The organism is Paenibacillus nuruki, from assembly GCF_963311185.1.
GTDB classification, from domain to species: domain Bacteria; phylum Bacillota; class Bacilli; order Paenibacillales; family Paenibacillaceae; genus Saccharibacillus; species Saccharibacillus nuruki.
The window spans coordinates 4,232,672-4,290,342 of sequence record NZ_OY725677.1 but is presented as its reverse complement, the minus strand read 5'-3'; the positions used below and the strand labels follow the sequence as shown (position 1 = coordinate 4,290,342).

Below are 57,671 nucleotides of genomic sequence, written 5' to 3'. Positions count from 1 at the left end.
AATCCCCTGACAATAGATGTTCATTGGTATATCCCTCTTTTCTTAAAAAAGAATGTTCGATCTTCTACGGATGCAGTCTGCTTTTCTGTATGAAAACAATCGCAATATACTTACTCTACTATACTCTGTATGATCGAATATATACCGAAAAAATGGCATTAAAGCTATAAATAAATGTATATAGCAAAAAGACACTGCGATGTGATGCACCAGTATCTTTTTGCTATATAGAGGCTATGCTATTATCTTATTTATTGCGGCACTAGAGCTTATTCACTCTAATCATATCGCTGTCTGTTAAACTAACTTAATTAATTCTTCTAGCTCATCTGCCAAACGTTTAGCCAGTTCAAAATTCGTATCTTTTAACGCCAATTCTATTTTCATTTCAACAGCTTTTTTATTTTTTTCCGCTTCCAAATAGCCTTTATCAAAATGGCTATCATAAATCATTTGTTTGAATTCTTCCATACTCATTTTTTTAACCGTTTTGTCTTCAATAATCAACACATAATCCATACCATTCACAACCGAATAGAAATCATGCGAAATCATAATAATAGCACCTTTATAATCTGCAATCGCTTTTTCGAGTGCGATCTGTGTATAGGTATCTAAATGGCTTGTTGGTTCATCCAGAAATAAGATGTTAGCATGACTGGCAGAGACTTTAGCCAATTGAAGCAAGTTTTTTTCGCCACCAGATAACGATTCGATCTTCTGATTCAGAATTTCGCCTGCAAAACCGTAGTCTGCAAGATACGCTATAATCTCCTCATACGTTTTAAATCCTGCTTCGATAAATTCATCCAAAATTGTATTGGAATCTTGAAGCATTTCGCCCTGGAATTGAGATAAATATGCCATTTTGGCATCTGTTTTGATATCAATAGACTCTTTGTTATTATGGAAAATGTCCCGCAGCAACGTCGTTTTCCCTGTACCGTTGGGCCCGATTAGAGCGACTTTATCTCTAGGTTTTATTTTGAAGCTTACATTTTCCAACAGCAGTTCGTCAAAAGAAACGCTGTAATCACGGACATTGATCGCAAATCTACTTTCAATCTCATGATCAATATCCAAACGAATATCCGGTTGCTTGATATCCACAAATGGTGCTTTGAGTCGACGTGCTTCCAATCGTTCCGTAAACCTCACTCTAGCTTTGAGCGCTCTACCACGGGATGCTTCTGAATTATACGTCGCAATTTCTCGAAGATTATCGACGATGCTCTCGTTGCGCTCAATCTCTTCTGCTTCAGCAACAGTCAATTCTTGTAACTCGATTTTAGTCTGAAGAAGAGAGAAGTTATAATCAATATAGCGCCCGTCAAACTCTTGCAGTTCTGTATTTTCAAGGTGGATGATTTTGTTAAAACAATGATTCAATAGGTAGCGATTATGCGTAATCACAAGTAGCATACCTTTATGAGAATTGATTAATTTTTTGAGCGAATTCAGGTTTTCAAAGTCTAAAAATACATCTGGTTCATCCATAATCATCAAGTCTGGACGCTGAAGCATTTCCTTCATCACTTGAATCAGTTTGAATTCGCCACCGCTCAAGTCGGATACGTTTAGATCTTTGATCTTCATGAGGTTCGCTAGATTCAACTGCTTATTAATTGTACTTTCAAAGTTGTCCCCATCCATCGCATCGAATGCGTCTGAAGCCAATTGATGCTTTTCCATCAGCGCTTCCATATCGGATGTCGTTGCCATTTCAGCATAAATCGCCGTAATCTCATCTTGTATCTTTATAAATTCTTCTGCGATATATTCAAAAACCGTCACTTCTTTGGTTTTATCGACTTGCGAGAACTGACTGACCAGCCCAATTTTGCAATCCGGATCAATCTCTAACTTGCCTTCAAACAGATACCTTTCCACATCCATTAGGATATCGATCAAGGTACTTTTCCCACTACCACTTGTTCCGATAAAAGCACAATGTTGTCCTTCTTCAAGCGTAAATGAAATATGATTGTAAAGCTCTTTCTGAGGAAACGAGAAGGATAAATCTTCAACTTTTATCATAGTGTTACCTTTCTGTATAGCTAAAATGGTGATGATTGTATAAGAAGTCTTGCCGACCGTAAGTTTGGAGTTTGCCACTCCTCAGAGTAACACGGTTTACGGGTAAGTACAATTGATTTATGATTTTTGAGCGCATTTTACCCATCATTAAAAATTGAATGAAGGAAACACCAAGATATTGAATTATATTTTGCTATTTTAATAGAAAGATAATGTTATCTTTACTTAGAGTACGGTTTACTGCTTTACATCCAAGCCAAAATAACACTCAACTTTAACGTGCATATCCGCATACAAAATAAAAACCACTCCTAAGTATAGAGTGGTTTGTTTGAAAAGCATTTCACTTTTATCGTAAGGTCGTCGTTCTCTTTAAAGCCAATTATCCATTTGTATCTAACATTGCCGGCATGTTGATTTCTTTGACACAAGAAGCTTTGGACAGATTCATCACGCATTTGACTAAAGAAATCAAATCTTGAAGGGGAATCTGGGTTCCACCATATGTAGACAATACTTTTTCAATTCCATCTTCTAAGGGAATTTGGGTTGCAATTTCACCCGGATTTATACAAGTGACACCGATTCCATATTTCTTTACATGCTCTCTGATCGAATTTCCAATACCACGCAAGCCAAATTTGGAAGCTGTAAATGAAACTTGGGTAAAATCATTATGTTCCAGACCTGCTGTAGAACCAATCAAGAAAATCTTGGCGTTATCTGACTTTTTCAGATTCGGTAAAAGCTTCTGTATACAGGTAATCGCAGAAGTAACATTGATATTGATAATGTTCGCAATTTCAGCAGGATCGTCTTTTTCAAAATCATAGTCGTCTCTGAACCCTTTGCTCTCCCATATGCCTACATTGTATATCAATACATCGATAGTCACATCATTCAATGTATTCGCAATCAGATAGCTTGCATCAGGTTTCGCCAAATCCGCTTCAATCCAATATTTCTCAATACCATCTTCAACATCTAAACTGTTAGGGTAAGTTCTAGAAACCACCCACACCCGATCACCTTTTTCGGGTAGTCCTTTAACGAATGCTTCCCCTAATCCTTTACTGGCTCCAAAAACAATAAAATTTTTCATAACGTATCCTTTCGACATCATTTTTCACTACTTATGATTAAACATCATTTTACCCATTTACATATCACGAAGCAACGAAGGATCTAAATACGCTTTTCCCAAATAGCCACTACAGAGCACAGGACGGGCAAGGATTTCATACGTTTTTGGATACTGTGGTGCTTCTTCAGACCAGATTTCAAATGAATCGAATTCTTGCTTTGAAATCTGATGAAACTCTGAGGTGTCAGTTATCCCTGTTAACATCTCAAATACATAAATATCTTCGCCAAATTTCCCTACAGACTGGTATTGACCTGTTTTCATACGTACATAGTCGGTATATCTGATACTCATGTTATCACTCATCCTTTTATTGATTCTCTATAATTTATATCGCATGAAATTATAATGTTCTGTTTAACGATGTCTTTATCCTTGCTTACAGTACAACTCGGTAGGACAGGTCTATCGGCGAATAACTATGGTAAACTATTAAAAAAGCATCTTCCAGCTATTACAAAGAATGTTTTACAACCAAATAGAGATAAGTATACCGCTAAGCCTAGTTAGAAAGGAGCTTCCATGCGTCGTTTCCAGAAAAAACGGATGACATCATTATTCGTACCGATAATTCCAGGTGCAATCATCATTATTGTAATATTTTCTCTTGATTATTTCCAATTTGAACTCGTTGAAAAATTTTTACTGTTTGCCGCTTTTATTATTGTACCTCTAGTTATTTTATTGTTGAAATATGATGAAAAGAGTACCTATCAACAGATCATATTTACTACTGTGAAGCTGTTTCAATTCCCTGCCGCGCTTTTTGTTCTAGCCTCTATGATGAGCAGTAAAGTTTGGGAGTTACAAGGTACATCTATACAGGGTGCACTTTCTCTAGGTTGGCTATTGCTCACAGGGCTGCTTTGTATATACGGGATAATCAATATAGTGATACATAAGGGAAAAATAGCAGAGACGGCGATTGGCGCGGGACTCATTTACTTTTTTATCGGAGGTATTTGGTTCACCCTTTATCAGTATCAATTGAACGTCTTTCAAGCTAATCCTGACACCCATGCATTAAGTTCGGTTCACTTCCATTTTTCGTCTGCTATTGTTCCGATTTTTATTGGTATGCTCGGACGGATCATGACGAAGAAAAGCTGGTATCCATGGGTCGTTGCTATCGATATTATAGGACCCATCTTGATCGCGATCGGTATGATTTTCTCCAAGCCCATCGAGTACATTGGTGTCACTTTGTTTGCTTGCAATATTGTGCTTTACACCACCTATCTCCTTACCTATTTGAAGCGAAAAACATTGTACAAAAAAGCAACCTACTTTTTAGTTCTTTCTTGTCTCGCTTTCTACATCGTTATTATCCTTTCGATGTTCTATCCGTTGCTAAAAAATAGATTTGATTTAACCATACTTGATTTCATTCCCATTTACGGATCACTGTATGCATTTGGATTTGTTTTATTTGGATTAATCGGGTGGATATACATGTTAGACTTTCTCAAGGAAAAAAAGCTTTATAACTATCAGTAGCTTTATAGACAATAGCGAAATTTACATTTTCTCGAAGCTTATAAATAGCAAATATGAATAAATTCCATCCTCATGCTTATTTCACCGTACACAAAATAAAACTGCGCTATGGATGCGCAGTTTTATGGATCATTTTGGTGTGGCAGTTGTAAATCCTTGTTCCCGCCGCAACCTCATTCTGTAAATCACAGCTTCTATGACGAGCAGATTAGGAATCCAACAAAGCCAGGCCACCACCCGAAATGCCGCCTCAAAATCGCCAAGCAGAATAGCTAGTGGCGCTAATAAGATTCGAAGTGTGACAGCCGAAAAAGTGAGTGCATAACTGCGAAGCATCCATGTTTTATGAGCTTGGATATCTTTGGCGATAATTTTTCTCACTGCAATAAGCGTAGTCCCCACCCACAGTACATCGAGCGACATAAACCCAAGCCCGGCAATCCAACCGCCTGTCGCAAAAATGGATAAATACACATTTACGATCCCACTAACTATAATTGAAAAAACATATACGTACCCGAACAGGCGATGCCAACGTTTTCTGGCATTTGTTGGAGTTATAAATAGTTGAAAGGGTCCTATAATCAAAGCAAATATCGCGGTGAAAATATGGATGTATAGCACATATATCCATGGTTCGAGTTCAAAATTCGGTTTTTGCAATTTGAAAGAGACCAGTCCAGCATTACTAGCGTTAAGAAAGCCATACTGAACAATGGCGTATCCGGCAATCGCAAATGCAAGAATGAACACGAGTCCCCTAATCATTTTATTTCCCATATGAATGACCCTCCTCTTTTGTTGTATGCTAATGAAGCCTGTCGCTTGTGTAACCCATACACGCATTTTCAAAAAGCTCTTTCCTATCGGTAGGATGTTTACTCTAAGTATAGGGGATTGAATACTTTGGTATTTGCCTTTTTCGTCGGAGTCTTTGCCTAATTCAACAGATTTCATCGTTTAATAAAAAAAATCCGCTAGGCTCCATGCCTGCGGAAATTGAAAATAAGTTTACATGTGCGTTTCACTTCAACTGTTGTTAGTCCTAATGCCACCTTGTGATATCTCTAGTTGGAGGGACTGTTTGTTGTTAGAATAATAGTTCTAGCCTATTTTGCAGTCGCTATCTTTGTACCAGTTCTTAAAAGTTCGCCCTACTTATGATACGGCTCTCCACGGTTAATCTTCACTGCCCGATACACCTGCTCTACAAGCACCAATCTCATCAACTGATGAGGTAACGTCATGCGTCCAAAACATAACTTCTGCTGCGCTCGCTTCAATACTTCATCCCCAAGCCCGTGACTCCCACCGATCACAAACACCACATGACTGCTACAATCTTGACAATAATAATGTGCAGTATTGACAAATGAATACCTTATTAATATTATTGATATTATTAATATTAAGAAAGGTGGTTTTATCTATGTCGAAGGAAATAGTATCCCACAATAATCCAGAGCAGAATCTAATCCTGTTTGTAGCTGATATTTCTAAGCAGTTAACCGATGTGAAAACTACAGTTGACGAAAAAAAAGGATTAGCAACCGTTACAGGCAAGAAAGATGGTAAAATTTTGTCTATGTCTATTGAACAATCTGAAATCGGTGAGACAAGAACAATGTCTACTTACAGTGACCTAGAAAAAAAGTCTGATTATAAAGATGAAGTAAAGAACCTTAGAAAAAAAGGAATAAAACAAAAAGATATTGCTTTACGTTTAGGCATATCTCAATCCTTAGTATCAAAATTATCAAACGAATAAAATCCTTTTCTTTTGTATCACCTATAATTATAGCCGTACCTCTACAATACAATTATATTGATTACAACCTGCCCTCAGCTAACCTAATAACACTGAGGGCGTTTTTACTTGTATTCAAGTGTTTATGCAACAATTTCGCCCTACTTATGATAAGGCTCCCCACGGTTAATCTTCACTGCCCGATATACCTGCTCCACGAGCACCAGCCTCATCAACTGATGCGGTAACGTCATGCGTCCAAAACATAACTTCTGCTGCGCTCGCTTCAATACTTCATCCCCAAGCCCGTGACTCCCACCGATCACAAACACCACATGACTGCTACCATACGTGCCTAACCGATCCAGTTCACTCGCTAGATCTTCCGAACTCCATAGCTTTCCGTCCAGTGTCAAAGCAATCACATGCGCATCTGGCTTGATCTGGGACAATATCCGTTCGCCTTCTTTGTCCTTCACGATCCGTACTTCGGCATCGCTTAACGTATCCGGTGCTTTCTCATCGCTCACTTCAATCGTCTGGAACTTGATATAAGGCGTGAGACGTTTGCTATATTCTGCGATTCCTTGTACTAAGTATTTTTCTTTTAATTTACCGACCCCAATAATCTGTATATGCATGACGTTCTCCTTTAACTATCCTTTGGCTCATCGTGAACCTGTTTACTTTTAAGTGTACACTATCTGGTCTGGGGCAAGCATCTCTTTTCCTACTTATAGGTATAAGCTCATTATTCTACTCCTATGAATACTCTGATAAATTGAAAACTCCCCGCACGCTAACTGTATCTCAGTCGGCATGCAGGGAGCACTTATGAATCCATCTTTTCTTTTATCGGTAGTTAGTAATAGGTTGTGAATACCTTTTTGAAATAATAATGGATTTATTTCCTTTATATCCCATATTACTATTTTAATGCTTTGACTACCAATGCAGCATAGGCGCGTGCACCCGATGGATTCAGATGGACACCGTCTGGGGCAAAGTACGAATCCTGTCCAGCACTTGCTGAATACCAGTCGATGATCGTAATCCGTGAATCTTCTGCGGCGGCATCGCTAAGTGCTTGATTGACCATACTTTCCCACGGACGAGGAACACGTGTGTTGACTACAATAATCTTCTTCACACTATCGCTTTTCAGATCAGCCAGAAGATCGTCTAATTGTTCTTTGGTAAATGATCCATTGGTTCCGAGTTCCAAGATCACTTTGCGACCTAATTGTCCGTTACGTGAAAGCTGTTGAACAACGCCTGATGCTTCGGTTAATTGTCGTCCAATTTTGCCGTCGATCACAATACCCGGCATCACTTCACTCAGATAAGGAGCTACATCTAACATCACCGAATCACCAATTGCACTAATACCTTTACCGGAAATGGTATCGACTTCTGGCGTTTTGGCAGGCTCTTGATGGGTAGACGTTGATTTTTTCTCTTCGGTACCAGTTTTACTGGTCTCGGTTGTTGGTTGTTTACTTTCTGGTGAATGCTCTGTTGTTGCTTCCGGATCTGCTGTAGGCTGATCGGTTGACGTGCCTGACTTCGATGATTCGGTAGGAGTAGGATCTGTTGTTGCTGAGTGAGACGATACATTTTTAGGTGCAGGTGTAATCACTTGGGCTTGATTGACTGCATTCTGCGCTACGGCTGTCTCTTCTTTATCTGTTGTAATCAGATGACTAATGGCTGTTGAAGCTAAGACGAACACGACGACGATCACAGCGCCATGCAACCATCCTCGAGACGTCATATGCTGTAACCGATATCTTAAGCGAAGACTACGGAATCCCTGATGACGAATCGGTTGTTCTACATATCTCCACGATAACTCTGCCAGTAGCAGACTTACCCCTACCTGTATCATACTTTTGATAATAGAAGGCTCTGTCGTGCTGATCTGTGAAGTCGAGAGTGTAATGACTGGAAAATGCCATAGATACAGTCCATACGATCTTTTACCTAACCAACGTAAAGGCTTGCAACCCAGTACAATCGCAAGGCGACTGGCTGGATGTGCCAGTACAGCGATAAGCAGTGCTGTGATAATTGCGATCAGTACCATTCCACCACGGTAAAGGAACGGCTGATACTCATTCGTATGCCAGATCATCCAGCCGAGTAGGAATAGAGTGCCGACACCGACCACATCTAATACGGTACGTGCTTGATTGGAGACACGTGCTTTGAGCTTGGCACTTGGCCATACAATCGCAAGCGATGCTCCGATTAATAAAGCAAAGATGCGTGTATCTGTTCCATAATAGACACGGCTTGGATCACTACCCGGTTCGTATAATACAGCCATTAACAATGCTGAGATTGCAGCTAGACTCAGAATCCAACCGGCTAGATTGATACGCTTCGGTAGGAATTTCAGCCCTAATGCAAGTAGCAATGGCCAGATCAGATAGAATTGCTCTTCGACAGCTAGCGACCATAGATGACCTAGCGGTGAAGCTGGACCGAAGCTTTCGAAATACGAGACTTTATGGAAAATAAACCACCAGTTGCTCACATACAGTAATGCGGCAGGTACGTCTCCCACTAGAGCAGGCAGACGGGAATGGTCTACAACCAGACACCACAAGACGACTATAATAACCATAGCGAACATCGCAGGCAATAAGCGTCTAGCACGTCTCATCCAGAAGTCGATCAGATCGAATCGTTGATGACGTTCCCACTGGCTTGCAAGAATATCTGTAATAAGATAACCGGATAATACAAAAAATATACCGACACCTAGTAGCCCACCCGGTGCCCAATCTATATTGAGGTGATACAGTACCACTGCCATAACGGCAAAAGCACGTAACCCATCCAGTCCTGACATGTAACGGTGTTCTTGAAGCGCCTTAGACATGACTGAACCGCCCCTTATGTAAAAGTGCCCAGATCCTATTCATTTCTTCTACCCTTTCTGTACATGTTCCTCATTTATTTACCCATTTTCTATTCTTTTATTATATACAAGCCTACTATGCAGAGAATCTCAGCAAAGTTAAAAAATAATGACAGTAACGTCAAAGTATTGATCACTATACCATATCAAAAAGCACATACACTCTGTTCGGGCAAAAGGAAATAAGGAACCGTGCTTACGGTTCCTGCCCCTTTTGATCCGTTCATGATCTGTACGTGCTGGTTAGAATGCCTATTGGTTATAAATTCATGATTACATTCGTTTGATTTCTCTATCTACAACGTCATTTCATGAATGCTTAAGTCACTGTATAGTAGTTGCGATCTTGTTACCTAATCGGTCAGACAACTAAAAATTCAGCATGTTGTTCGCAATAACTACATTTTGCAGGCGGGTCCCAGTCCGAAAATTCGGTCTCTTTTAGATCGACAACATCCGGTGCTTCTTCCAATTCATCTACGAATTCTTCCAATGCTTTTTCAATGTGTTCTTTACATACGACATACATCAATAGGGTCAAGCTCCTTTACTGGTTCAATATCTATATAGGTGAAGTGGTTAATCCGGCTTGGACTGAAGTTGAAGTGTAGCACTCTTCTTCACGTCATCCCGATAATAGGTGATCTCAAGCGAATCACCGACCTTCTTATGATTATACAAATACTTGCGTAAATCAAGTGTTGAAGCCATTTTTTCTTGATCTAATTGTACAATAATATCATCTGCCAGAATACCAGCTTCTTTAGCAGGTCCACTCGCTTCGACCACAATAATACCTTCTGTTACGCCTTTCGGCAACTCCGGCTTTTTATAGTCTTTCTCTTGCTCATCGAATAAACGATAGGCATTTTTATTATCAAAATCTGTTGTGTACACACCCAGATAAGGACGACTGATTTTGCCATTTTTAATCAATAAATCAACATTTTTCATCACTTCATTGATCGGAATCGCAAATCCAAGTCCTTCGACTCCTGTATCCGAGATTTTCATCGTATTAATACCGATCACTTGTCCGTTCAAGTTCACCAATGCTCCACCACTATTGCCTTCATTGATTGCAGCATCAGTCTGGATCACATTTTGTTCCCAATCATATGTACCATCTTGATTCAATGATACTGGAATTAAGCGATTGTTGTAACTGATAATACCTGATGTCATCGTACCATTAAATCCTAGTGGATTGCCAATAGCCATCACCGTCTCACCCAGTTGAAGTTGATCCGAGTTGCCTAATTGAGCGATTTTGTCGATGTTTTTACTGCTAATCGATAACACCGCAATATCGCTGATAAAGTCGGTTCCGACTACAGTGGCAGCTAATGTGGTGCCATCACTAAGAACAGTTTTCACTTGATCGGCATCTTGGATCACATGATTGTTAGTGACGATATAAGCTTTACTACCTTCTTTGCGGAAAATAACGCCCGATCCAAGTGCCGACTCATTCAGTGTAGACGACTCATCCTGATAATTTACAATACTCACCATCGCAGGTCGTACTTCATTGGCGACATGAATTAACTGCTCATAGGGATTACCGTCTGTTGATTGCGCCATGGTCGGTACGATACTACTGGCTACAACAGATGATGAACTATCGCTGCTATACCATCCAAATAGGCTTACAATAATCATTACGGTCACAGCACTGCTGATGGAACTTACTGCTATGACTTTGAAAGTAGATCCTGATCGTGAACGTTGAGTCAATGAACGCTTTCTTCTCGATAAAAAGGGCACAGACATGTTACGTTTGGATCGTCGTGATACTTTGGTATTGTAGAAATCATCATCAAATAAGCTCATCCTGATCGCCCCTTCGCTTGTCTATGCTAATCAGATCAAATATATGATTTCAATTTTACCAAAAATAACCATTTTGTGAACATAAATTTATTTATCGCTTATCGTGTCCCATGGTGTTGGGCGATCATAATACGTTTCACATAGCTTAAATTCATGATCTTTGTAAAAGCACCCTCTACTTTCCATCGCATCACGTACGGTTAACTTTGCCAGTTCCATCATATTGTGATCACGACTCAAGTGAGCCAGATACGTCCGCTTGGTTTTGCGTGTTAACAGCTCACTTAATGCTTCGCCTGCTGCATCGTTGGATAGATGACCGATATCGCTAAGAATACGTCGTTTGGTATTCCACGGATATCTGCCCATACGCAACATTTCAACATCATGATTCGCTTCAAGTACTAACACATCCGAGCCTGATATACTTTGCATCACTTTATCACTAACATATCCCAGATCGGTAGCTAGACTGAGCTTCTCATCTCCATCTGTAAAAAAATAACCGACAGGCTCTGCGGCGTCATGTGAGATACCGAACGATTCAATTCGCATCGAACCAAAAGTAAGATGATCGCCTGTTTGCATAATCTGTTTTTGTTCAGGTGATAATTTGCCGATCGAGCGTTCCATCGCACCCCATGTTTTTTCATTGGCATAGATCGGTAATTCATATTTACGAGCGACAGCGCCTAATCCTTTAATATGATCAGAATGTTCATGTGTAATCAGAATCCCGTGAATCTGTTCACCGGTTAGATCACGCTCTTGTAACAATTCACCGATTCGGCGTGCACTTAATCCAGCATCGATTAATATCGTTGCATCTTTATTTTGAACAATGGTCGCATTGCCTGTTGATCCGCTTGATAAGACTGTAAACTGTATTCCCATGTGTCTACTCTACTCCTTATTTTCTGCCGCTGGAGGAACAATCACTTCTCCATTTACTGCTTGTACATAATAAAAGGCTCCACTATCCAGAGCAACACGCCATACCGGTACAGCGAGCTGATGAGTCGTATCCAGTGTCTGCCCGTAAAAGCCGAGCGCTATATCTTTCACTACCGAACTTTCAGGTAATTCTTTTTCGATTAAAGTACCCAGTGCATTGGATGCCGATATAATTTCTTGCTTGGGTTGGTCTTGATTGGAACTTACCGTCCATTGAGGCTCAATATAAGAGGTAATCTTCTGATTACTATAATACAACTGTAAATTCATATTAAATAGAGGAAGATCACTATTAATGAGCGGATGCATCATAAAGATACTTTCTTCGCTCACTAATGGATCATACCGATAATTTTCAATATCAGGAATTTCATTGGATAATTGATTGCGCAATTCATCTTCGTTAAAGATCAATTGGCTATCTACAGAACTTTTGAGCTTAATGGGTGTTGGCACAACATCTTGCCCTGTATATTGATAGATCACTTTGGACAAGATCGGTGTATCTCTTGGAATCTGTGCAGTCACCTGAATATGTTTGTCTTCCATCGCTTGCTGCGCATTATCGCTTAATGAGGTAAAGTCCAGATTGGATTGGGCTTGATCACGTACATCCACCCACAACTGATATCCCAATAAAACGTTCAGCAATAAAAAAGCACAGATCAGTACGCTTTTGGCTCTTCCCCAATCCATCGTGGACCTCCCAAATCATGTTCATTTTTTCATACTTATAGACGTATTGCTTGATGTTAGGACGATACTTTGACCATCTTGTAGCTTCACCATCCAGACTGGATTGAGTACGACTACTCCATTACCAAGTGTTGGACGATAAGCTGGATAGATATCACGAATCGTCTGATCCGCTGGAATCTGGGCTTTGATCATATTTTGCAACACTTTCCCTCCAGGTAACGCAATCACTTTCGCCCGTGAGATATTCGATTCATTGAGGGGCGGATTGTTGATACCTGTATACAACATCGAGCGTTCATAAGAAGATACGGTTCCATGTTCCATCACTAGCTTCATATACCCGAACTTTAATTTCTCAGTATCGACGATTGGATAAGAATGAATATACTGACGGAAAATAAATTCTTTATTGTTGTTCGAGTTATTATCCATCGTTAACATATAAGAGCCTGGCCAACCACCATGTTGATTCACAAAGTCAATCGCAGACAATACATTATCCGATACATTATTGGTACCTGTTGTCGGAGCGGTAGGATCGGTATATGTCATCCATTTCTGCTTGGTATCGACCTGTAGACTTCGCTTACTATCGGTATAGATTTCTGTTCCATTTTCCTCATTAATATTACGTGTAGCTCCTGGATCGAAAAACAGATTGCGTTGCATCTGTTCAGTTGTGTACATTTCAAGCTTCAAAGTTAGCGATTGAATCTCTAGTGCTGTCTGCGGAATATAATAACCATTCGTTTGATACAGATAATTGGTTGCTGTTGTATTCATTAACGTCATCTGCTGAATATCAGCGCTTGTCCAATCCAGATCTGTAGCTTCATAGACCACATCTCCACTCGCACTGAAAAAGAAAGCGCGTGGCTTGGTACTATTGGCTGTATTGTAGATCCAGATTCGATTGACGGTATCCCCTTCAAATAGGGAATCAGGGCTGATATCAAGCGTTCGTTCTAACAGACTTACAGGAATACCACTACTGAATGTCATTTCCAGTCCTGCATCGTTACGAACTTCATTCCAATTCACTGTCTGTACCGATAGACGTCTAAACTGACTAAAATTACTCCCTTTTAGACGACTATAAATGGCATTATAATTCGATGAGGCTGGATAGAACACCGTATGCTTGTTATTTTTGAGATGCAAAATCATCTGATCTGGAAAAATAGTATTCTCTATACTGGTACGTGGACCTATATCTTCGGTCTGTACATAACTGGCTTCCGAATTAGCCACCGAATCAGCTCCAGGCATCCGATAAATCAAATAATAACTTTGCACCAGACTGACTACAATTAAGCCTACAAGTAAGATGGATTTGATATTTTCTCTCAATGTGCTCCATCTCCTTCTTCATGCAAAGGTAGCGTAACTGTCACTTTGGTCCATTGTCCAAACTCGGATTCTAGAGAAATATGTCCTTCATGAGCAAGCACCATTTCCCGGGCAATAGAAAGCCCTAATCCAGTTCCCCCCATATTACGAGAACGTGCTTTGTCTACCCGATAAAAGCGTTCAAATATCCGATTCAAGTCTTGTTTTGGAATACCTATTCCTGTATCAGTTACCGTTATAGCGACCATTCCATCTTCTGTACCGTATGCACCCAGTGTCACTTTACCACCATCCGGTGTGTATTTTAACGAATTAGAGACTAGATTATCGAGCACTTGATCCATATGATCTCGATCAATCCACACACTACCTACATCTGCATCTAGGTCGGTAGCCGATTTAATATCTTTTTGCTGCATCTGAACAGAAAAGCGATCAATCGTATCTTCTAATAACTCTCGCACATCGGTACGTTGTTTGCGTAACATCGCTTCACTTGAATCTAAGCGTGATAAATGAAGCAAATCGGTCACCAGACGAATCATACGTTGGGTTTCATTTTGGATTACACCAATAAATCGCTCTGCAAGTGCTCGTTCTTCTAAAGCACCATCCTCCAGTGCTTCTGTGTAGCTCTTAATCGTTGTCAGTGGTGTACGCAATTCATGCGATACATTAGCGACAAATTCACGCCGTGCTCCTTCAAGCTTTTCTTGCTCCGTGACATCTTGTAAAACGGCAATAATACCCGTAATACTTTCTTTACGGCGATGAATCGGACTGAATGTGACCCGTACAATCGAAGAATTACCTTCATGTTCTTCACCAAGCTTCAATACGGTGCGTCGCAGTGTACCCTGTAAAAGTTTGGTACGTTCATTTTCAGGAAGATATAGAAGGTCTGCTAATTCTTTGCCTACGATCTCTTCTTCACTGACATTCATCATCGTTCCAGCCACACGATTCATCAAAATCACGCGTCCTTGCTCATCTGTAGCGACAACGCCATCGCTCATATTTTTTAGAATAGAAGCCAGTTTATCTTTTTCTTCTTCATTCTGTGCGAGGGCATCACGCAGACGACTGGTCATATAATTAAAAGCTTCACTAAGCTGACCAATCTCATCGTCACTATAGACGGTCATCTGATGATCAAAATTCCCTTCCGCTACTTCTTTGGCTCGGCGGGTCATTTCTTTGATTGGTTGTGTAATCGTATGCGCTAAAATCACGCCTAACACAGCTGTTAAAGCCAGTGCAATCAGAATACCGGAAAGGAAAATACTATTGATCCGCTTCATCGTGCTATATAATTCTTTCATGGAAGCAACAATATAGACAGCACCTACTGTTTTGCCACCACTAATTACGGGCTTGGCAACAACACGTTTGCGCTCTCCTGTCTCATCAATAATATACTCTTCGTTATCACTTATCCCTTGTAGCGCGCGACTCACTACCGTCTGTGTATTACGCCGACCTTCCAAATCGGTACCTGATTCCAGAGAGGAAATCACAACTCGTCCGCTGATATCCAGCACTTGGATTTCTTGAATCTCTGTTCCACTCATATTGTACAAATTATCCACCATCAACTTCAGATCGTTGATCGCATTGGAACCTGCTTCTCCGCTACCTGACCATTTATCTGCAGCCAGCACAGAAAGTAATTCTGCTCGTTCTTGTAGATCCTGCGTAAAATTACTGGTTAATGAATTTTTCATAGCGCTCACAAAATAAACGCCGATTAACTGCATGGCGATCAAAATAAGCAATACATAAATAATGATCAGCCGTGCTTGAATCGTACGGCTGAACCCTGGAAGCAATGGAAATCTGCGCTTCACGTTACAGTCCTCCTGATTTGGGACTACGCATCATATAACCTAGACCACGACGCGTCAAAATATACTCTGGCTTACTAGGATCATCTTCAATCTTTTCACGTAAACGACGAATCGTCACATCGACTGTACGTACATCGCCAAAATATTCAAATCCCCATACCGCTTGCAGTAAATGTTCACGAGTCATCACTCGACCTGCATTTTTCGCCATATAATACACCAATTCGTATTCGCGATGAGTAAGATCAAGTGGCTGATTTTCTTTATACACCATATACATATCGGTATCAATAAATAGCTCGATCAAACGGAGCCCTTTTTTCTCTTCTTCTTTGGCAGCTGGTGCAGTTGGTACAGCTGTTAATTTTTGCTGACGACGAATCTGTGCTTTGACCCGTGCTAACAATTCGCGTGTGCTGAACGGCTTAGTGACATAATCATCTGCACCTAGTTCTAACCCGAGCACTTTATCAATCTCAGCATCTTTAGCAGTTAACATAATAATAGGCATATGCATACGTGTGCGTATTTCCCGACATACATCCATGCCGTCTTTTCCCGGTAACATCAGATCCAATAAGATCAAATCCGGTTCTTCGGCAAATGCTAATTCAACAGCCGTTATTCCATCAAATGCACAGATAACTTCATAACCTTCTTTTTCTAAATTGAATTTTAATATATCTGCGATCGGTTGTTCATCATCGACAACCAAAATTTTTCCCTGCATTTGTATTATTCACCCCATGCCTGCCTGTTATGCTTTCATTTTAACATATCCCTTTACTCCACGACATCATTGGTATCAGGCAATTTCAATCTATAGATATAAAAATACAGCTTCTATACTCAAAGTATATAGAAGCTGTATAGAATCCATTCTATTCGATTTATGGTAAGTATCCTAGTGGATTCTGGATCACCCCACCTGTATGCACTTCAAAGTGTAAATGAGTTCCTGTTGAATGCCCTGTGTTACCCATAACGCCGATATGTTGTCCTTTCTCGACAATCGCTCCAGTGCTTGTATCAATCTGGCTCAAATGACCATATAGCGTCTCATAGCCATTGTTATGATTAATAATAATGACATTTCCATAACCCGTCATCGTTCCTGCATAGCTGACCACGCCATCATCGGCTGCCATTACCGAAGAACTACCTACCAGATCGATCCCTTTATGCGTTTTGCCCCAACGTTGTCCATACGGACTGGTCACGCTCGCACCGGATACAGGCCACATGAAATTACCTGAACCTTCGCCTTGTACCACTTTAGTACCCTTTATAATCACTTTAGGCGATGATTTCTTGGTCACTTCCTGACCTAACCATTCTTCGCGAAGCATTTGACCATTTTGCTTGGTCACACGATAATCGATTCGTTTGAGTCCTTTACTACCTTGAGCGACAACTTTAGACTCCCCTTCACGCATCGTTTCGCTTTTGCGAATCTCTACAGCTGGCTCTGTCACAATTTGCTCCGAATAGTCTTCAAATGTAGTTACAGTAATTGGAGGTTGCGGCACAGTTAACATCAGTTCATCACCGATCTGCATCGCCATTTCGTCGATTTTCGGATTATTCGCAAAAATCTCTTCTTGTGTAATATCATGATCTGCTGCAATAGAACTAATCGTATCACCTTCACGCACCACATAAGTAGTTGGCGATTCTACGCCAGTCATCATCACTTTCGCTAACTGAGTACTGCTTAACAATTTATTTGGATTAGCTTTGATTTCAGTCGTTGATACTTTTTGTTTCAATGTTACTGATTCTAAGCCTGTGACTTGTTTAGGATAAGCTTTCTTTGAGGTTTTGGTAGATGCTTTAGCAGATACTGCTTTTTTCGTATACTTCTTTTTGACCTGTTCTAATGCTGCATCAATCACTTTTTGATCTTTGACAACACCGATCACTTTACCATCTATATTGACATCTACACTTTTAGCATATGCCGTTAGCATACCGTCCAGTGTTTTGAGTGTATTTGCAGAATTAACCTGTGCTTTATATGCACGTTCTTCAGTTGTTGTTATACCATTAGTGTTCAGTACCATTGTCGCTTTTGGATATTTCTTTTGATACGCAGCACGCTTTGTAGTAAAGAGTTGCTGTAATTCTTCTTGATGCAAAATCGTTCCAATCGCTTGTCCTTTAACAGACACCACATAATATGGAATTGTATTCGCAGTCACATACTGTGTACCTGCCCAAATAAGCCCCCCGACAACCACCAGACTTCCAGCAGCGATCATCAGCCGACGACGCATTTTATGTTTTCCCTGACGAATCGAATCTACTGTGATCGTATACCATGGTGAAGATGTTTCTGGCTGATCGGTAGATTGCTGTTCACTCTGCACTTCTAACTGTGGATCACGCGACTGATCTTGCTCGGGCGTGTTCCCCATCCCCAGTTTACTTTTAAACCCTTTCATGACCGTCTCCTTTTATCCTTATCCCTGTTCATGGTTAGATACTTTATTAGTGAAGTTCAGTTAATTATGTGTATGATATATGCTAATTATTAAAATTTGTCATTTAAAAGTGTCAAAAAATTAACCTTTTCTACTCCCCGTTTACTTTACCATAATCTCGACAAAATTTTCAACTTTACTCTTCATTAACATTTCACTTCTAAATGAACTAGATTAAAGAACAGCAAAAAAGACACCCTCACGGATGTCTTCTCTGAATATAGCTATAGTTTATGCTTCATCTATAGGACTTACTAAGATTAAAGCAATATTAGATATAAATCGGTGCTACTTGATTCGTCTGCTCACGGTTACGTCCAACTGAGAAAATAGCAATTGGAATACCTGTAAGTTCAGATACGCGACTTACATAGTTACGTGTAGACTCTGGCAATTCGTCCAATGTCTTCACGCCTGTAATATCTTCGCTCCAACCTGGCATTTCTTCATATACTGCTTCACATTCAGCAAGCATTTTAAGACTTGCAGGATAGTGGGTAATAAACTCACCTTTGTATTTATATCCTGTACAGATTTTAACTGTATCCAGACCTGTTAATACATCCAACGAGTTCAAAGACAATCCTGTGATTCCACTTACACGACGAGCATGACGAACAACCACACTATCGAACCAACCTACACGACGCGGGCGACCCGTTACTGTACCGTATTCATGACCTTTTTCACGGATAGTATCACCTGTTGCATCATTCAATTCTGTAGGGAACGGACCATCACCCACACGAGTCGTGTATGCTTTCGCTACACCGATGACTTGTTGAATTTTGGAAGGACCTACACCGGAACCGATACATACTCCACCAGCAGAAGGATTAGATGAAGTAACAAATGGATATGTACCTTGGTCGATATCCAGCATCACACCTTGTGCACCTTCAAAAAGAACACGTTTGCCAGCATCAATAGCATCATTCAATACGACAGATGTATCTTGTACATACTTACGTAAAAATTCTGCATATTCCAAGTAATCTTTCAAGATTTCTTCGACTTCTACAGGCTCGCCGCCATAGACTTGAGTAATCACTTGATTTTTTTCTTTCACTTGATGACGCAATTTAATTTCAAATTCTTCTGCATCCATCAAATCAGCAATACGGATACCCGAACGAGCGGTTTTATCCATATAACAAGGACCAATCCCTTTACGAGTTGTACCAATTTTGTTAGGACCTTTACGATCTTCTTCCAAAATATCAAGTACCATATGGTAAGGCATAATCACGTGAGCACGATCGCTGATTGTTAAGTTCTTCGTCGTAAACCCATTGTCATGCACATATTTAATTTCTTCGATCAATGCAGATGGATTAATAACCATACCGTTACCGATCACACAAGCTTTATCTTCGTAAAATATTCCAGAAGGAATCATCGTTAATTTGAATTTTTTCTCATTGATTAGGATGGTGTGACCTGCGTTGTTACCACCTTGATAACGTGCAACAAGATCAGCACTCTCTGAAAGATAGTCGGTAATTTTACCTTTGCCTTCGTCTCCCCATTGCGTTCCCACAACGACTACAGTTGACATGAAATCATTCCTCCGTAGGTGTTTTTATACACCGTGAATTTGAGCTGTCCGTTGCAAAAAAACAACTGATCAACAGCGAATATAATGCAAACAGCCAGACAGCATGAAAACTTCCTTGCGAGGAACGGTCAGACGTGCGCCAATGATAATGATCCGTTTCGCAGTGGAAGGGCGTAGCAGTGCTGTAACGCAAAGACTTACTAAAGCAATGTAAGCTTTTCAACACCATTATCAGTGTAACAGGCTGCTTTTTTAAAGTCAAATGAAAAGCGAACAATACATTCAATTAAAAATATTATCGTTCGGAAATACTCACTTAACTTCTCCATACTCCACCTTTACTCAACGTCAAACCGCATTTTTGGTAAAAATAAGCATGTTCTTCTGTAAACGTACACGTTACAATTTCGATTTGATTGTACCGAGCTTGTTGTAATAGTGTACGTACCAAGCTTGTCCCAAGATGCTGATGACGGTAATCCGGATGGATCAGAATATCTTCTAAATAACCGTGTTGCAAGCCCATACCTGAGATATATCCAAACACAATTAGTCGCTGGTGTTCATCTCGCGCGCCTGCATAAAACTGACAACGTTCTAATAAAGCAGGATAATCTTGCTCTCGACGCTCCCACCCCACCGCTTCACGCAGATCTGGTACTTCGTAAGGTTGAATCGGCAAATCAATATGTATATCGTAAGGCATTTGTATACACCTCATTATGAATAGTTTACATAAAAATAAGAACTCCAATCATCATATCAATACCATACGATTGGAGTTCTTATTCCGTCAAAGCTCTATTTCAGATCGCTAACCTGCAAACATATCCGATTGCACACGTTCATAGTTCACGAATTTATTAAAGTTTTTCAAAAATACAAGTTCAACAGTACCTACCGGACCATTACGCTGTTTGGCGATAATAATCTCGATAATATTTTTCTTTTCTGTATCTGCATTATAATAATCATCACGATACAAGAAAGAAACGATATCCGCATCCTGCTCAATCGAACCGGATTCCCGCAAGTCAGACATCATCGGACGTTTATCCTGACGTTGCTCTACACCACGACTTAGCTGAGACAAGGCAATAACCGGTACAGACAATTCACGAGCAATTTGCTTCAGTGTACGCGAGATTTCAGAGACTTCTTGCTGACGGTTTTCGCCCGCTTTACCGCGTCCCGAAATGAGCTGAAGATAATCAATTACGATCATACCCAGACCTTTTTCTTTTTTCAGACGACGACATTTAGCACGAATCTCTGAAACGGTAATTCCGGGTGTATCATCAATATAGATTTCGGCTTCAGACAGAGAAGAAATCCCCATCGTGAGCTTTGCCCAATCTTCATCACCTTTGAATTCACCGGTACGCATTACATTCGCATCCAGATTGGCTTCCGCACAGATCATACGTTGTACCAGCTGTGCAGCCGACATCTCTAGACTGAAAATAGCTACCGTTTCTTTGGCACGTACCGCTACATTTTGCGCAATATTTAGTGCAAATGCCGTTTTACCTACCGAAGGACGAGCAGCCACAATAATCAAATCGCTTCGCTGAAATCCAGCTGTCATTTTATCCAAATCAACGAATCCAGACGGAATACCTGTTGTATTTCCACTGTTCTGATGTAAAATTTCAACCCGTTCAAATACTTCCATCAACACATCACGAATCGCGATAAAGCCACTACCTGTACGACGATTGGAAATTTCCAAAATCCGTCGTTCGGCATCGCCAAGCATACTGCCGACATCTTCGCCGCCACCATATCCTTCGCTTACGATCTGTGTTGCAGTTCGAATCAATCGACGTAACATCGACTTTTCTTCGATAATTTGAGCGTAATAATCAACGTTAGCTGCTGTTGGAACTGCATGAGCAAGCTTCGCCAGATAACTAACGCCGCCAATATCTTCTAACTGTGATCGATCTTGTAATAACGAAGTTAATGTAATCAGATCTATCGGCTGATTTTCTTCACCGAGATTAACCATTGCTTCATAGATCAGTTGGTGTGATTTATCGTAAAAATCCTCGCTGTCTACCCGTTCCATCACTGTAATTAACGCTTCCGACTGAAGCAAGATCGCTCCGAGTGCCGCCTGTTCCGCTTCTACATTCTGTGGCGGAACCCGATCGTAAAACATTTCGCCGCCCATTTTTACTCCTCAGTAACTTGGACTTTGAGCGTTGCTTTAACATCATGATGTAATTTTACAGCAACTTGTGTTACACCCAGTGTACGAATAGGCTCATCCAATTCAATTTTACGTTTGTCGACTTTATGTCCTTGTTTGCTCAAAGCTTCTGCGATTTGTTTGCTGGTAATCGCTCCGAATAAGCGTCCACCTTCACCTGATTTAGCTTTCAAATCAATCGTCAAAGCTTCTAATTGTTTAGCTAGTACTTCTGCTTCTTCTTTTTCTTCTTGCTTTTGGCGTTCTACCGCTGCTGCTTGATTTTCAAGAATTTTAACATTACCACCTGTTGCTGGTTTAGCATGACCGTTTTTGATCAAGAAGTTTTGTGCGTAACCGTCTGCCACCTCTTTTACTTCACCTTTTTTACCGCTACCTTTTACGTCTTTCAGAAAAATAATTTTCATTCAAATAACCCCTCTTCCTTTTCCATTTGATCTAGTACTTCACGAAGTCGTGACTCCGCATATTCAATACTACCTTCAAGCTGAACAGCTGCATTGGTCAAATGACCGCCGCCACCTAATCGTTCCATCACGACCTGTACATTCATTTTACCAAGAGAACGGGCACTAATTCCAATCAAGCCGTCCATTCGCTCGCTAATCACAAATGAAGCATGTACATTATTCATATTTAGCAGCGAATCTGCTACCTGTGCAATCAGCAATTGCGGAACCTGATGACCTGGTTCGGTTACAGCTAATGCCACATGGTTATGAATAATTTTGGCGTGTTTGATAATTTCAGCTTTGGCGATATAATCACCTAAATCTTCTTTAAGCATTCGCTGTACCAATACGGTATCCGCACCATTACGACGTAAAAATCCTGCCGCTTCAAATGTACGTGAACCGGTATGTAGTGCAAAATGCTTCGTATCTACAATAATACCTGCTAGAAGCGAAGTGGCTTCCAGTGTTGTAAATTGTACTTTATCATGAATATATTGCAATAGCTCGGTCACAAGTTCACAGGTAGAAGAAGCATACGGCTCCAGATAGACCAGAACAGCATCATTGATAAATTCTTCTCCGCGACGATGATGATCCACTACGACAACACGCTTCGCCCGATCGACTAACTTCGGCTCAATCGTCATCGAAGATTTATGCGTATCGACTACAACTAATAATGTCTGTTCAGTCATCGCATTGAGTGCTTCATCCGGTGTAATAAAGCGTACCGATAAGCGCTCATCCAGTTCGATCCGTTCCATCATTTTCTCAATTGATGGATTCACTTTATCCAGCACAATATACGCATCTACATCGTACATATCTGCTGCTTTGAGCATTCCGATCGCTGCACCGACAACATCCATATCCGGTATTTTGTGACCCATAATAAGAACTTGATCACTATCTAGCATGAGATCACGTAGCGCATGAGCAATAACACGTGCACGTACTCTGGTACGCTTCTCTACTGCATTAGACTTCCCACCATAAAAGGATAGACGTTGATCTGCTTTGACTGCTGCCTGATCTCCACCGCGTCCTAGTGCCATATCCAGACTGGATTGTGCCAGTTCACCAAGCTCACTGATACTACCTGCCCCGAATCCTACACCTACACTAAGTGTTAATGGCACTTTGAGATCAGCTGTCATTTCTCGAATCTCATCCAAAATCACAAATCGACTTTGTTCCAATTCACGTAATGATTTCTGATTCAGTAACAATAAGTAACGCTCAGAGGATAATCGTCTTACATAAATGCCGTAATTTTTAGCCCAATCAGTAATTCGTGTCGCTACACGAGCGATTAAGCTAGTCCGTTGTTGATCATCCATACCTTGTGAAGCTTCATCAAAATTATCTAAAAATACAATGCCCAGTGCTAGACGTTCTTCTTCATGACGATCACGCAGATCGGCAAATGTCGTTACATCTTGCAAATAAATCAATCGTTCATCCGGTAAAATAATCAATTCGATCGTCAAATGTCCATGTGGCAATTCAAAGCGTACTTCTTTCGAAGATTCTTTACGCGCTTCTTCTTTAGCCTGCTGATAAGCATCCACAAATCGAGGAAAACATTCTTCAAGCGATGTACCGACTAACGTTTTGCGACCAAACATACTTCCGATATACCGATTATGCCATTCAACTGTATATTGATTGTCGTACAAAATAAGACCAAAAGGAAGCGTACTGACCGCTTCCTCTTCTACACGCCTGATCCGAAAAGATAATCCAGCAATATACTCATCTAATTCCCGTCGAAATGTAAGCTCTGCACGAAGTAAAGACACACCGAACAAAATCACACAGCAAAGTGCAGCCAGTCCGATAATCCAATTGAACCAAGACAGCAAAATGACCAGAACCAGCATAAGCAGAGATGCCCATACTGTTCGATAACCATGCCAGCGGTTTAACAAAAAATTAGGCATCATTCATCACCTTACCGTTTCGGTCTCGTAATATATTCGCGGAGCGGGAAAGCTAGATCGATAATACCAACAATCCGAAGTGGAGGAATCAATACCACCACTAGAGATAATAGAAACGGAAGAAACGAATTCCATTTCCGATGATGCGCCATAAAGAATACAAATCCGATCGTTTGGATCGTAAATGCAATATGTACCAGCGGCATAAAGTTAAGCACAAACGCTGCCAATACACCTGTTATATTGCTAGCTACGAAATACTCTAAAAGTACAGCAAGCAAATAATACCAGATCAAAGAACGTGGTAATCTCCACTCACGCGCAGGTCTTAATTTAGAAACCGAATAATTCATACTTTCCAAAATTGGACGACAGATCGCATGGGTAATCACAACCATTGTAAATGAGCTGATAATCAATGCGAAAGGAATCATTTGTAGCGTATAGTTCCATAATCCACGCACAAATTCCGGTGAGAAAATATCAGCAATATCTGGATTGATATCTGCCATCGCTCGCATAGGAGCTACCGAGAATTCTACAATATCTTTAACATAGACGGCGAGATTAAACTTATAAACGACAGTAGCAAAAATTAGCAATAGCAACATTTCTACAAGGGTGGTGATGCCTGTCGTAAATATGACTCGCAAAGCAGAAGCATTTTTCTTGTACAATCGTCCCATAACAATACCAGGTACCATAAAGAATATACCAAGTACCGCTACATAAATGCCTAACCTACCTTCCAGTTGAATCGCTACGATCATCGTAATCAACCAGATCGGAACCAGGTGCATAATGAATTGGCGCAGGTTTAGTGTCGAGTACAGCACGACTACAGGCACAATCAGAAAAAATATCGTTATAATGGATAATGAAGTTAATAAAGACAGCAACAGAAGCAAATAAGCTATACTCCATGCCACCGATGTCCAGCGCAATTTCAAAACATTCACCTCTTACCTACATGTTATTCAGCAATTAGCTAAAAAAGATTTACTCATCATTATAGCATAAACGCCAATAAACACACATCGATTTATCAATACCGCTTACGTAACTTTCATATTCTTAGCCATTCTTGATTTTTCAGGGCTATACTCCCCGCTACGTACAAATTGCTCACAATATTCTATAATCTGACTACGTCTAACAATACCGATAAAACGATTCATATCATCGACAACTGGTACAAAGTTCTGCACTTTTGCCAGATTGATCAAATCTTCCATATTGGCATCGATCGATACAGGTTTATTATCTTTTTGCAAAGGTACATCTGACATGAGAAATTTAGAAGCGTTCTCAAAAGTCACTTTACCTTCTGAATTTTTCATAAACCATAGCAGATCGCCTTCTGTAACTGTACCTGCGTAGCCTCCATCTTTATTCAACATAGGTACAGAAGTATAACGATGGTATTCCATTCTTTCAAGCGTCTGACGTAGTGTCGAATTAAGGGTGACACAAACGACCTCCTGCTTCGGTAGCAGAAAAAACGCAATATTCATGAAAAATCCTTCCTCTCATCATCTCAAAAACTCTAACATGATCTTATTCTAAATCCTTATTTCTTACTCCATACGTTTATGCTCAATCCTGTACAGTACGTAATAAGAAATACTTCGTTTCAGGATTCTCTTTTATTTTAAGCGATATCGCCGCTACAATAAAGCGAGTTAGTGAATCTGAGAGTCAGCAGGCTCAGCGGCTCTGTCTGCGGAATCCCTATTATTTATATCGGAATCAGAAGCGTCTGATTTCATCCATTCATTGATCAAATCGCGTGCTTCTTTAATTTCACTTTCACGTGGCACTTCGTAATAGACACCATCTACATATTCTCCATCGCCAGCAATCGTAAATGAAGTCACTTCAGGCTTACCACTACGCAGTATTTGACTCGCTAAGCCTGTAATCGTTTGTGGGCGCATATCTGTTTTGAAATTATTGCCCATAATAGTCAACAATTGAGGAATTTTTTCAATCTGGTTAAGTTGTATCGCTTGATCTGCTAAGGCTTGTAAAAAAATCTGCTGACGTTTGGTACGTCTAAAATCACTATCTTCCCGATAGCGTACATAATAAAGCGCATCCTGCCCTGTATAAATAGGCTTACCACCTTCTATGGTAAACTGCTCATGGTTAGGATCTTTATTGACGATATCTTCTTCTATCGGTAATTTTATGCCTCCTAAGGCATCTACAGAATCGATCAACCCTTGAAAGTTAATCGTTGCATAATAATTAAGCTTTTCATCCATTAGATTCTCAACCGTATCCATCGACATTTCAATACCGCCGAATGCATAAGCATGATTGATTTTATCTTTTTTGCCTTTGCCTACAATTTCTGTGTACGTATCACGTGGAATCGAGATCAATAACACTTTAGATTCCAACGGACGCATCACAGCAAAGATAAGGGTGTCTGAACGTGCTGTTTCGTTATCTCGCTGATCACTTCCGACCAATAACATCGAAAACGGCTCTGTCAGTACAGGAAGTTCTTCGGTGGCTTCTTGCTCGCCTCCAATTTGACGTACAGGTTGATAGGTCTGCTCTAATTGATCTTCAATACTGCCCGCTACGAACCAATCGAACATCAATGCAGAGATAGGTTTGCGTAACAGAAACAGGCTTCCAGCTACGACCACTAATGCAATTGCAGCTCCAATAGCTATTTTACGTTTTCTCGCCATTCATCCATTCCTCTTTTCAGACAGACCCGTATTATCATCATTAAACGTTTGATAACGACTATGACACAGGTTTATGGTTTTGCTCATTATACTTCAAAATACATTTTTACAACATAAAAAGCGCACAGGATCACATCTTCGAAATCCAGACATGATTCTGTACGCTATAGAAACAGACAAATCAACGATTTATCTGCATATATTTATAATAGTAATAAATATATACTACTCAGTTGTGTAAGGTAGCAATGCGATTTGACGAGAACGTTTAATCGCGATAGTCAACATACGTTGGTATTTTGCACTTGTACCTGTTACACGGCGTGGCAAAATTTTACCACGTTCGCTGATAAATTTACGAAGCAAGTCCGTATCTTTATAGTCGATGTGCTTAATTTTGTTTACAGTGAAAAAACATACTTTACGACGTTTGTTACGGCCACGGCGTCCACCTGGACGTCTGCCTTCTCCATCGCCGCTTTCGCGTCTATTGAAGCTCATATCATTCAGTCCTTTCTTTCATTAAAATGGCAAATCATCATCGGAAATATCTATCGGTTTACCGTCATCAGAGAATGGGTCCTGGTTATCTCGTGAGTTGTTGTTTCCATTATTACTATTATAGTTGCTACGGTTATTACTACCGCCGCCGCTATTGCTAGTATTATTAGAAGACTCTTCACGGGAAGATCCTCCACTGCCACCACCATCACGATTAGACTCAAGGAAACGAACATTATCAGCTATAACTTCAGTCACGTATACACGTTTTCCTTCATTATTCTCATAATTACGTACTTGAATTCGGCCTTCAACCGCAGTTAAGCGACCTTTTCGTAAATAGTTAGCACAAGTTTCAGCCAGTTGTCTCCAAGTGACGACCGGGATAAAGTCCGCTTCGCGCTCTCCACCTTGGCTCGTAAAAGGACGATCCACTGCTAATGTGAACTGGGTTACAGCTACACCAGCGGGTGTATAGCGAAGCTCCGGGTCTTTGGTTAACCGGCCGATTAAAATGACACGGTTTAGCAATCCAATCCCCTCCTCGAACGGTTATTACAGTTAAGCAGATTATTTAGTAACGTCAAGAGTAATGAGATAACGAATAACATCGTCAGAAATCTTCATAAGACGTTCTAGTTCAGCAACAACTTCTGGTGCTGATTGGAAGTTTACCAATACATAGATACCGTCACGAATTTTCTTGATCTCATACGCAAGACGACGTTTACCCATTACATCATGCTTTGTAATTTCGCCGCCGTTTGTGATGATGCCTTTGAACTTCTCAACAGCTGCATCTACAGCTTCTTGTTCCAGTTCAGGACGAAGAATGTACATCACTTCATAATTGCGCATAGTTTTCACCTCCTCTTGGACTAAGGCCCCTAATCAATGTCAGGAGCAAGGAACGAGCATAGACTCGAACTATATGATTATACCAAATTATAGTACATGAATACAAGCTTTATTTTAAGAAAATATATTTATAGAAAAAATATGTGTTAGAAATTAAAAAAGCTCCATCGCAATTCTGCGACAGAGCTTAGTAAACAAATATGTAGGTTGCAAAAATCATTGGGAAAAGAAGTGGCGGAGAGAGAGGGATTCGAACCCTCGCACGCCCTGAAGCGCCTAACTGATTTCGAGTCAGTCCCCTTATAACCTCTTGGGTACCTCTCCACGTCCGAGTTGACAACAGAATTGATTATACTCCATTATATTTGGGTTGGCAAGAATCGATTTCCCTTTACAGAACAGGATTTAACGCCTATATTGGTACCTGGTCATAATCTTATTTATACATATTCATTTGTGATATTCCTTGATAATTCATTCTGTACTATAACAGTTTTAGCTCACTTATTGCCATTAGGCAAAGCTTTATACAGTCTATGCATTTTTATGAATTTCAATGAATATAGCGTTATTCTCTCTGATTGTACGATTAATAGTGTTAATTTACTTCTCTCCTACTCCCTCATCCTAATCAGCTTGTTCCTTTTTAAAAGGAATCAAATAAACCCCCTTCACTCGTATGTTATTGTCCCTTTACTTGGATCTATTTAAGTCATTTGCTTCATAAAACTTGCCTTTGATCGCTGCCTGTTATATTCTACTAACTCATTATGCAATCGATCATATCTGCTTATAAAGTTATACACAATCATGCTATACAGCAAATAAAAAAGGTTATCCACTGTGGATAACCTTTAAAATACTATTTTCTTCTTTGTTTTCTGTTGATAAATTATCTTTGCTTCTTACTCACTGGCTGGTTGTATTTCACCCTCAACCGATCGTAATACCTTTTTCATATTTTTCTCAAATTTGGCTCTAGGTACTAATACACTATGCTTGCATCCCACGCATTTTATACGGATATCCATCCCCATCCGTATAATCTCCATCTCATTACTTCCACAAGGATGTGGCTTTTTCATTTGCACAATATCGCCCAATTGAAAAACCTTACGTTCCATTTCTTCACCCTCCACATATCCTTATCATCATAACTTTCTCTATCGTACTATACTGTTATATTCTAGCAAACTTATCCACATGTTTATATTATTTCAATCATTCTTTTTATTGATCATTTGATATATTTTCATCGCGTTTGTCTTTGACTTGCGATTCAAGTTCTCCCTCACCTTGTAACGGTCGATCCGCTGCTTCTTGTTCTTTTGCTTTTTGAGCCTCTTCTTCTTGCTGTTTGGCTTCTAATAATAAGCGTTCTTCCTCTTCATGATCCAATGCTTTTTTCACAGCTGTTTGTACCGCACGCTCTACACCTGCTCTTGAGTTTGGCTGACACTCAGCCACAATCCTAATCGCATACTCTGCTGTTGTTAATGATTGAATCCCTAATACTTCTGGCATTTTCAACATTTCTGGATGATCGTCTTTCAATTCTTCTACCGCTTGTTTGACTAATTTCAATGCATCATCCATACTACGTTCTAATTTTAGAGGCACATCGACAACGGCTAATGAATTTGAAAGTGAAAAGTTGGTTACACTGATAATTGATCCGTTAGGAATAATGTTTACCTCGCCATTCCAGCTCACCAGACGTGTTGTACGTAATCCGACCATCTGTACGGTTCCTTTATACAGTCCGACCTGAATGACATCACCTACAGCAAATTGATCTTCGAAAATAATAAAGAATCCTGTAATAATATCTTTTACAATACTTTGAGCACCAAAACTGATCGCTAAACCTGCTACACCGGCTCCTGTTAATAGCGGGGTCAGATTAAATCCAAATTCATTCAACACTAACATGATCATAATAAAGTTAAACACACTAGAAACTACATTTTTTAATAATTCGCCAATTGTAATAAATCGTCTTGGATTTGTTCTGAGTCTAGTTTTATCTTTCCCTTGCAAAGAACGCTCAATGACTTTGCTTATCACCTTGATAGCGATTTGAGTCAGTATAAAAATCAAAACGATACGAATACTGGAAAATAAAAACTGCCACCACATATCGGTATCGCTTGCCCATTTCCACAAGCCACTTGTAAATCCACTCACTTGATCTGTCGCTGATTCAGTTAATTGTTGAATATCCTGACCACCTGTTTGTTCACTTAAAAATCCTTTCATTCTTTCACCCTCCTATAACACAATCTGCTCATATGTCTGTTGTTGATATTTGAAAATGCCTCGAATATCTACTTGTTCTGTTTGGATAATTTCGCTCACTTCTGGCAAATCAGCTTCTGGAAACTGGATACATAATGCACAACCCGCTGTAATTTCTTTAGGTGTAGGGAACATATCATTTTCAATATCTGCATATTCCAGTAACATCTCCGCACGTAAAGCTTGCTGCGTAGAATCAAAAGCAATCACCAGTATACCATCCATCTTTTTCTTTACCCCCTTTTACTATCGATGTCCCTACCAATAACCCAACTTCTTTCTTAAAGCTTACACGTATCTGCCTATAGATACAAAATCGCCGCCATCCACAATAAGAGCTATGTTAGCATCTTGTTGTAAATGACGGCGTTCCTATCGTATTTGAATCTAAATTATACTTTGGTTGATGCAGGTGATTTAGCAAGTTGAATGGCTTCTTTTTCTTCAGGAGACAGGTTGTAGGTAGATTCGCTTTTGACAATCGGTTTCGCATACATATAAGAGCTATCTCGATTGTGAAGCCCTGTAAGAATAACACCGTCTGATTCATCATTGAGAATCGCTAATGAAAAACTAAGATCACTACCATGCTCCGAAAAAGCATTGTATCGTTTCATACCAATATGTGCCGGTACTTGACGCAAACGATGTTCGATCGCTTGAAAACGATCCCGTTTGTTTTGCTCATCATCTTCGATTGAATCCATTTGCAATTTTAAGTCTAGCAATAATGTTTCTAAGTTTTCTACTCCACTGCCTGCCATCATCTGATTGTACCGTTTGCGCATTTTGCTTAATTTGACTGCTTGCACAATAGCAATAATCAAGAAAATAATCATGATAATTGCTATACCTCCTACAAACAAATACAACTGTTCTGCTATCAGTCCATTCAATTCCGCCATCGTTGTCTGCTCTCCTCTTTCCTTCTTTTGTTGCTATTTATATTTTCTAATAAGCTTAGTTAGAACATTTTATTATTCGTCTACAACTACTTTGGCTCAAGTACGATCAATATATTGAATAGCTTCGATCAGTCGATCTATATCATTTGATGTTGATCGGTAGCCTACACTAGCACGTACTGCCCCTGTAGCAAGTGTGCCTGCTGCTATATGTGCCAGTGGAGTACAATGCATACCTGCGCGTACGGCTATACCAAATTCTCGATCTAAGCGAAAAGCGATCTCTGCACTGTCTTTATACTCCATTATAAAAGATACAATACCTGTACGTTCTTTGCCAATTTCAGGTCCCAGTACATGTACACCCTGTATATTTAATAACTTTTTGATCATCATTTGAGTTAATATTTGTTCTTCTTCAGCGATTTTGGTAACAGAACGCTCCAGTACATAACGAGCTCCTGCTTGTAGACCTGCTATGCCCGGCGTATTGGGCGTTCCTGCTTCATAGCGGTCAGGTCTTACATTCGGTTGGTTAATCTCTTCTGACTGGCTACCAGTGCCTCCATATATCCAAGGGTTCAGATCCATATCAGGAGCTATATACAATCCACCTGTTCCTTGCGGCCCAAGCAATCCTTTATGACCTGGAAAAGCAGCCATATCAATTTTCCATTGGGATAAATGTACAGGAATATGTCCTGCACTTTGAGCGATATCAACTAGTATTTTGGCACCATGATCATGAGCTATACTCGACAATTCAGCAATCGGTAATATACTGCCTAACAGATTCGAACTATGATTACATACCAAAAGCCGCGTTCGCGGCGTAAAAGCTTGGTTAACTTCAGCTAAGTTGATCTCCCCTTGAGCATCAACAGCAATATAAGTAACTTCTATCCCTATACTGCGCTTAAGAGCTTCTAAAGGTCGACGTACCGAGTTGTGTTCTGTCATCGTAGAGATCACATGATCTCCTGCTTCTAGATAACCTTGAATAGCCATATTCAAAGCTACTGTAGTATTGGCTGTAAATGCAATATCTACAGGATTATGTACATCCAGAAGTTTGGATAATGTTTTGCGACATTGAAATAACTCACGACTAGCTTGAACAGCCATCCGATGACTACCTCGCCCGGGATTAGCTGAAGCTTGCTCCAAGGCATACAACAATGCTTGACTCACTTCAGGCGGCTTTGGAAAAGAAGTGGCTGCATGATCCAGATAAATGATCGGTTGAGTCTCATGATCTTGAGATGACAATATAAAAGCCTCCCGTTTACAACTGATTTAGCATTTCTAACAGTCGCTCTAGATCTTGCTTGCTGTAGTAATTCAATTCAATTTTACCTTTGTCTTTTTGACTATGTTTGATTTTGACAGTCGTTTGAAAACGATCCCGTAAAGTCTCTTCTACATCCACCAGATAAGGATCTGATTTTTTGATTTTACTTTTAGCAGAATCATCTTTCTTTTTATCAAGGTTCTGTACAGCTTCTTCCAATTGACGTACATTCCATGATTGCTCTATCGCTTTATTAGCTAAAGCAATAATTATTTCTTGTTTTTTGACACTGACTAATGATCGTGCATGTCCCATCGACAATGTTCCACGTGAAACATATTCTTTCACTTCATCAGGTAACGACAATAATCGTAAAAAGTTAGCGATATGCGAGCGTGATTTTCCCACTTTAGTCGCCAGTTCTTCTTGCGTCATTTTGAATTCTTCCATCAACGCTTGATAAGCAGTCGCTACTTCAAGTGCATTCAAGTTTTCACGTTGTACATTTTCAATCAATGCAATTTCCATTACTTGTTGATCAGTGAAACTACGAATAACTGTAGGAATCGTTTTTTTACCAGCGACTTCTGAAGCACGATAACGGCGTTCGCCAGCAATAATTTCATATCCTTTTAGAACTTTACGCACAATAATAGGCTGAATAACACCATGCTGACTGATCGATTCTGCTAATTCTTGAATCGATTCATGATCAAAATTTTTGCGTGGTTGATACGGATTAGGACGTAATTCTTTTAAGTTAACTTCTACTATTTTATCGTCATCGCTGACAGACAATGAAGGAATCAATGCATCTAGCCCCTTACCAAGACGTTTACTCATAAGAAACCACTTCCTTTGCCAGCTCTAAGTAAACTTCTGCTCCTTTAGAACGAGGATCATACGTAATAATCGCTTTGCCATGTGAAGGTGCTTCACTCAAGCGAACATTACGTGGAATAATAGTCCGGTATACTTTATCTTGGAAATATTTTTTTACTTCTTCGATGACTTGTATGCCCAGATTGGTACGAGCATCCAACATCGTTAACAATACGCCTTCAATCTGAAGATCTGTATTCAAATGTTTTTGTACCAAACGCACTGTATTCAATAGCTGACTAAGACCTTCAAGCGCATAATATTCACACTGGATTGGAATCAACACTGAATCTGCTGCTGTCAATGAATTAATCGTCAAAATGCCTAGCGATGGTGGACAATCGATCAGTACATAATCGTAATCATGCTTTACTTGACTGATTGCATTTTTCAAACGTAATTCTCGTGAAATAGCAGGCACTAATTCCACTTCTGCTCCTGCTAACTGAATCGTAGCCGGGATAATATGCAATCCTTCAACTGCTGTCGATTTGATCGTCTCTTTTGGCGGGACATCGTTGATAATAATATCGTAAATGCAGTTTTCGACATCTGCTTTGTTGATCCCTACTCCACTGGTTGTATTCCCTTGTGGATCAATATCGATCAGCAGAACACGTTTGCCCAGCGTGGCTAAACAAGCGCCTAGATTGACAGATGTAGTTGTTTTACCAACGCCACCTTTTTGATTCGCTATAGCTATAATTTTCGACAACTCATTCACCCCAGTGTATGAAATTCGCTTGATGATAACAAAAATTCACTTCATGTCCGATCAGCGTTTTGGTATCTTAATCACTATTTCATAATGGTCTTCGTGATCTTGTTCAGACGTATTGATCGCAAGCCCTGAGCCAGACACAAGATCTATCGATTGACGAATCGTATTCAAAGCTAGACGTACATCTTTGGTATAAGAGATTCGTTTCGATTTTTTGACTGTTTTTGTTTTTTCTTTATAAAAAGCCACTCTGGCTTCTGTCTGCTTTACATTGAGTTCTTTCTCAATAATTTCGTTCAACACACGAAGCTGTAATTCTTCACTTCCAAGTGACAATAATGCTCTAGCATGTCTTTCTGTGACTTGACGGGACATTAGGGCTTGTTTGATCACTTCAGGTAAATTCAATAACCGAATTTTGTTGGCAATCGTAGATTGGCTTTTGCCTAAACGTTGTGCCAGACTTTCCTGAGTAAGATCATGCAGATCAATCAATTTCTGATAAGCAAAAGCTTCTTCAATCGCAGTTAATCCTTCACGTTGCAGGTTTTCAATTAAAGCAATAGAAGCTGCTTGTGAATCATTGAACTCACGAACAATCGCTGGAATCGTAGGTAGACCTAATTTGGTCACTGCTCGCCAACGTCGTTCACCTGCAATAATTTCATACTTTCCATTACGCATACGTACAACAATAGGCTGAATTACACCATGAGTTTTGATCGTCTGGCACAATTCTTCGATTTTGGCATCATCAAAAATAGTACGGGGTTGATACGGGCTGGTTGTGATATTAGCGACCGGTACCTGTTTGACTTCTTCCCCATTTGCGCGTTCAGTCAAGCCAAACAATTTGGAAAATTGTTCTTTCATTCGGTATAAGACCACCTAATCTCATGATAGCAACACCTGAAGCACAGGTGCACTTGATAATACGGATCGTACATTGATCTGTTTTCCTCATACTTCCATCTATTTATTTTAGCACTTTTCAAGTCATAATCCTATGATAGAACAACAAAAATTGTGACTAAAATTATAGCATTCTATATTCAAACATAACAAAAAGTTGTATAGCGAATGTTCCACGTGAAACACTGCTATACAACTCTTTACGAACACTATAATAACGCTAATAAATGATAGATCAATATTAACCTAACGGCTCTTTCATCGGTGTACCTGCTTTACGCGGATATCTCGCTGGAGTCGCTGCTTCTTTGTTAATCAGAATAATATGGCGATCTGATTCTTCAACAGGCAATTGGAAATGATGAACTTCACGAACTTTTCCTTTCAACAATCCTAGACTGCGAAAAGCATGCTGAATTTCTTCTGCCGGATCGATCCCTTTCATCGCTGCAAATGTACCGCCTGTTTTGACAAAAGGTAAGCAGAATTCATTTAGAACTGAAAGTTTAGCCACTGCTCTAGCCGTTACTAGATCATGATGATCACGATATCCTTCTTTTTGTCCCCACTCTTCTGCGCGTCCATGAATCAACTCGACATTTTGCAGTCCAAGACGATTCACAACACTTTGCAAAAATTGAATACGTTTATTGAGCGAATCAATAATCCGTAGCTGGATATGTGGGAACATGATTTTAAGTGGAATCCCTGGAAATCCAGCACCTGAGCCAATATCAGCAAGCGTCTGTATTTCATTGAGATCCATATAAAAAGCAAGTGAAATCGAATCATAGAAATGCTTGTTATACACTTGATCACGATCTGTGATTCCAGTCAAATTCATTTTTTCATTCCAGGTAATCAGCTCTTGATAATACCCTTCAAACTGCTCTAACTGTTGCTCATTAATTTCGATATTTTGTGCTGCTAACGTTTCTGTAAAATGCTGTTGAATTGAATCCATTTGTTACCCCCGTGCTGCGGTTACCCGATTATAGTGTTCCAGATATACAAGTAGAACTGAAATATCTGCTGGTGTTACGCCTGAGATTCGTGAAGCTTGTCCGATCGATAATGGACGAATCTTAGCCATTTTTTGCTGTGCTTCTGTAGCCAATCCTTTAACTTCTTCATAGACAATCGTTTCAGGCAATTTCTTTTGTTCCATCTTTTTCAGACGTTCCACATGCGATTGTTGTTTTTCAATATAACCTGCATATTTAATCTGAATCTCTACTTGTTCTTTCATATCTTCTGTCAAAGGCTCTGGTGAAGGCGATACAGCTTCAATAATGCTATACGATACTTCTGGACGACGAAGAACGGTCAAAAGATCCACACCATTTTGTAGTGCTGATGAATCTACTGTTGCTAACAGTTCATTGATCTCAACAGGTTTTACTTTTGTTTTGCTAAGACGTTTAACTTCTTGGTCTACTTTAGCTTTTTTGTCCAAAAATCTCTGATAACGCTCTTCTTTAATTAGACCAATCTCATGTCCAATATCAGTTAAACGCATATCTGCATTATCATGACGAAGCAATAAGCGATATTCTGCACGAGAAGTCAGTAGACGGTAAGGTTCATTTGTTCCTTTAGTCACCAGGTCGTCAATCAATACACCGATATACCCTTGTGAACGATCCAATACCACGCCTTCTTTACCTTGTGCTTTGCGCGCAGCATTGATTCCAGCCATAATCCCTTGACCTGCTGCTTCTTCATAACCAGAAGTACCATTAATTTGTCCAGCTGTGAATAAACCCGGCATTTTTTTAGTTTCTAACGTTGGCCACAATTGTGTAGGCACCATTGCATCATATTCGATCGCATATCCGTTACGCATCATTTCTACTTTTTCCAACCCCGGAATTGAGCGCAATACTTGCAATTGTACTTCTTCAGGTAAGCTAGTAGATAGACCTTGTACATAATATTCAGATGTGTTTTTGCCTTCCGGTTCTAAGAAAATTTGATGCTTCGGTTTATCGCTAAAACGAACAATTTTATCTTCAATAGATGGACAATAACGAGGTCCTGTACCTTCGATCATTCCAGAGAACATCGGTGCACGGTGAAGATTGTCGCTGATGATCTGGTGCGTTTCTAGAGAAGTATATGTTAACCAGCAAGGCATTTGCTCATTGCTTGATGACTCTGTTTCATAAGAGAAAAATTTAACTTTATCATCGCCTGGTTGAATTTCAGTTTTAGAAAAGTCGATACTATCACGATGAACACGTGGAGGTGTACCTGTTTTAAAACGAACCAATTCAAACCCTAGCTCTTTCAAATGCTCCGATAATTTGATTGAAGGTTGTTGATTATTTGGGCCACTTTCATAAGCCAATTCGCCCATAATCACTTTACCACGTAAATACGTGCCTGTTGTTAAAACAATCGATTTAGCTTTGTATGTTGTACCTGTTTTGGTGATTACTCCTGTACAATGTCCATCTTCCACGATCAGACGCTCTACCATCCCTTGACGCAACGTCAAATTCGGTTCTTCTTCCATCGTTTCTTTCATTGTATGCTGATAAGAAAACTTATCTGCTTGTGCACGTAGAGCATGTACAGCAGGACCTTTAGCTGTATTTAACATCCGCATTTGAATAAACGTTTTATCGATATTGCGTCCCATTTCGCCGCCAAGTGCATCGATTTCACGTACCACATGCCCTTTAGCCGGACCACCTATAGAAGGATTACATGGCATAAATGCCACCATATCCAGATTGATCGTAATCATCAATGTACTGCATCCCATACGTGCTGCTGCTAGTGCTGATTCACAACCTGCATGCCCTGCACCGATTACAATAACATCATATTCTCCACCCATATATGTCATGGAGTGTACCTCCTCTATATTTCAAGCCATACAGACTTCCTGCATAACTAAACATTATATTATTTATTGCTCAAGTCATCATCATTCATGTTCAAGCCTACACTCAAGTATATCGTAAAACAACTGTAATCATGTGATAAAATTGCAAATTTAACGCAATTTTTAAATGTTTATTTTTCAAACCGCAGTATCACAACTTATTTTCCCAGACAAAATTGAGAGAAAATCTGATCAATTAATGAATCTGGAGCGGAATCCCCAATAATTTCACCTAATTGCTCCCATGCTAGACGAACATCAATCTGAATCAAATCGATTGGTATCATGTCGTCAGAAGCTTGATAAGCATCTTGTAATGAACGCTTCGCTTGCTTCAACAATGCAATATGACGAACATTACTTACATACGTCAGATCAGCCGACTCTAATTTACCACCAAAAAATAAATTCGAAATCGCTTCTTCCAATTTATCGATCCCTTTTTGATCTTTAACAGACATCGTAACAATACTTTCTTTCGGGAAATACTCTTCCAACTTCACAAGATCCAATTGGCGATACAAATCCATTTTATTTACAATAATAATCACTTGGCGATCTTTAATCTGTTCCAGTAATTGAATTTCATCTTCATGTAAAGCTTCATTATGATTAAGCACCAACAAGATAAGATCGGCATCATTTACAGCTGTACGTGAACGTTCAACACCGATTTTTTCCACGACATCAATCGTTTCTCGAATACCTGCTGTATCTAATAATTTCAAAGGAATATTATTGATCGTCACAAATTCTTCGATCACATCGCGAGTCGTTCCTGGAATATCTGTAACGATCGCACGGTTGTCTTGCGCTAACGTATTCAAAAGCGAAGATTTACCTACATTCGGACGCCCTACAATCGCAGTAGTGATTCCTTCACGTAGAATCTTGCCTTCATTAGCAGTACGTAATAACTCATCAATGCCATTCATCACTTCTAATGATTTTTGCTTAATAAAATCAGAAGTTACCGATTCTACATCATGTTCAGGATAATCGATATTCACTTCAATATGAGCCACCATTTCAATTAATATTTGTTGCAATGGCTTAATTTGACGTGACAATTTCCCTTCCACCTGACGCAGTGCAACCGAGAAAGCTTTATCTGACTTCGAACGAATCAAATCAATAACACCTTCTGCTTGCGACAAATCGATCCGTCCATTTAAAAAAGCACGTTTGGTAAATTCGCCTGGTTCTGCAATCCGAATCTGTTGTTGTAATAATAGTTCCATCAGGCGACGTACAGATACTACCCCACCATGAGAACTAATCTCTACTACATCTTCGGTTGTAAATGAACGAGGTGCACGCATAATTGTTACCAATACTTCTTCCATCTTTTCGCCTGAATCTGGATCAATAATATAACCGTAATGCACGGTATGACTATCCGCATCCACTAATGATTGTTTACCTCGAAAAAGTTGATCTACTTCCATAATCGACTGTGGTCCACTGACACGAATAACTGCTATCCCGGCTTCTCCGACAGCAGTAGATATAGCAGCAATAGTATCACTTATCATAATAAAGATTCCCCTTCTTTCTTGAAGATCATGAATGAACATACTTGTAACTAAATAAAAAGCAATGATCTTCTGCCCGAAGGCAAAAAATCATTGCATGACGTGTACTCATTATCGAAGTGTAATCACTACACGGCGATTAGGTTCTTCGCCTTTACTGATCGTTTTCACGCGAGCATGGTTTTGAAGTTTGGCATGAATCACTTTGCGTTCTTGCGAAGACATAGGTTCCAGTACCACTTCTTTACCACTACGGATCACTCTACCTGCTAAACGATCTGCTAGATCTTCTAATGTTTTCCGGCGACGTTCGCGGAAATTTTCAGCATCCAACAAAATGCGTACATATTTGTCTGAGTAACGATTGGCTACAATATTTACTAGATATTGAAGAGCATCCAGCGTTTGACCACGGCGACCAATCAATAATCCTAGATCACTACCCGAGATGTTCATGGTATACCCATCACGGTTACGCTTAATATCGACTTCCAATTCAAGACCTATACTTTGACCGACTTCTTTGACGAACTGTATCGCTTCATCATGAGAATAAGTGGATGCACTGCCTTCCTTGTCTGCTATCTCTGTAGTTGATGGAGATGCAGTAGAACGATCTTCCAAGGAGACAGGGACAGCAGAGCTAGAAGGAATATGCACAGTCGGCTGAGACAACAGTGTCAATTCTACTTTGGCAGGTTTTGCACCAAATAGACCCAGGAATCCTTTTGACGGCTGTTGCAATATTTGCACTTGCACATGTTCCTTACTCGTATTTAAACGGGTAAGCCCTTCTGCTATAGCATCATCAATGGTTTTTCCAGACGTAATGACTGTGGTCATTTCGAAATTGGGCCCTCCCTTGTGGTGCTCAGAGTGTAAGATCATAGATCAACCGTAGTAGTTGATTGTATATTTAGAACGCTGCCCCGGGGAACAGCGCTCCAATTGTATTTCTTAACGACGTTTCTTTTTCGCTTTTTTCTTGTTACGAGCTTTGTTGTTAGCAATTTTGCGAGCAGCACTTGTTGTATCTGTAACTGCACCAAGATCTGTAACCACTGTATTTTTGTTGCGATACAAGAAATAGTTCTGTACGATTGTGTAGATGTTACTGTATACCCAGTATAGCGGAAGTGCTGCTGGGAATTGATAAGACATGACGAAAATGATGATTGGATACATATACATCATAATTTTCATAGGACCCTGCATTTGCGCCGGGTTCATACTCATCATCATTTTAGTTTGAAGGAATGTGGTGATTGCAGCGATAACCGGCAAAATAAACCATTTATCCGGTTCACCTAATTGTAACCATAAAAACGTGTGCTCACGAAGCCCTGTGTTATAAATGATCGCATTATACAAAGCGATAAAAACAGGCATCTGAATAATCAATGGTAAACAACCGGCAGCCGGGTTAACCTGATTTTCTTGGAACAACTTCATCGTTTCAGCTTGTTGTCTTTGTGGATCATCTTTGTATTCTTCGCGCAATTTCTGTAATTGCGGTTGAATTGCTTGCATTGCTTTAGAACTTTTGACTTGTTTTAACGTCAATGGCAAAATCAATGTACGTACGATAAGCACCAGAACCAAAACCGCCAGACCATATTCCCCGCCAAACCAATCAGCGAATGTGTCTAAAGCGTAGGCAAACCAGTACACGACGTAACGTTGCCACCAACCTCCGTTCTGTAAATCCTCTGTCGAATGCGTTGCCATATTAGTCGGTGTACAACCTGCTAAAATAGCCATCATCAATCCGGCAGCTATGAGGAGCATCCATCTTCCTCTGCGAATCTTCAATAACGACACTTCAAAACCCCTCTCTTAGCCATTCCATTTCCCTGCAAATCATACCATATTTAGCAACACAAATAAACTGATAGCACTACCGTTGTGAACGCTTAATTAAAGAAGATTTACGTAGGACATGAAGGATACTTTTTTCAAGCTCCTTATATTGTAGAGAAAGCGCACCTTTACGTACGATAAATACCATATCGATCTGCGGTACAATCTCAGCAGCATGATGACGTACAATTTCCTTCACCATACGACGCATCCGATTACGGACCACTGCATTCCCTACCTTTTTACTGATAGATACACCCATCCGAAATTGCTCAATATCTTTTTTGTGAAACCAGTACACCACAAATTGATGATTTGCAAAAGAACGACCATGACGGTATACACGGCTGAAATCTGCTCGGTTTCGTAAACGCAGCTTTTTTTGCACCGTAATTTCCCCTTAATTTCAAAAACAAGATAGTGGACTTCTTCTATATAGTAAAATATAAAATTTTTTAGTATTTTTTAGTGTAAAGAAAAAAAGACCACCGCAGTGGTCTTAAAGTAATTTACGCGCTTAGGACTTTTCTGCCTTTAAGGCGACGAGCCGCCAGCACTTTACGGCCATTTTTAGTACTCATTCTTTTACGGAATCCGTGTACTTTACTACGTTTTCTTACGTTAGGTCTGAATGTTGGTCTCATATTGTGCACCTCCTTGCAGGAAATCTATATTCCATATTTAATTGGTTCTATTCACATAAAAATTCCCTTATACATTTAAACACGAAATGTCTATATAAGTCAATGAAATTTCATTTATTACATTTTGCAGTTGGTACTTCTATGTATAAAGAGGGAGCTATCGCTGTTTATTTTTATCGTCCACGCGCATTACTTTCTGTTCAAAAAATCATTCCTTTTTACGTTTATCCACAGGTTAAAATAGATCCTCTTTTTTCCACAGTTATACACTTTCTAAAAAACTGCCTGTGTATAATTCAAAAATTCTTCCACAAGCAAAAAGTTTGTTCCGAACAATTTATAAACAATATCTAGTGGTGTGCATAAGTTTTATACACAACAGATTGAATTTGTGGATAAATTATCGGTTTTCGTTGAAATAAAGGGTTCTTTTTGGTATTATTATATTGTTTTTGACTGTGAATAGATTATTCTAACCTAAAAATTATCAACAGCCTGTGGATAAAGTTGTGAACAATTTCTTCTTATCCTTTTTTTAGTTTATCCACCTTCTGGTATTCTGGGGATAATTCTACGCCATTCATCATAATTATCATTTTCAATATTTCCGATATCCGCGCATGGCTTCAGCCACACATTGGAAGTTTAAAAGGAGTGACAGTCTGTGGACAGCCATACTTCCGAATTATGGCAGCAAATACTATCCATTATTCAAACAAAGCTGAGCAAGCCTAGCTTTGACACTTGGTTCAAAGCAACCAAAGCGCTGACTTTTACCGAGAACTCTATTGTAATTTCAGCACCAACCACTTTTGCTGTAGAATGGCTTGAAAGCCGGTATACCAAATTGGTAAGTTCGACCGTTTTTGAATTTTTGGGAAGACAAGTAGACGTTAAGTTTGTGATCGAAGAAGCACTTCCTGAAGAATCGCTTTTACCTGCACAGACTCAATCGCAACCTGCTATTTCGATGCGAGAAGAACCACTTGCTAATATGCTCAATACCAAGTATACGTTTGATACATTTGTTATTGGCGCTGGCAATCGATTTGCGCATGCTGCTTCATTAGCAGTAGCGGAAGCACCAGCTAAAGCATATAATCCATTATTTTTATACGGTGGTGTAGGACTGGGCAAAACTCATCTTATGCACGCCATCGGACATTATATTTTGGAACATAATCCAAATAGCAAAGTGGTATACATTTCTTCCGAAAAATTTACAAACGAGTTTATTAACGCTATTCGTGACAACCGCGGGGAAAGTTTCCGAAACAAGTACCGTAATATTGATATTTTATTGATTGATGATATTCAATTTTTAGCGGGCAAAGAACAGACGCAAGAAGAGTTTTTCCATACGTTTAATGCATTACATGAAGAACGCAAACAGATCATTATTTCTAGTGATCGCCCGCCAAAAGAGATTCCAACGCTTGAAGAAAGACTTCGTTCGCGGTTTGAATGGGGATTGATTACTGATATTCAGCCTCCAGATCTAGAAACACGCATCGCTATTTTGCGGAAAAAAGCGAAAGCGGAGAATTTAGATATTCCCAACGAAGCCATGGTCTATATTGCTAACCAGATCGATACGAATATTCGTGAACTAGAAGGCGCTTTGATTCGTGTTGTGGCTTATTCGTCGTTAACCAACCAAGATGTAACTTCTCATCTTGCTGCTGAAGCACTCAAAGATATTATTCCGTCCAGCCGTCCACGAATGATTACGATTCAGGATATTCAACAAAAAGTTGGCGAATTTTATAATTTGAAAATGGAAGATTTTAAAGCGCGTAAAAGAACCAAAGCGGTGGCGTATCCACGTCAAATTGCAATGTATTTGTCACGGGAATTAACAGATTATTCTTTGCCGAAGATTGGAGAAGCTTTCGGAGGACGAGATCATACGACTGTTATCCATGCTCATGAGAAAATTTCAAGAACGCTTAAGATTGATCAGGAGTTATTCAAAGTTGTGAATAACTTAACGGAAAAGATTAAAAATCCATCCTGAATAAGTCACAAGCCTATACACAATCTATACACATGTGGATAGGCTTACTTACACGTGGGTTTGAGGGGGTTATCCACATATCCACTGCCCCTACTACGATTACTATAAAGATTTATATATATTCTTCTTATAAAAACACATTCTGAAATTCATCAAATGACTTAACACATTTGTGATAAAGATGAACCTTGCTGATTAGGAGTGAAACCATGAAGATCCAAATTTCCAAAAGTTATTTGAATGAATCGATACAACATGTTTCCAAAGCTATTTCTAGCCGTACAACAATCCCTATTTTGACAGGCATCAAATTTGATGTTTCGTATACAGGTGTAACTTTAACGGCCAGCGATACAGATATTTCGATCCAATCGTTTATTCCTGCTGAAGACAATGCCAAAACAATCGTCCAAATCGATCGTGCAGGCAGCGTTGTTTTACCTGCTAAATTTTTCGTTGAAATTATCAAAAAACTACCTTCTTCTGAAATCGAAATGGAAGTTCGTGATGGTTTCCAAACGTTTATTCGTTCAGGTGCTACAGATATCCAACTGGTAGGTCTTGATCCAGAAGAATTCCCTGTTTTGCCAAGCATCGAAGAAAACCAACAAATCTCAATCCCGGGCGATCTGCTCAAAAATATGATCAAGCAAACGGCTTTTTCTATTTCCACCCAAGAAACTACTCCTATTTTGACAGGGGTACTTTGGAATTTGAACGAAAGTGAACTTAAATTCGTTGCTACTGATCGCCATCGGTTAGCAAGTCGTACCGTTCACATGAGCGAAGATACAGGAGTGCGTTTTAGCAATGTCGTTATTGCAGGTAAAACGTTAAACGAACTCAGCAAAATTATTCCTGACCAAAACACATTATTAGATATCGTTGTTGCGGATAATCAGGTATTATTTAAAATTGATCGTGTTCTTTTCTATTCCCGTATACTCGACGGTACGTATCCTGATACGTCTAAAATCATTCCGACCAATTTCAAAACAGAAATCGTGATTGATACCAAAAAATTAGCAGATTCAATTGATCGTGCTTACTTGTTATCTCGCGAAGAAAAAACCAATATTGTGCGTATGCAAACATTGGACAATGGAGCCGTTGAAATCTCTTCTAGCTCTTCTGAGTTAGGTAAAGTAACCGAACAACTTGAAGTTTCTCGTTTTGAAGGGGAACCTTTACGCATTTCATTCAACTCCAAATATATGTTGGATGTGCTAAAAGTGATCGAAAGTGAACAATTAGCGATTCAATTTACAGGGGTAATGAGCCCGATCATCATCAAGCCACAAGATGATAGCCGTAGCCTGTATATTATTTTGCCTTACCGTACAACCAACTAATCCAATAGCTCAAAATAAAGGATTAAATAAAATAGCCAGGTATTTTGCAACAAGTTCCTGATCTGTTCACATCATGAGAACCGTTGATAAATACCTGGCTATTCATATCCACAACCTATGTTGCTACACGAAAGGACGATACTTTTCACATGGAAAATATAACGATATCAACAGAATATATTAAGCTGGATCAATTTTTAAAATTAGCAGGTTGTATATCCACAGGAGGAAGTGCCAAAGCCCTTTTACAAGAGCAAATGGTACAAGTCAACGGAGAATTGGAAGAACGTCGTGGTCGTAAATTGTATCCTGGAGATGAAATTCAGGTACAGGGAGAAGGTTCATACAAAGTACACAGTGAACAATAATCTGGAGGACCTCATCCATGTTTATTAACCAAGTCAGTCTGCAAAATTATCGCAATTATGATCATCTCCAACTGGATTCCTTCGCTGCGGTCAATTTGTTTATCGGGCAAAATGCTCAAGGAAAAACAAATTTGATCGAAGCTCTTTTCGTTTTAGCACTTTCCAAATCTCACCGAACCAATAAAGATAAAGAACTGATTGCTTTTCACGCAGAGCAAGCTCGAATTACGTGTGAAGCTGAAAAAAAATATGGCAAAGTAAAGCTAGAGTTAAACTTTACGAGTAAAGGCAAACGTGCTAAAATCAACGGTCTGGAACAACGCAAATTAAGTGAATTTGTAGGGACGATCAATGCGGTTATGTTTGCGCCTGAAGATTTGGAGATTGTTAAAGGATCTCCTGGAGTGCGGCGCCGTTTTTTAGATATGGAGATTGGTCAAGTACAACCCAGTTACCTTTTTCATTTGCAGCAATACCAGAAAATTTTAATACAGCGTAATAATTATTTAAAACAAGCATGGAGTTCAGGCTCTAAAGATTCAACGATGCTCGATATCTGGAATGAACAACTGGTTGAACATGGAGTCAAAATTATCAAAAAACGAAAACACTTTATCCACAAGCTTCAAGGTTGGGCAGAAACTATCCACATGGGGATAACTGGTGGCAAAGAGAATTTGGTTCTTTCTTATGTCCCATCGTTCGGAACCGCAGATGAGGAAGATGAAGCTGTCTTATTTGAGCAATTTATGGTAAAATTATCACAAGTGAAAGAACAGGAATATCGTCGTGGAGCAACCCTTGCAGGTCCACATCGTGACGATTTAACTTTTCATATCAATGGCAATGAAGCAGCTGTTTTTGGTTCTCAGGGACAACAGCGTACAACCGCCCTGTCATTGAAACTAGCAGAGATTGAACTGATACGTGAAGAAATTGGAGAATACCCTATTCTTCTGCTGGATGATGTACTATCTGAACTTGATCCTTATCGTCAGACGCAACTGATTGAGACATTTCAAGGTAAAGTGCAGACATTTATTACAGCAACCGGAATCGAAAGTTTAAATACAGAGCGTCTTAAAGAAGCTCAGATTTTCCATGTCCATCAAGGACACGTTGAGAAGTAGGGAGGACTACAGACTATGTATATTCACTTGGGCGGCGAGAAGATTATCCGTTCCTCGGAGCTTGTCGCGATTTTTGATATATCGATCGAAAAGTCTTCCAAAATTTCTAAGCAATTTGTAAATAATGCTCTTGAAAATAAAAAAGTAGAATCGATTGGTGAAGAAGAACCCAAATCGATCGTAGTCACTAAAAACAAAGTGTACTACTCCCCTATCTCTTCCTCGACGCTCAAAAAGCGAGCAAATAGTTTTTTTGTTAATGCATGAACGCAGTTATGGGATATAACTGCCTGAAATTATAGAAGTAGGTGAAAATCGCATGTCTATGAATCAACCGGCTTATGATGCGAGCCAGATACAGGTACTTGAAGGACTAGAAGCGGTTCGCAAGCGTCCGGGTATGTACATTGGATCCACAAGCTCTAAGGGTCTTCATCACTTGGTTTGGGAAGTCGTAGATAACAGTATCGATGAAGCACTTGCAGGTCATTGTGACCATATTGAAGTGACTATTCACGAAAACAATAGTGTAACTGTTGTCGATAATGGACGTGGAATTCCTGTAGGGATCGAAGCGAAGACGCAACGTTCTGCACTAGAAGTTGTTATGACTGTTCTACATGCTGGTGGTAAATTCGGCGGTGGAGGATATAAAGTATCAGGCGGTCTGCATGGTGTAGGTATCTCTGTTGTAAACGCATTGTCTGAACATGTAAAAGTGGTTGTCAAAACCGAAGGTCAAATTCATCAACAAGAATATATGCGCGGAGCTCCTCAGTATGATATCAAAGTCATCGGAGAAATGGGAGCAGATGAAGATACAGGTACAACGGTTACATTCAAACCTGATTCTCAAATCTTTACAGAAACAACGGTATTTGATTACGACACATTGCTTGGTAGAATTCGTGAATTAGCTTTCCTGAATAAAGGAATAGCAATGACGATTACAGATGAACGTACAGGTGTAACCAACACCTTTAAATACGAAGGCGGTATTATCGAGTACGTTCAATATTTGAACAAAAATCGTGAAGTACTGAATGAACAACCGATCTATGTTGAAGGTTCACGTGACATGATTCAAGTTGAAGTGGCTTTGCAATATAACGAGAGTTATGCAGAAAATATTTATTCTTTTGCTAATAACATTAATACGCATGAAGGTGGTACTCATGAATCTGGATTTAAGAGTGCACTAACACGTATTATTAATGATTATGCTCGTCGTAACGGATTGCTCAAAGACAATAACGGTAATCTGACAGGTGAAGATGTGCGTGAAGGACTGACAGCGATTATTTCTGTCAAAATCCCTGAGCCTCAATTCGAAGGACAGACGAAGACCAAGCTAGGAAACAGTGAAGTTCGTGGTATTGTTGAATCTCTTTTCTCAGAGAAGCTACAAGAGTTTATGAACGAAAATCCTGCGGTTGCTCGTCGTGTACTTGAAAAGTCTTTACAGGCGTCTAGAGCACGTGAAGCTGCTCGTAAAGCGCGTGAATTGACTCGCCGTAAAAGTGTACTAGAAGTCAGTGCTTTGCCCGGTAAGCTGGCAGACTGCTCTTCCAAAGACGCTTCGATCAGCGAATTGTACATTGTCGAAGGTGACTCTGCTGGTGGATCAGCGAAGCAAGGACGTGATCGTCACTTCCAAGCGATTTTGCCATTGCGTGGTAAAATTCTAAACGTTGAAAAAGCACGTTTGGATCGTATTCTAGGTAATGCCGAGATTAGAGCGATTATTACAGCTCTAGGTACAGGGATTGGTGAAGAATTTGATCTTTCCAAAGCACGTTATCACAAAGTCATTATTATGACTGATGCTGATGTCGATGGTGCTCATATTCGTACACTATTGTTGACTTTCTTTTATCGTTATATGCGTCAGCTTCTAGAAGCGGGCTATATCTATATTGCACAACCGCCTTTATTCAAAGTAGAACGCAACAAAACAGCGGTCTATGCTAACTCTGAAAAAGAGCGCGATCAGATCATTGCTGGTTTTGGCGAAAATGCTAAGTTCAATGTTCAACGTTACAAAGGTTTGGGTGAGATGAATGCAACTCAACTTTGGGAAACAACGATGGACCCTGAAAGTCGTATTATGTTACAAGTCAGTATTCCTGATGCGATTTTGGCAGATACGATTTTTGATACGTTGATGGGTGATAACGTAGAACCGCGTCGTGACTTTATTCAAGAACACGCTAAATACGTGACCAATCTTGATGTTTAATTCCTATTATTTATCAATGTAACGATATAAATATGCAGTAGATAAAGAGCATCTTGTTGTATACAGATGCTCTTTTATTTTTGTAGCAACTATATTTACAAAAGCTTTGAAAATCATGATGAAATACAGGACATTATTCAAGAAAAATGGTATAATAAAGTGATGTAGTCGTAAGCATAGCTAGAGCGGACAACACAGTACAGAGTAGCAACTTTTAACCATATTCTGGCGACAAGCAACTTATTTTATACATTGTATAAGCAAGCATTTGTGCAAGCAAAACGAAGGCTGCAATAAGGGAGGTTAAGCTTAACATGGCGGAAGAAAAGATTTCGCAAATTAAAGATCGGGACATTGGTGTAGAAATGCGTGATTCCTTTATGGATTATGCAATGAGCATCATTGTGAGCCGGGCTTTGCCTGATGTACGTGACGGTTTGAAACCTGTGCATCGGCGTATATTATTTGCCATGTCAGAGCTTGGTATGGCTCCAGATAAACCGTACAAGAAATCAGCAAGAATCGTCGGTGAAGTTATTGGTAAGTATCACCCGCATGGTGATTCGGCTGTATACGAAACAATGGTACGGATGGCGCAAGATTTCTCTATGCGCTATATGTTGATAGATGGTCATGGTAACTTTGGATCGATCGATGGCGATATGGCAGCAGCAATGCGTTATACCGAAGCACGTTTGTCCAAAATTGCTATGGAAATGTTACGTGATATCAACAAAGAAACGATCGACTTTGCGCCTAATTATGATGGTGAAGAAAAAGAACCGATTGTACTACCTGCTCGTTACCCTAACTTATTAGTGAACGGTGTATCTGGTATTGCTGTAGGTATGGCTACCAATATTCCTCCGCATAATTTAAGCGAAGTTATTGATGGTGTACAAGCTATGATCCAGAATCCAGAGATTACTTCGATGGAACTGATGGATTATATTCAAGGCCCTGATTTCCCAACATCCGGTTATATCTTAGGACGTTCGGGTATTCGTCAAGCCTATCAAACAGGTCGCGGATCAGTAACGATGCGTGCCAAAGCAACGATCGAAGAAAATAACAACAAAGCTCGTATTGTTGTTAATGAATTGCCTTATCAGGTCAACAAAGCTCGTCTAGTTGAGAAAATTGCTGAATTGGTACGCGAAAAAAGAATCGAAGGCATTACCGATCTACGTGATGAGTCTGACCGTAACGGTATGCGTGTCGTTATTGAATTACGCCGTGATGTGAATCCAAGTGTTGTTCTAAATAACTTGTACAAACATACAGCGATGCAATCTACATTTGGTGTGAACATGCTAGCTATCGTTAACAATGAACCTAAATTGCTAACTTTACGCGAAGTATTACATCATTACATTCAGCATCAGATCGAGGTTATTCGTCGTCGTACACAGTATGATCTCAAAAAAGCAGAAGCACGCGCTCATATTTTAGATGGTTTGCGTATAGCTTTAGATAATCTGGATGAAGTTATTCGTATGATTCGTGCATCCAATACCAGTGATGTGGCTCGTGAAAGCCTTATTGAGCGTTTTTCTCTAAGTCTGGAACAAGCACAAGCGATTATGGATATGCGTTTGCAACGTTTAACAGGATTAGAGCGTGAGAAGATCGAGAACGAATACAATGAATTATTAGTCAAAATCGCTGAATACCGCGAAATTTTGGCAAATGAAGATCTTGTTCTTGAAATTATCAGTACAGAGCTTAATGAAATCAAAGAACGTTTTGGTGATGAGCGCCGTACAGAGATCACAGTTGGCGAAGAAAGTATTCTGGATGAAGATTTGATCCCTAAAGAAGAAGTTATTGTTACAGTAACTCATACAGGGTATATCAAACGCTCACCAGTCACTACATTCCGTAGTCAAAAACGTGGTGGACGTGGTGTTATTGGGATGGATATGAAAGATACTGACTTTGTGCAGCATCTCTTTGTAACCAATTCTCATAACCATTTGTTATTCTTTACAGACAAAGGTAAAGTATACCGCATCAAAGCCTATGAGATTCCTGAATTGGGCCGTACTGCTCGTGGAACACCGGTGATCAACCTTATTCAAATCGAACAAGGCGAATCGGTAAATGCCGTAATCTCTGTAGAGCAATTTGAAGGAGATCAGCATCTATTCTTTGCAACCAAACAAGGTGTCGTGAAGAAAACACGTCTGGACGATTATACTAATATTCGTAAAGGCGGTCTGATCGCAATCAATATGCGTGAAGATGATGAGCTGATTGAAGTTAAATTAACAGATGGCAAACAAGAGATTATCATGGGTACATCTTATGGTATGTCGATTCGTTTCTCTGAAGGCAATGTTCGTCCGATGGGACGTAGTGCTACAGGGGTAAAAGGAATCACCTTGGATGAAGGCGATGCAGTGATCGGTATGGATATCGTGGATGATGATCAGAAAGTATTGATTGTAACATCCAAAGGTTACGGTAAACGTACGCCAGGCTCTGATTATCGTATTCAGACACGTGGTGGTAAAGGCATCAAAACGATGAATGTCACCGATAAGAATGGTAAGTTAGCAGGTCTTAAAGTTGTTAAAGACGAGGAAGATCTGATGATTATCACCACAAGCGGAACATTGATTCGTATGGATATTGAAGGTATTTCCACCATGGGACGTAACACACAGGGTGTGAAATTGATTCATATTCGTGATGAAGACTCTGTAGCTACGATTTGTCGTACAGATAAGAATGAAGACGACGACTCACCGGATGATGATGTATTTGCTGAAGATGCAATAGGTAGTACAGAAGAGCAAGAGTCTGTGCAACAACTGGACAACCCAGAAACATCGACAGATCATACAGAAGAAGCGGAATAATATATTTTAAATATTCAAAATAAAGAGAGAACTTTCTATCCAAAGAAAGTTCTCTTTTTTATTTAAAAATAGTTAAGAAGTTTACTAAATTAGATTGAAGAAATGACAAATACGGCATATAATAAGTCTAAGTAATCAAGTCTTTAGTCCCTATTTTATACATAACTTTTTAGAACTAGCGAATTATTCATAATGCAATCTAAAGGTTTTTAGTATTTTAAAATAGAGTGAGGTTAATCCAATGGTAGCGATATTAATTGATGATGTAACACCAGGAGTCCGAATTACACACGATGTATTCACAACTCAAGGTAATTTGCTTTTTCCTAAAGGCAAAACAGTCATGCCCAAAGATATAGAAATTTTACGTGCTTTTTTAATAGAAGAAATTAATAACGGTAAAAGTCCTAAAGAAGAATTAAGTGCTCGTCCTGTAGAATCTAATGCTCTAAATGAGATCGGCGCAAAAGTTAAAGCGATACAAAAAGTATTATCTTTTGAAAAAGATTATGAGAAGATGATTACATTATTAAAAAATGTATTTCGTAATGTCGCAGTTACTGAAATCCCTGTGTTGGAATTACGCATCCAAATGGAGAAATTATTACAATACTCAAGAGAATACAATATTCTCACTTTCTACCCTAAAAGTATAAACAAGCAAGATTATTGGTATCATAATGCTGTATTAACCGGACTCACTTCTTATAAGATAGCTCATTGGTTAGGGCTTCCTGTAAATGAAGGGATGCAAGTCGCTTTTGCAGGACTTTTTCATGATATCGGTAATGCCAAGATCGATTTGGATATTCTACAAAAGCCTTCAAAGCTAACAGCATCAGAAGTCGAAGAAATACGTCGACATACCATGTATGGTTATGAGCTACTCAAGAACGTTAAAGGGATTAGTGAAGGCGTACGTTTGGCAGCACTACAACATCATGAGAAAGTGGACGGTTCAGGGTATCCGCTTCGTCTACAAGCTGACCAGATTCATATCTATGCCAAAATCGTTGGTGTCGCCGATATCTTTCATGCAATGACGCTTTCCAAAACATATAGCCAGGCACAATCTCCTTATCTAGTACTTGAGCAGATCGATTCAGAAGCTTTTGGCAAATTAGATCCTAAAATCGTAACTACCTTTATTAGCAAAGTCACACAGTTCCATAATGGGACAATGGTTCGTCTAAGTAATGGTCTGATAGGAGAAATCATTTTCTCTGATCGCTCATATCCCACACGTCCGCTAGTCTCAGTAGATGGTACGATCTATAATCTAATAGAAAATCATCAACTGTTTATACAAGAGATTATTAAACGAAAAGAAGTATTGCAAAAAAGTTAAGATTTATTCGTTCTTTGCTATCTATAGAAGATAGGTTATATAGAAGATACATGAATGAATATAGAGAGTAGATCTATTGCTTGTTACTATAAAGAGCAAATGATTTACTCTTTTCTTTCTATATAGAAGGAAACGATAATATAGAAAGAAAAGATGTACTAATCAAAGTAGTTTAATAATAAAAATATATTCTCAAAAAAAGTGTTGACTATCTAACTCGATACATGATATATTATAAAAGTTGTCACGAACGAACGACAACATCCACAAAATATCATATGAAAACAACTTGAAAAAACACTTCAAAAAAAGTGCTTGCCAAGTGGTTGAAAACATGATATGATATAAAAGTTGTCACCGAGAAACATAGACAACGAAAAACGAAATGTTTGATCTTTGAAAACTGAACAACGAGTGAGTAATGAAGGTCTTAGCCGACCTTTAAAAAATAGAGAACTTCGGTTCTCGCCAGTTTTAGATTTGAGCACGTCAAACACTTTATGGAGAGTTTGATCCTGGCTCAGGACGAACGCTGGCGGCGTGCCTAATACATGCAAGTCGAGCGGAGTTGATGAGAAGCTTGCTTCTCGGATACTTAGCGGCGGACGGGTGAGTAACACGTAGGCAACCTGCCCTCAAGCTTGGGACAACTACCGGAAACGGTAGCTAATACCGAATACATGATTTGTTCGCCTGAACGAATTTGGAAAGACGGAGCAATCTGTCACTTGAGGATGGGCCTGCGGCGCATTAGCTAGTTGGTGAGGTAACGGCTCACCAAGGCGACGATGCGTAGCCGACCTGAGAGGGTGATCGGCCACACTGGGACTGAGACACGGCCCAGACTCCTACGGGAGGCAGCAGTAGGGAATCTTCCGCAATGGACGCAAGTCTGACGGAGCAACGCCGCGTGAGTGATGAAGGTTTTCGGATCGTAAAGCTCTGTTGCCAGGGAAGAACGTCCGATAGAGTAACTGCTATCGGAGTGACGGTACCTGAGAAGAAAGCCCCGGCTAACTACGTGCCAGCAGCCGCGGTAATACGTAGGGGGCAAGCGTTGTCCGGAATTATTGGGCGTAAAGCGCGCGCAGGCGGCTTTTTAAGTCCGGTGTCACAGCCCAAGGCTCAACCTTGGGTCGCACTGGAAACTGGAGAGCTTGAGTACAGAAGAGGAAAGTGGAATTCCACGTGTAGCGGTGAAATGCGTAGAGATGTGGAGGAACACCAGTGGCGAAGGCGACTTTCTGGGCTGTAACTGACGCTGAGGCGCGAAAGCGTGGGGAGCAAACAGGATTAGATACCCTGGTAGTCCACGCCGTAAACGATGAATGCTAGGTGTTAGGGGTTTCGATACCCTTGGTGCCGAAGTTAACACATTAAGCATTCCGCCTGGGGAGTACGGTCGCAAGACTGAAACTCAAAGGAATTGACGGGGACCCGCACAAGCAGTGGAGTATGTGGTTTAATTCGAAGCAACGCGAAGAACCTTACCAAGTCTTGACATCCCTTTGACCGGACTAGAGATAGTCTTTTCCTTCGGGACAAAGGAGACAGGTGGTGCATGGTTGTCGTCAGCTCGTGTCGTGAGATGTTGGGTTAAGTCCCGCAACGAGCGCAACCCTTATGCTTAGTTGCCAGCACATCATGGTGGGCACTCTAAGCAGACTGCCGGTGACAAACCGGAGGAAGGTGGGGATGACGTCAAATCATCATGCCCCTTATGACTTGGGCTACACACGTACTACAATGGCCGGTACAACGGGAAGCAATATCGCAAGATGGAGCCAATCCTTAAAAGCCGGTCTCAGTTCGGATTGCAGGCTGCAACTCGCCTGCATGAAGTCGGAATTGCTAGTAATCGCGGATCAGCATGCCGCGGTGAATACGTTCCCGGGTCTTGTACACACCGCCCGTCACACCACGAGAGTTTGCAACACCCGAAGTCGGTGGGGTAACCTGCAAAGGAGCCAGCCGCCGAAGGTGGGGTAGATGATTGGGGTGAAGTCGTAACAAGGTAGCCGTATCGGAAGGTGCGGCTGGATCACCTCCTTTCTATGGAGAATCGTTTCCTGCAACGGAAACATTCGAACGTCGTTCTTTTCGAAGAACGACAAACGCAGAACACTTCGGTGGATCTGTGGTCATTCATTGAATGGCAAAACTCACTCGTTGTTCAGTTTTGAAAGAGTAAACCTCTTTCAAACTGTTGATCCTTGAAAACTGGATACCGAAAACGAAACATCGCGTTTTAGAATGTTTCTTCTCTACGACTGTGTTAAACAGCAGTAGGCGAGAAATAATATACACCGTTTCTATTTTAATAGAAACACTTAGGTTAAGCTACTAAGAGCACACGGTGGATGCCTAGGCGCTAGGAGCCGATGAAGGACGTGGCGAACAACGATAAGGCCTCGGGGAGCTGTAAGCAAGCTGTGATCCGGGGATGTCCGAATGGGGAAACCTAACTGGATTCATCTCCAGTTACTCACACCTGAATACATAGGGTGTGCAGAGGCAGACGAGGGGAACTGAAACATCTAAGTACCCTCAGGAAAAGAAAACAAGAGTGATTCCGTCAGTAGCGGCGAGCGAACGCGGAACAGCCCAAACCAAGAAGCTTGCTTCTTGGGGTTGTGGGACGTCTCTTTGGAGTTACAAAGGAATGAGGTAGGCGAAGAGGTCTGGAAAGGCCCGCAAGACAAGGTGAAAGCCCTGTAGCTTAAATCTCATTCTCTCCGAGACGGATCCCGAGTAGTGCGGGGCACGTGAAACCCCGTATGAATCTGCCAGGACCATCTGGTAAGGCTAAATACTCCCTAGCGACCGATAGTGAAGCAGTACCGTGAGGGAAAGGTGAAAAGGACCCCGGAAGGGGAGTGAAATAGAACCTGAAACCGTGTGCTTACAAAAAGTCAGAGCCCTATTAATGGGTGATGGCGTGCCTTTTGTAGAATGAACCGGCGAGTTACGTTCCCGTGCAAGGTTAAGGTGAAAAGCCGGAGCCGCAGCGAAAGCGAGTCTGAATAGGGCGACTAAGTACGTGGACGTAGACCCGAAACCAGGTGATCTACCCCTGTCCAGGGTGAAGGTACGGTAACACGTACTGGAGGCCCGAACCCACGCACGTTGAAAAGTGCGGGGATGAGGTGGGGGTAGCGGAGAAATTCCAATCGAACCTGGAGATAGCTGGTTCTCCCCGAAATAGCTTTAGGGCTAGCCTCGGAAGTTGAGTCGTGGAGGTAGAGCACTGATTGGATGCGGGGCCCGCAAGGGTTACCAAGTTCAGTCAAACTCCGAATGCCACAGACTTTATTCCGGGAGTCAGACAGTGAGTGCTAAGATCCATTGTCGAAAGGGAAACAGCCCAGACCATCAGCTAAGGTCCCCAAGTGTGTGTTAAGTGGGAAAGGATGTGAAGTTGCACAGACAACCAGGATGTTGGCTTAGAAGCAGCCACCATTGAAAGAGTGCGTAATAGCTCACTGGTCGAGTGACTTTGCGCCGAAAATGTAACGGGGCTAAACACACCACCGAAGCTATGGCTTGATACTTTGTATCAGGGGTAGGGGAGCGTTGAATGAAGATTGAAGGTGTACCGCAAGGAGCGCTGGACCTCATTCAAGTGAGAATGCCGGTATGAGTAACGAAAAGATCAGTGAG

50 protein-coding genes, 1 tRNA gene, 2 rRNA genes and 1 pseudogene (1 of these 54 cut by a window edge) are annotated in these 57,671 nt (G+C 40.2%); 12 read left to right on the top strand and 42 right to left on the bottom strand.

Annotated features, from left to right (window positions below):
• Positions 1-297: 297 nt before the first annotated feature.
• The 3 genes from RCP16_RS19015 to RCP16_RS19005 all read right to left on the bottom strand — a co-directional run bounded on the left by RCP16_RS19015 (position 298) and on the right by RCP16_RS19005 (position 3,475).
• Positions 298-2,037 (bottom strand): ABC-F family ATP-binding cassette domain-containing protein, encoded by a 1,740-nt coding sequence (locus RCP16_RS19015; RefSeq protein ID WP_308641039.1) that lies wholly within the window; start codon positions 2,035-2,037, stop codon positions 298-300.
• Positions 2,038-2,419: 382 nt separating this feature from the next.
• Positions 2,420-3,139: an SDR family NAD(P)-dependent oxidoreductase gene (locus RCP16_RS19010; RefSeq protein ID WP_308641038.1), complete on the bottom strand. Its 720-nt coding sequence runs from the start codon at positions 3,137-3,139 to the stop codon at positions 2,420-2,422.
• A gap of 57 nt (positions 3,140-3,196) precedes the next feature.
• A complete protein-coding gene (locus RCP16_RS19005; RefSeq protein ID WP_308641037.1) occupies positions 3,197-3,475 on the bottom strand; it encodes a hypothetical protein in 279 nt (92 codons plus the stop codon).
• Between the two features lie 228 nt (positions 3,476-3,703).
• On the opposite strand from RCP16_RS19005, the gene RCP16_RS19000 reads away from it, so the two are divergent.
• On the top strand, positions 3,704-4,678 hold the full coding sequence (locus RCP16_RS19000) for a YndJ family transporter (protein ID WP_308641036.1): 975 nt from the start codon (positions 3,704-3,706) through the stop codon (positions 4,676-4,678).
• A 129-nt stretch (positions 4,679-4,807) separates the two neighbouring features.
• Here RCP16_RS19000 and RCP16_RS18995 read toward each other — a convergent pair whose 3' ends face one another.
• Positions 4,808-5,458: a DUF2306 domain-containing protein gene (locus RCP16_RS18995; protein ID WP_308641035.1), complete on the bottom strand. Its 651-nt coding sequence runs from the start codon at positions 5,456-5,458 to the stop codon at positions 4,808-4,810.
• A gap of 374 nt (positions 5,459-5,832) precedes the next feature.
• Positions 5,833-6,015 (bottom strand): annotated as a pseudogene (locus RCP16_RS18990) (23S rRNA (pseudouridine(1915)-N(3))-methyltransferase RlmH); the annotation flags it as partial.
• A gap of 92 nt (positions 6,016-6,107) precedes the next feature.
• Between RCP16_RS18990 and RCP16_RS18985 the strand changes: the two are divergent.
• A complete protein-coding gene (locus RCP16_RS18985) occupies positions 6,108-6,446 on the top strand; it encodes a helix-turn-helix domain-containing protein (RefSeq protein WP_308641034.1) in 339 nt (112 codons plus the stop codon).
• A gap of 140 nt (positions 6,447-6,586) precedes the next feature.
• Here the strand turns inward: RCP16_RS18985 and rlmH are convergent, their stop codons facing one another.
• The 37 genes from rlmH to rpmH all read right to left on the bottom strand — a co-directional run bounded on the left by rlmH (position 6,587) and on the right by rpmH (position 42,693).
• Positions 6,587-7,066 carry a 23S rRNA (pseudouridine(1915)-N(3))-methyltransferase RlmH gene (gene rlmH / locus RCP16_RS18980; protein ID WP_137224792.1) on the bottom strand — a complete coding sequence of 160 codons (480 nt, stop codon included), beginning with the start codon at positions 7,064-7,066 and terminating at the stop codon, positions 6,587-6,589.
• 287 nt (positions 7,067-7,353) lie between these two features.
• Positions 7,354-9,312: an acyltransferase family protein gene (locus RCP16_RS18975; protein WP_308641033.1), complete on the bottom strand. Its 1,959-nt coding sequence runs from the start codon at positions 9,310-9,312 to the stop codon at positions 7,354-7,356.
• Positions 9,313-9,712: 400 nt separating this feature from the next.
• Positions 9,713-9,880 carry a CxxH/CxxC protein gene (locus tag RCP16_RS18970; protein ID WP_069326412.1) on the bottom strand — a complete coding sequence of 56 codons (168 nt, stop codon included), beginning with the start codon at positions 9,878-9,880 and terminating at the stop codon, positions 9,713-9,715.
• A 50-nt stretch (positions 9,881-9,930) separates the two neighbouring features.
• The gene (locus RCP16_RS18965) at positions 9,931-11,184 is read right to left on the bottom strand and encodes a S1C family serine protease (protein ID WP_069326411.1); all 1,254 of its coding nucleotides are present in this window, start codon (positions 11,182-11,184) and stop codon (positions 9,931-9,933) included.
• A gap of 87 nt (positions 11,185-11,271) precedes the next feature.
• Positions 11,272-12,078 carry an MBL fold metallo-hydrolase gene (locus RCP16_RS18960; RefSeq protein ID WP_069326410.1) on the bottom strand — a complete coding sequence of 269 codons (807 nt, stop codon included), beginning with the start codon at positions 12,076-12,078 and terminating at the stop codon, positions 11,272-11,274.
• A 9-nt stretch (positions 12,079-12,087) separates the two neighbouring features.
• The gene (gene yycI, locus RCP16_RS18955; RefSeq protein ID WP_069326409.1) at positions 12,088-12,834 is read right to left on the bottom strand and encodes a two-component system regulatory protein YycI; all 747 of its coding nucleotides are present in this window, start codon (positions 12,832-12,834) and stop codon (positions 12,088-12,090) included.
• Between the two features lie 21 nt (positions 12,835-12,855).
• Complete coding sequence (locus RCP16_RS18950) at positions 12,856-14,187, bottom strand: YycH family regulatory protein (RefSeq protein WP_308641032.1); 1,332 nt, start codon at positions 14,185-14,187, stop codon at positions 12,856-12,858.
• Positions 14,184-16,034, bottom strand: coding sequence for a cell wall metabolism sensor histidine kinase WalK (gene walK, locus RCP16_RS18945; protein WP_083243350.1), 1,851 nt, complete (start codon positions 16,032-16,034; stop codon positions 14,184-14,186). Before walK ends, RCP16_RS18950 begins: the two co-directional genes overlap by 4 nt.
• A 1-nt stretch (position 16,035) precedes the next feature.
• The gene (yycF, locus tag RCP16_RS18940; protein ID WP_137224800.1) at positions 16,036-16,764 is read right to left on the bottom strand and encodes a response regulator YycF; all 729 of its coding nucleotides are present in this window, start codon (positions 16,762-16,764) and stop codon (positions 16,036-16,038) included.
• 160 nt (positions 16,765-16,924) lie between these two features.
• Positions 16,925-18,478: a peptidoglycan DD-metalloendopeptidase family protein gene (locus RCP16_RS18935; RefSeq protein WP_069326406.1), complete on the bottom strand. Its 1,554-nt coding sequence runs from the start codon at positions 18,476-18,478 to the stop codon at positions 16,925-16,927.
• Between the two features lie 310 nt (positions 18,479-18,788).
• The gene (locus RCP16_RS18930) at positions 18,789-20,075 is read right to left on the bottom strand and encodes an adenylosuccinate synthase (protein ID WP_069326405.1); all 1,287 of its coding nucleotides are present in this window, start codon (positions 20,073-20,075) and stop codon (positions 18,789-18,791) included.
• A gap of 316 nt (positions 20,076-20,391) precedes the next feature.
• The gene (locus tag RCP16_RS18925) at positions 20,392-20,781 is read right to left on the bottom strand and encodes a GNAT family N-acetyltransferase (RefSeq protein WP_308641031.1); all 390 of its coding nucleotides are present in this window, start codon (positions 20,779-20,781) and stop codon (positions 20,392-20,394) included.
• A gap of 108 nt (positions 20,782-20,889) precedes the next feature.
• On the bottom strand, positions 20,890-22,251 hold the full coding sequence (gene dnaB / locus RCP16_RS18920; RefSeq protein WP_069326401.1) for a replicative DNA helicase: 1,362 nt from the start codon (positions 22,249-22,251) through the stop codon (positions 20,890-20,892).
• Positions 22,252-22,253: 2 nt separating this feature from the next.
• Entirely contained in the window at positions 22,254-22,697 is a 444-nt protein-coding gene (gene rplI, locus RCP16_RS18915) for a 50S ribosomal protein L9 (protein ID WP_069326400.1), read from the bottom strand.
• Positions 22,694-24,688, bottom strand: coding sequence for a DHH family phosphoesterase (locus RCP16_RS18910; protein WP_069326399.1), 1,995 nt, complete (start codon positions 24,686-24,688; stop codon positions 22,694-22,696). The genes rplI and RCP16_RS18910 overlap by 4 nt, the downstream gene beginning before the upstream one ends.
• Positions 24,689-24,699: 11 nt before the next feature.
• Positions 24,700-25,647 carry a DUF2232 domain-containing protein gene (locus tag RCP16_RS18905; RefSeq protein ID WP_245703419.1) on the bottom strand — a complete coding sequence of 316 codons (948 nt, stop codon included), beginning with the start codon at positions 25,645-25,647 and terminating at the stop codon, positions 24,700-24,702.
• Between the two features lie 96 nt (positions 25,648-25,743).
• Positions 25,744-26,202: a CBS domain-containing protein gene (locus tag RCP16_RS18900; RefSeq protein WP_069326397.1), complete on the bottom strand. Its 459-nt coding sequence runs from the start codon at positions 26,200-26,202 to the stop codon at positions 25,744-25,746.
• 168 nt (positions 26,203-26,370) lie between these two features.
• The gene (locus tag RCP16_RS18895) at positions 26,371-27,393 is read right to left on the bottom strand and encodes an LCP family protein (RefSeq protein WP_069326396.1); all 1,023 of its coding nucleotides are present in this window, start codon (positions 27,391-27,393) and stop codon (positions 26,371-26,373) included.
• A 225-nt stretch (positions 27,394-27,618) separates the two neighbouring features.
• Positions 27,619-27,894 carry a 30S ribosomal protein S18 gene (rpsR, locus tag RCP16_RS18890; protein WP_069326395.1) on the bottom strand — a complete coding sequence of 92 codons (276 nt, stop codon included), beginning with the start codon at positions 27,892-27,894 and terminating at the stop codon, positions 27,619-27,621.
• Between the two features lie 21 nt (positions 27,895-27,915).
• The gene (gene ssb / locus RCP16_RS18885) at positions 27,916-28,425 is read right to left on the bottom strand and encodes a single-stranded DNA-binding protein (protein ID WP_069326394.1); all 510 of its coding nucleotides are present in this window, start codon (positions 28,423-28,425) and stop codon (positions 27,916-27,918) included.
• Between the two features lie 39 nt (positions 28,426-28,464).
• On the bottom strand, positions 28,465-28,752 hold the full coding sequence (gene rpsF / locus RCP16_RS18880) for a 30S ribosomal protein S6 (RefSeq protein WP_069326393.1): 288 nt from the start codon (positions 28,750-28,752) through the stop codon (positions 28,465-28,467).
• A 232-nt stretch (positions 28,753-28,984) separates the two neighbouring features.
• Positions 28,985-29,076 (bottom strand) — tRNA-Ser (locus RCP16_RS18875).
• Between the two features lie 581 nt (positions 29,077-29,657).
• Complete coding sequence (locus RCP16_RS18870) at positions 29,658-29,876, bottom strand: DUF951 domain-containing protein (protein WP_308641030.1); 219 nt, start codon at positions 29,874-29,876, stop codon at positions 29,658-29,660.
• Positions 29,877-29,982: 106 nt separating this feature from the next.
• A complete protein-coding gene (locus RCP16_RS18865) occupies positions 29,983-31,011 on the bottom strand; it encodes a mechanosensitive ion channel family protein (RefSeq protein WP_137224810.1) in 1,029 nt (342 codons plus the stop codon).
• A gap of 12 nt (positions 31,012-31,023) precedes the next feature.
• Positions 31,024-31,275 carry a putative Se/S carrier protein gene (locus tag RCP16_RS18860; protein ID WP_069326390.1) on the bottom strand — a complete coding sequence of 84 codons (252 nt, stop codon included), beginning with the start codon at positions 31,273-31,275 and terminating at the stop codon, positions 31,024-31,026.
• A 167-nt stretch (positions 31,276-31,442) separates the two neighbouring features.
• Positions 31,443-31,955: a DUF4446 family protein gene (locus tag RCP16_RS18855; RefSeq protein WP_308641029.1), complete on the bottom strand. Its 513-nt coding sequence runs from the start codon at positions 31,953-31,955 to the stop codon at positions 31,443-31,445.
• Between the two features lie 96 nt (positions 31,956-32,051).
• Positions 32,052-33,224, bottom strand: a complete 1,173-nt coding sequence (locus RCP16_RS18850; protein ID WP_308641028.1) for an aminotransferase class V-fold PLP-dependent enzyme — start codon at positions 33,222-33,224, stop codon at positions 32,052-32,054.
• Positions 33,225-33,240: 16 nt separating this feature from the next.
• Complete coding sequence (locus RCP16_RS18845; RefSeq protein ID WP_069326387.1) at positions 33,241-34,089, bottom strand: ParB/RepB/Spo0J family partition protein; 849 nt, start codon at positions 34,087-34,089, stop codon at positions 33,241-33,243.
• Positions 34,082-34,843: a ParA family protein gene (locus RCP16_RS18840; RefSeq protein WP_069326386.1), complete on the bottom strand. Its 762-nt coding sequence runs from the start codon at positions 34,841-34,843 to the stop codon at positions 34,082-34,084. Before RCP16_RS18840 ends, RCP16_RS18845 begins: the two co-directional genes overlap by 8 nt.
• A gap of 60 nt (positions 34,844-34,903) precedes the next feature.
• Positions 34,904-35,722, bottom strand: a complete 819-nt coding sequence (gene noc / locus RCP16_RS18835; protein WP_069326385.1) for a nucleoid occlusion protein — start codon at positions 35,720-35,722, stop codon at positions 34,904-34,906.
• Between the two features lie 280 nt (positions 35,723-36,002).
• Positions 36,003-36,725, bottom strand: a complete 723-nt coding sequence (rsmG, locus tag RCP16_RS18830) for a 16S rRNA (guanine(527)-N(7))-methyltransferase RsmG (RefSeq protein WP_308641027.1) — start codon at positions 36,723-36,725, stop codon at positions 36,003-36,005.
• Positions 36,726-36,728: 3 nt separating this feature from the next.
• Positions 36,729-38,615, bottom strand: coding sequence for a tRNA uridine-5-carboxymethylaminomethyl(34) synthesis enzyme MnmG (mnmG, locus tag RCP16_RS18825; protein ID WP_069326383.1), 1,887 nt, complete (start codon positions 38,613-38,615; stop codon positions 36,729-36,731).
• A gap of 197 nt (positions 38,616-38,812) precedes the next feature.
• Complete coding sequence (gene mnmE, locus RCP16_RS18820; RefSeq protein ID WP_308641026.1) at positions 38,813-40,189, bottom strand: tRNA uridine-5-carboxymethylaminomethyl(34) synthesis GTPase MnmE; 1,377 nt, start codon at positions 40,187-40,189, stop codon at positions 38,813-38,815.
• A gap of 111 nt (positions 40,190-40,300) precedes the next feature.
• Positions 40,301-41,032 carry an RNA-binding cell elongation regulator Jag/EloR gene (jag, locus tag RCP16_RS18815; RefSeq protein WP_069326381.1) on the bottom strand — a complete coding sequence of 244 codons (732 nt, stop codon included), beginning with the start codon at positions 41,030-41,032 and terminating at the stop codon, positions 40,301-40,303.
• Positions 41,033-41,146: 114 nt separating this feature from the next.
• Positions 41,147-42,010 (bottom strand): YidC/Oxa1 family membrane protein insertase, encoded by an 864-nt coding sequence (locus RCP16_RS18810; protein WP_069326380.1) that lies wholly within the window; start codon positions 42,008-42,010, stop codon positions 41,147-41,149.
• A 76-nt stretch (positions 42,011-42,086) separates the two neighbouring features.
• Entirely contained in the window at positions 42,087-42,437 is a 351-nt protein-coding gene (gene rnpA, locus RCP16_RS18805; protein ID WP_308641025.1) for a ribonuclease P protein component, read from the bottom strand.
• A 121-nt stretch (positions 42,438-42,558) separates the two neighbouring features.
• A complete protein-coding gene (rpmH, locus tag RCP16_RS18800; RefSeq protein ID WP_069326378.1) occupies positions 42,559-42,693 on the bottom strand; it encodes a 50S ribosomal protein L34 in 135 nt (44 codons plus the stop codon).
• 664 nt (positions 42,694-43,357) lie between these two features.
• On the opposite strand from rpmH, the gene dnaA reads away from it, so the two are divergent.
• From dnaA to RCP16_RS18750, 10 genes are all read left to right on the top strand, one after another.
• Positions 43,358-44,710: a chromosomal replication initiator protein DnaA gene (gene dnaA / locus RCP16_RS18795; RefSeq protein ID WP_069326377.1), complete on the top strand. Its 1,353-nt coding sequence runs from the start codon at positions 43,358-43,360 to the stop codon at positions 44,708-44,710.
• 209 nt (positions 44,711-44,919) lie between these two features.
• Complete coding sequence (dnaN, locus tag RCP16_RS18790; protein WP_308641024.1) at positions 44,920-46,062, top strand: DNA polymerase III subunit beta; 1,143 nt, start codon at positions 44,920-44,922, stop codon at positions 46,060-46,062.
• Positions 46,063-46,211: 149 nt separating this feature from the next.
• A complete protein-coding gene (gene yaaA / locus RCP16_RS18785) occupies positions 46,212-46,430 on the top strand; it encodes a S4 domain-containing protein YaaA (RefSeq protein ID WP_069326375.1) in 219 nt (72 codons plus the stop codon).
• Between the two features lie 17 nt (positions 46,431-46,447).
• Entirely contained in the window at positions 46,448-47,560 is a 1,113-nt protein-coding gene (gene recF / locus RCP16_RS18780) for a DNA replication/repair protein RecF (RefSeq protein ID WP_069326374.1), read from the top strand.
• A 15-nt stretch (positions 47,561-47,575) separates the two neighbouring features.
• Positions 47,576-47,827, top strand: coding sequence for an extracellular matrix regulator RemB (remB, locus tag RCP16_RS18775; RefSeq protein WP_069326373.1), 252 nt, complete (start codon positions 47,576-47,578; stop codon positions 47,825-47,827).
• Between the two features lie 52 nt (positions 47,828-47,879).
• On the top strand, positions 47,880-49,799 hold the full coding sequence (gene gyrB / locus RCP16_RS18770) for a DNA topoisomerase (ATP-hydrolyzing) subunit B (protein ID WP_069326372.1): 1,920 nt from the start codon (positions 47,880-47,882) through the stop codon (positions 49,797-49,799).
• A 314-nt stretch (positions 49,800-50,113) separates the two neighbouring features.
• Positions 50,114-52,663, top strand: a complete 2,550-nt coding sequence (gene gyrA, locus RCP16_RS18765) for a DNA gyrase subunit A (RefSeq protein ID WP_273592872.1) — start codon at positions 50,114-50,116, stop codon at positions 52,661-52,663.
• 241 nt (positions 52,664-52,904) lie between these two features.
• On the top strand, positions 52,905-54,011 hold the full coding sequence (locus tag RCP16_RS18760) for an HD-GYP domain-containing protein (protein ID WP_308641023.1): 1,107 nt from the start codon (positions 52,905-52,907) through the stop codon (positions 54,009-54,011).
• Between the two features lie 497 nt (positions 54,012-54,508).
• A 16S ribosomal RNA gene (locus tag RCP16_RS18755) occupies positions 54,509-56,063 on the top strand.
• 281 nt (positions 56,064-56,344) lie between these two features.
• Positions 56,345-57,671, top strand: a 23S ribosomal RNA gene (locus tag RCP16_RS18750) (it continues 1,596 nt past the right edge of the window).
• The 16S and 23S rRNA genes sit together here, the layout of an rRNA operon.

Excerpts from the sequence above, each read along its gene's own strand:
- RCP16_RS18855 (WP_308641029.1), bottom strand. The coding sequence starts at position 31,955 with ATGGCGGAATTGAATGGACTGATAGCAGAACAGTTGTATTTGTTTGTA.
- yycI (WP_069326409.1), bottom strand. The coding sequence starts at position 12,834 with ATGGATTGGGGAAGAGCCAAAAGCGTACTGATCTGTGCTTTTTTATTG.
- rpmH (WP_069326378.1), bottom strand. The coding sequence starts at position 42,693 with ATGAGACCAACATTCAGACCTAACGTAAGAAAACGTAGTAAAGTACAC.
- RCP16_RS18900 (WP_069326397.1), bottom strand. The coding sequence starts at position 26,202 with ATGAATATTGCGTTTTTTCTGCTACCGAAGCAGGAGGTCGTTTGTGTC.
- rpsR (WP_069326395.1), bottom strand. The coding sequence starts at position 27,894 with ATGAGCTTCAATAGACGCGAAAGCGGCGATGGAGAAGGCAGACGTCCA.
- RCP16_RS18870 (WP_308641030.1), bottom strand. The coding sequence starts at position 29,876 with ATGGAACGTAAGGTTTTTCAATTGGGCGATATTGTGCAAATGAAAAAG.
- recF (WP_069326374.1), top strand. The coding sequence starts at position 46,448 with ATGTTTATTAACCAAGTCAGTCTGCAAAATTATCGCAATTATGATCAT.
- jag (WP_069326381.1), bottom strand. The coding sequence starts at position 41,032 with ATGACCACAGTCATTACGTCTGGAAAAACCATTGATGATGCTATAGCA.
- dnaN (WP_308641024.1), top strand. The coding sequence starts at position 44,920 with ATGAAGATCCAAATTTCCAAAAGTTATTTGAATGAATCGATACAACAT.
- rpsF (WP_069326393.1), bottom strand. The coding sequence starts at position 28,752 with ATGCGCAATTATGAAGTGATGTACATTCTTCGTCCTGAACTGGAACAA.
- RCP16_RS18845 (WP_069326387.1), bottom strand. The coding sequence starts at position 34,089 with ATGAGTAAACGTCTTGGTAAGGGGCTAGATGCATTGATTCCTTCATTG.
- dnaB (WP_069326401.1), bottom strand. The coding sequence starts at position 22,251 with ATGGGCGGCGAAATGTTTTACGATCGGGTTCCGCCACAGAATGTAGAA.
- RCP16_RS18925 (WP_308641031.1), bottom strand. The coding sequence starts at position 20,781 with ATGCCTTACGATATACATATTGATTTGCCGATTCAACCTTACGAAGTA.
- yycF (WP_137224800.1), bottom strand. The coding sequence starts at position 16,764 with ATGCAGGGAAAAATTTTGGTTGTCGATGATGAACAACCGATCGCAGAT.
- RCP16_RS19010 (WP_308641038.1), bottom strand. The coding sequence starts at position 3,139 with ATGAAAAATTTTATTGTTTTTGGAGCCAGTAAAGGATTAGGGGAAGCA.
- rlmH (WP_137224792.1), bottom strand. The coding sequence starts at position 7,066 with ATGCATATACAGATTATTGGGGTCGGTAAATTAAAAGAAAAATACTTA.
- RCP16_RS18965 (WP_069326411.1), bottom strand. The coding sequence starts at position 11,184 with ATGAGCTTATTTGATGATGATTTCTACAATACCAAAGTATCACGACGA.
- RCP16_RS18985 (WP_308641034.1), top strand. The coding sequence starts at position 6,108 with ATGTCGAAGGAAATAGTATCCCACAATAATCCAGAGCAGAATCTAATC.
- RCP16_RS18895 (WP_069326396.1), bottom strand. The coding sequence starts at position 27,393 with ATGGCGAGAAAACGTAAAATAGCTATTGGAGCTGCAATTGCATTAGTG.
- RCP16_RS18760 (WP_308641023.1), top strand. The coding sequence starts at position 52,905 with ATGGTAGCGATATTAATTGATGATGTAACACCAGGAGTCCGAATTACA.
- RCP16_RS19015 (WP_308641039.1), bottom strand. The coding sequence starts at position 2,037 with ATGATAAAAGTTGAAGATTTATCCTTCTCGTTTCCTCAGAAAGAGCTT.
- RCP16_RS18975 (WP_308641033.1), bottom strand. The coding sequence starts at position 9,312 with ATGTCTAAGGCGCTTCAAGAACACCGTTACATGTCAGGACTGGATGGG.
- RCP16_RS18970 (WP_069326412.1), bottom strand. The coding sequence starts at position 9,880 with ATGTATGTCGTATGTAAAGAACACATTGAAAAAGCATTGGAAGAATTC.
- gyrA (WP_273592872.1), top strand. The coding sequence starts at position 50,114 with ATGGCGGAAGAAAAGATTTCGCAAATTAAAGATCGGGACATTGGTGTA.
- gyrB (WP_069326372.1), top strand. The coding sequence starts at position 47,880 with ATGTCTATGAATCAACCGGCTTATGATGCGAGCCAGATACAGGTACTT.
- yaaA (WP_069326375.1), top strand. The coding sequence starts at position 46,212 with ATGGAAAATATAACGATATCAACAGAATATATTAAGCTGGATCAATTT.
- rplI (WP_069326400.1), bottom strand. The coding sequence starts at position 22,697 with ATGAAAATTATTTTTCTGAAAGACGTAAAAGGTAGCGGTAAAAAAGGT.
- RCP16_RS19000 (WP_308641036.1), top strand. The coding sequence starts at position 3,704 with ATGCGTCGTTTCCAGAAAAAACGGATGACATCATTATTCGTACCGATA.
- RCP16_RS18935 (WP_069326406.1), bottom strand. The coding sequence starts at position 18,478 with ATGAAAGGGTTTAAAAGTAAACTGGGGATGGGGAACACGCCCGAGCAA.
- mnmE (WP_308641026.1), bottom strand. The coding sequence starts at position 40,189 with ATGATAAGTGATACTATTGCTGCTATATCTACTGCTGTCGGAGAAGCC.
- RCP16_RS18960 (WP_069326410.1), bottom strand. The coding sequence starts at position 12,078 with ATGGGAATACAGTTTACAGTCTTATCAAGCGGATCAACAGGCAATGCG.
- RCP16_RS18995 (WP_308641035.1), bottom strand. The coding sequence starts at position 5,458 with ATGGGAAATAAAATGATTAGGGGACTCGTGTTCATTCTTGCATTTGCG.
- remB (WP_069326373.1), top strand. The coding sequence starts at position 47,576 with ATGTATATTCACTTGGGCGGCGAGAAGATTATCCGTTCCTCGGAGCTT.
- RCP16_RS18930 (WP_069326405.1), bottom strand. The coding sequence starts at position 20,075 with ATGTCAACTGTAGTCGTTGTGGGAACGCAATGGGGAGACGAAGGCAAA.
- RCP16_RS19005 (WP_308641037.1), bottom strand. The coding sequence starts at position 3,475 with ATGAGTATCAGATATACCGACTATGTACGTATGAAAACAGGTCAATAC.
- RCP16_RS18865 (WP_137224810.1), bottom strand. The coding sequence starts at position 31,011 with ATGAAAGGATTTTTAAGTGAACAAACAGGTGGTCAGGATATTCAACAA.
- RCP16_RS18860 (WP_069326390.1), bottom strand. The coding sequence starts at position 31,275 with ATGGATGGTATACTGGTGATTGCTTTTGATTCTACGCAGCAAGCTTTA.
- mnmG (WP_069326383.1), bottom strand. The coding sequence starts at position 38,615 with ATGACATATATGGGTGGAGAATATGATGTTATTGTAATCGGTGCAGGG.
- noc (WP_069326385.1), bottom strand. The coding sequence starts at position 35,722 with ATGAAAGAACAATTTTCCAAATTGTTTGGCTTGACTGAACGCGCAAAT.
- rsmG (WP_308641027.1), bottom strand. The coding sequence starts at position 36,725 with ATGGATTCAATTCAACAGCATTTTACAGAAACGTTAGCAGCACAAAAT.
- RCP16_RS18910 (WP_069326399.1), bottom strand. The coding sequence starts at position 24,688 with ATGCCTAATTTTTTGTTAAACCGCTGGCATGGTTATCGAACAGTATGG.